Here is a 57,414-nt window from a genome sequence, read left to right as displayed (position 1 = left end):
CCAGCAATAATTGCTTTTCCAATTTCCTTATCGTGAAATACTAGTGCTGTTACAATTGCCAACACCAGTCCTAAACCCATTGATACAAACGGCATCCATTTGCTGTCAATGGTCTTCGTATTTTTAACTGAGTTTGTTAATACATAACACAAGATAGCAATGACTGTTAGCTGTGCTACATCAATCAAATTTAATCCTTCAATAATTTGCATTTATTTTTCCTCTTCCTGCTCGGTGAACTTACTTACTTGAGAAGTAAGACTCCCCATTTGTTTATTCAATGAATCAATCACACTATTTAACTTTTGAACTTGCGCTTTCAATTCAATTACTTGTTCTTTTAAATCATCACGTTCATTAGTAATTCTATCCAATCTTTCGAAAAGGTCATTCGTGTGATCCGCATAGACACCTTCATTAGATCCCTGATTTTTCAACCGTTGTAACCACACACCAAAAATCCCCGTTATTACCGCCCCACTAATAGCAGATAGTAAAGTTCTTATCGTTTCCTGACCCACTAAGGTTCACTCCAAAATGCTTCAAAGAGTATTCGAATATCTATAAACAAGATAAATATAGTGGTAAATTTTGGCATTAAAACGGGGGCATTAAAATCATGAATCGCAAAGATAATTAGATAGAAAGTCCAAACAAAAAGGAGTAAAAATACAATAATGTCTTTTACCGACTTTGTTAAAACTCCTAAACAAGAAAACATCACGTATAGCCCAATAATTATCAATGCTATAGCAAATGGTGGATCATCCACAGTAGCGATAAATGTTGGGGCTGCTGATGGTCTATCAATAAAATTACCAGTTCCAAGGAATATTAATCCTAACGCTAAGGTTTCCATCCCTGTAAGGAACCACGAATGGTTCTTTTTCAAATATCTCAATTCACATCACTTCTTTCTTTAAACTGCAATTACTTCATCTATTACTGGAAAGCTCATAACATTAATTGTCAAACTGGAATACTTAATTGATGGTAGCCATACTTGAATAAATAAATTTTCAATTTTTCCATCATTAGAATCACCGAAAACTAATTTAATTTGACCTCTATCACCATTCCAACTACTTACTCCCGCTAAATTACCGTCTCTATCTCTTAAAACACTTCCATCAAGTGGTTCATTAACTAGTATGTAATTTCCAGCTATAAGGGCTGCCTGAATTTCTTCTTTACTAATAAAATAATAAAAATTAGTTTCACTAAACTTAGCAATATCTTTAGGGATAATTAATCCAGAAAGTGAAGGCATATAAGCAACGGGATATGTTGTATTATCAGTTATTAAATGTTTGTCAATTCCTATAAAAATGCCATTTTTTAAATCGCTAGGTTTAAAGTCAGTGTCTAGTTGGAATGATGATCCACCACTCATATCCTTCGGATTTTGCCAATTATTCTTACTTTGTACCCACAAATTCGTACTTCTATATAAAGGTGTCTTAGTTACTATCGTTCCTTCAGTGACTATTTCACCTTTTTTTGCATAATCTTTTAATTTCGTATCAACATCTGTTGTCTTAGCATATGAATTCAATGTTGAGGTTTTTACATATGAACTTAGGTCTGGGTTAGGCAATGTAATTTGTAACCTCTTATTACTGATGGCAACGTCTTTACCATTAACGGTCGCACCAGTTACCAATTGAGCTTTGCTAATTTCACTCATAACAGTTGAACCAGTGGGAACATTCCCCATTTTGCTTTGAATTGCATTAGCAGCATCTTTAGCAGATTTAGCATCATTTTGCATTTGAACAACATCAATCTTATTTACTTCAGCTTTAGTTGCATCAAGCGTTTTAGTTAGAGATTGCATCGTTTCATTAGCCTTATTAATGTTTGATTGGACATCAGTCATTTTGCTTGTAAAGTTATTTCTATCAACGTCAATCTCTTTATCAATTACGGCTCTGACATCAGCAATAGATGCCAGAGAACTACTAACAGTTGTCTTAACCTTTGCTAATGTGGTGTTTGTCCAATCAGTGATCTGTTTAATTAGCTCATCTGTTTTAGCATCAATAATTCCTGACCCATTAGTCGAAATTTCATTAATTAAAATTGCATCTGACAGAACATGATTCATAATGCGATCCATTTGACCAATGTAATTATTTGATTTGATGTCGTTTGGTTCTGTGATGTGAATTAGTAGCCTTGAACTCTCTATATTATTGATAACAAAAAAAGCACTGACTAAACTGCCAGAGCTTTCACTTAAACTTCTTGGAATTCGATATGTTAATTGACTGCCTAAAATTCTAAAGTGAGATGAATCGTTGTCTTCATATTCTTGACCATCTGGAAGTAAGGCTTTGAATTTAATAACAGTACCGGATGGGAAACCAACAAGGTCAAAATCCATTCTTGCTAAATAATCACGCTTCAGTAATCGAATTGGACTTCGATTAATTGGTAATGCTTTATAAGTTTCTAGCTTCATTTTCTACCTCCTAACTTAGACCTGTGATTGTATAAGTTATTTCTTTGCCTGCAGAGTCTTTGAGTTTTAAAGCTTTTCCATTTAATGAATCTAGTGTTGTTAATTTAATCCATGGACTCCAGGTCAAAGGAGTGCCACGAGTTCCACGCATATAAAGAGCAACTGGTGTATCAACACAGTTATAGTATATTTGGACTGCCCCTCCTGATGGTGAACCATTTAGAACCATTAAATAGCCCCAAGTGTTCCCAGCACTAGTAGGTATGTTATTACCACCGCTGGCACCTTGAACCAGGTATATCCCAGGATTTACATAATCATCCCAATTGGAATCTTTTGTAAGAATCTGATTGCCTGATTTAAAAACACTTCCCGAACTGGTAATAGTGATTATTTCATTAAACACCACATATGAATCGAATGCGGTAGCTCCTTGTGGGCAATTAACCGAGACCGTCCAGGCTTTAACAGGTCCTGACCCAGTTTCTACAAAATACCCATATCCCAATGAGTATCCGTTCGGATCTGAATCAGTAATATGAACCCATCCTCTAACTGACATACTATCGCCACTAGGATTATTTTTAACTCCTGCCTGACAATATATAGTATGAAAACCTAATGGTAATTTTGTTATTAATTCCTTAAAATCTTTATTCTCATTATTAAGGAGTGCTATTTCAAAAGAACCATTATCAGCCGTAATTTTAGATTTTTGTAAAACCATTGGATCTAAAGGATTAGGGCCCCAAGGACGTGATGTCAAGCCTGGCTCTAATTGCAATTTTTTAGCAAAAACAGAACCTCCAATTCCTTCCCAATTTCCATGAGCCTCTACCCTCACCATAGCGTTTTGAATCATATATTTATTTTCAAAGGTTACTGACATTCTAGTCCACGACTTAACTCCAACATCTGAAATTATTATCCCTTGAACATCACTATCAGGATTGTCCAAATCACTTATATAAAAAACAAGTGATATTGGCCCATTATTGTACATCTTAAAATCACCACTAAAGGTATACTCTTTTCCCTTTTTTAGTGAGACGACTGTATAGTATGATGAATAATTTCCAAACATGTGAATCATATTGTATCCATCAGTATCTTGTTGAAGCTCAACTGAGGTCATTTTTTTAACCCAAGAAGTCATTTCTTTAGAGTCTGGAAGCAAATTATATGTGTCATTTAAAAAATCTTCTTGAGCAATGGTCAAATCTGTTTCAACGTTACTGAGTTTTAATTGAGCATTTTTAAACCTAATGGTTCCATCAATGTAGTTAACTTGAAACCCTAACATTGTCGATAACGAATTGCTCAAATCCTCAGTAATTCTAAATGTATAAGTATAGTGCCCTGACATTTTTTCAGCTGTTGGTTTAATTTGATTTTCTCCATTTATCTGCCAAGGTTTTGCATTTACTTGAGGAACCATATACCCAGTAGTAGTTACCTTATCTACCCTCCAATCTACACTGAAAGTAGCTATTTGATTAACAACAGCATTTCCACTTATTTGTCCAAAAGAAAAGGTCCAAGGATAAATTACTTGATTTTGTATATTTTGACCGGCATAAAAAACTTCCTTTAATGAATTTAAAAGATAGTTTCTAGTTCCAATTTCAGGAACTTCTAAGGCATCTAGTTGAGTTTTCAAAGCGGTATATTTATTTTTAACATCAGCTGCTTGCTTGTCCAGATTAGCTAAATAAGTTTTAAATTCAGTGGTCTTGGAGTTAATAAACTGAACATATTTAGCATTAAGATTATCCATTAAATCTTTCATTTGTTTTTTAGAAGCCGCTAATGCTGTATCAAATGTTCCTTTACCGGTTTCAGCAAGGTCATTGATAGCAGTGTAATCCGACATAACATGGTTAAATATTCTATCAACTTTAGAAATATAATCTCCCGACTCCAGTTTCTCCATGCCGGCTTTGGTCAAAATATGGATATAGAAGTTGGAGGTAGAATCATTACCAATCTTAAAGTACGTATTGGTTGTTGATCCTGAGGCATCAGTTAGTTCATCAGGAAACGTATACGTAAATGACTTCTTATCAGCACCAATTTGAAAATGACTTTGTTCATCATCTTCAATCGTTGTTGCATCTGGTTTATCTGAATAGAATCCTAATTTAGTTTTCGTTAAATCCTTTTCACTAAAATCCTCCTCAAGATCAACAGGAATCTGAATTGATGTATCTCCTTGACGTAGAGTAATCGGGTACTCATAAATCGGTGTTTTTTTCTCTGTGTTGAGTGTGATTTTTTTAACCGTCATTAAATCACTCCTTTTCTAAAATTTCTTTCAGCAGTGACTTCACTTCATTGAGATCACTGCCATTTTTTTGTCCTTCTGCTGCTACAGCACCAAGTTGAGTTTGCAAAATTGCTGTACTTGGTTGTGGGATATTAAAAGGCTGGTGTAGAGAATGTTCAGAGTATGTATAAAGATCGTGATAATCCTCAAACATTTTGTACTCTCCGTCACCCAAATACGTCTTAATGTAACCCTCTTTTTCCAAATCGGGATTAGTAGTAGAGAAGTCATAAAAATTCATTGGCCAATCATCTTCTGTGGCATCTGAATTGTGTTCAAAATCAGTGACAACTCCACGTTTATCAGTCTTTATGTAGATATACATTTATTTCTTTACCCCCTTACTCGATTTCAACTTTGCATTTTCAATTCTCAAATCTTGATTTTCCACGAAAAGTGCAGAATTATCTCTTTCGAGATTTGCAATTTTATAAGTCAAATTTTCAATCATTTTTTGGCCAAACGTCTTTTCCTTTTTTTCCATGTTAATCTCCTTAAAGATCTGATTGATTTAGTATCCTTAGTGATGCTGACACGTTGCCTGTTGGTCCAACAAATAATCTTCCGGTACCATCACCCCAAAGATTAGCTCCACCAACCATTAAATATCCGCCATTTACAATGTTCATTTTTTGAACTCCATCAAGTTGCCAAATAGTTGCTCTTGGTGATGTCATTCCGTAGCCAGAAAGAGAAACGACATTTCCATTATCTCCAGCTAAATCAATTGAAGTATCGCCTGTAATTCGGGCGCCATGAAGCTCTCCACCTTCCATATAGACACTGCTCATACTGTGACCTATGAAATTATCTGCATAGATATATCCACGACTATCCATGGCTGTTTTACCTGAACCATCATATGAAATGCCGTAGCTGTTTAATCTAAATCTACTCCCAGCGCTACTTTCAATTGTCATGTCTGTCGCATTATCACGATCAGGGCTAAATTTGATTACCCCGTTACCAGGACGGTTAATATAGTTAAAAATATTATCCCGATTATCATCAATTTGTGATGTCAAATCATCTATGTGAGCATCATAATCATGCAGATCAGAACGGATATCTTTCAATTCACTTTTACTGTTTTCTAAATCGTTTTTGGTATTATCCAAATCACCTTGAATATTGTCCATACCATCTTTAACGTCGTTAATACTTGCTTCAGTATTATTAGCTTTGTCGGATAGTCCGGTTCTAGTAATGGTTCCCAATTCGATTTCGGTATATTCCTGAGTTAAAGCATCAAATTTATAGCTGACGATGCTATCTTTAATGTCAAAATCATTTAATTGAACATGAACGACATCAAATGGGCGAACGTCTACCAACTTTTTGAACTGAATATACTCTCTTGTATCGCCTAGATTTTTAAACTGAATTTTGATATTAATTGTTGGCTTATCAGCATCATTCTTTTCAAACTCTTTTTTAGCAAGATTTCTTAACTGCTCATAGGCTTGCTCTTTCGGAACCGCACCATCTTGGTTCAAAGTGGAATTTGCATCTTGAGCTTTAACATCCTGATAATCTACCGTCTTGATTCGTACATTTTCATACTTATCAATCAAGGGACTATCGACGTACTTTTCAGGAAGCATTAAACCATCAAACCCAATGGGCATTATTCTTGTTGCCATAGGTTCCCAATCGATTTGATGATCGTATCCTGTTAAATTCTTGCCATGATTTATTCGGAAACCTCTATCTTCACCAACTGCTTTCAGCATTTTCACATCATAACCGTCACGATAAATAGTTCCACCCCAACGGTTGATAAAAGTATTACTTTTTGATGTATCTAGAAGCGCCTGAACTGGATTCATTCTGACCATTCGGCAATTAGTAACATCTTCAATATCAGAACTAAATCTAAATTTAGTCGAATACTGAAATGCTGCATTGAATCTTGCCATCAATGCTTTACCAGTGGATTTAACAAAATTAGAGTCCTCAATTAAATTTGAAGCTAGGTCATAGAAAATGTGATAGCACTCTACTTTTGTGAATCCAATTTGCTCAGTTACTTTATGAATTCTAAATGGTTGGTCTCCAAGAGGTGTCGGTGCAATAACTATCATGTCACCCTTGATTAAGCTGCTAAACTTGGCACTACTAAAATAATCAAAGTCAAAACTGTACATTCCATTTTTTGTCCACTCGACGGAATTAGATTTAACTCCATTATCAAGAACAGCAATCCCATTAGTTTTGAATTGTTCTTCAGTAGCATTTTCAGGAAAGAGTCTAATCATAAATATCTCTCCCTTACTTTAATTTTTATCGAGTTCAATCCACCACTAATTTCAATCGTGTTTTTACCAGGGTTTAACTTAGGAAAATCGCCTATCATCGATAAGCCTAAATTCTTGTCATCTTTGTAAATTTCTTGAATTTCGGAGTCCATATAGGCGTGTTCTACGGCCAAGTTCAGCTTTACAGGTGAACCATTAATCGTAATCGTCCCCTGACCGCTCTCCAATATTTCCATTTTTGGCAATGAAAATACAGTTCCGTGGTTATAAATGGTTCCAGATTTCTCTACCGTAATTTCACGTTCATCACGTAGATATTCAAAAGGATCACAAATAAATGAAACTTCAAATGAACCGTACTCAGCGATTTCATTATCAATGTCGCCTATTTGAACCCGTTTAACTTTTCTATAAACTATGTCATCACTAAAATAAATCTTCTGACAATTGAAAAGCCACGACTTTATGTGTCGTAGCTTTTTTTTGACATTAAAATTCTCCAAAATATTAAATTGAACCTTTTGCGTCACATCCTTAATGTACTTGAGACGATTCAAACTTCCGTTTCGTCCTTCGACATATTCTGATTCATACTCAAAATCTGGATTTGAAATTTTGGGACGATCTGCAACCGCTAGTAACATATCTGAATCAAAAACTCCGTCGACAACAATATGCAAACTCACTATGCATTCCCCCTAACTCCAAAACTGGATTTATTACTTTGATTTCCCATCCACGAATCAGCACGTTCAAATATTCTATCAACATCTTCGTTATCTCTAACTGTATTGTAGAAAGTCATTTGAACATTCTGTGTGACGGGTCTGTTAATTCTTTCATTTGTAGCTTGTACAATCTGATTACCAATTGCAGATAGATTTTTATAATTTAATGGAAGAATTGCTTCGGGTCCGGCTTCACCACCACCCTGAAGGTTTCCACCGTTCATTCCAAAAATCGTTGGTGCTTTCATGATTCCACCAATAGCATTCCACCTTACAGACAAGTGTGGTACTGATGGTGGTTTCAAGCTAAACTTTCCGGATAAATGAAAGTGTGGCAATGGTGGCAAGCTAATCTTAGGAATTCTAAGGTGCATTCCCGAGAAAAATCCTTTTATTGCGTTAACAATTCCAGAAATAGTCGATTTAGCGGCTTGAACTGGACCAACCATTGCTGACTTGATTCCATTCCAAACGCTTGATGTTACTGATTTGATATTGTTCCAAGCGTTACTTACTAATGATTTAATTGCATTAACGACACTTGAAATTGTTGATTTGATTCCATTCCAAATGCTGGATACTGTCGATTTAACTCCGTTTAAAACAGACAATGTTACAGATTTAACGGCATTCCATCCAGCTGAAACCGCCGATTTGATTCCATTCATCACCGAAGTTGTTACGGATTTGATTCCATTCCAAGCTGCTGAAACTGCTGATTTGATAGCATTCATCACCGAAGTTGTCACGGATTTGACTGCATTCCATCCAGCTGAAACCGCCGATTTAATCGCATTCATCACCAAAACTGTTACTGATTTGACTGCATTCCATCCGGCTGAGACTGCTGAACTAATAGAATTAAGTACCGAAGTCGTTACCGAAACAATGGCTTGCCAAATGCTTGTAATAATATTTTTTATGCTGTTAAAAACGCTCGTTGTAACACTAACAATTGCTTGCCAGATAGTCACAACTCTACTTTCTATTGCAGAAGTTACCGTTATAAATACAGTAGAAATAGCATTCCAAATCGTGGTAAAGAAACTACTTAATGCGTTGAAAATCGTTTGTGCCGTAGTAACTATAGTCGTCCAAATAATACTCAAGGTATTAGTTATGAATGTCCATACACTTTGGGCTGTGGTAGAAATAATTTGCCACATTTGACTAAAGAATTCTACTAATGGTTGCCATATTGGTGCTGTTAAAGCAACGATTGCTTGCCAAGCCCACTGTAACCAAGAAGTTATAAATAGCCATACACCTTGAATGACAGACTGAATTGTCATAAAAATAACAGTGATTACGCTGACTAATCCAGTCCATATACTCGATGCGATTGATACAATATTTGTCCATAATCCTGATAAATAAGTGGTAATTGAATTCCAAATACTGCTTGCTGTTGTACTTATCGATGTCCATAAATTACTAAAGAAGTTTCCTAATCCATTCCATATGCTTGAAGCCATCGAGACGGTACTTGTCCATAGATTTGATAGGTACGAGGTAATTGAGTTCCATATACTACTTGCTGCTGTACTTATTGATGTCCAAAGTCCACTAAAGAAGCTACCCAATCCGTTCCATATACTACTTGCTGTTGAAACGGTACCTGACCACAGATTTGATAGATATGAAGTGATTGAGTTCCAAATATTAGATGTCGCTGTAGCTATCGAATTCCAGACGTTTGAAATTGTTGTAGAAATTGCATTCCAAACTTCTTCAGTTTTAGCTTTTATTTGATCCCAATGAGTAACTATATACAGCACCAAAACAGCTATGATTGCTATAATTGCGCCTATACCACCGGTCATTAAGGCCGTTGCCAATTTTATGCCTTTTAATGCGTTGGCTATTGCACCTATGGCACTAATTACCGAACCAATAGTTACTAATAATGGCCCTATTGCAGCAGCAACACCGGCTATTGCCATAATAAATTGCTGTGTTTCTGGGCTTGCATTGTTGAATGCCTTGGCAATATTTTCTAACACTTTGAATACCGGTTCTAAACCATCCAACACATTACTTAGTGCATCCATCAAAGGACCACCGAATTCGATACCTAAATCAGAAACCTTGTTCTTAACAATCTTCAGTTTGGAACTGAAAGTTGAATAGCGTTTCTCAGCTTCCTGTGTCAAAGCGGTATTCTGTTTCCAACCATCACCTGAAATCTTCAAAGCTTTAGATAAAGTATCTCCGGCACCAGAAAGACGTAACATAGTATCGATTTCTTGTGTCGAATTAATTCCCATATCTTTTAGCATTGAGGTGACATCTTTACCACTAGCTTTGGCTTTACCAAGTCCTTTAACAAATGAAACAATTGCTCCGGAAGCATCACTCTTCCAATGTTGCTTGAATTGTGATGATGACATTCCTGAGACTTTGGCGAATTGTCCTAAGGTCTTATCGCCACTAGCCACGGAAGTATTAATTTTTTGCATGACACGAGACATTGCGCCACCACCGGCTTCAGCTTGAATACCAACAGATGACATAGCAGCTGCCAAACCAGTGATTTGCGATTCAGTTAATCCAACCTGATGACCAGTACCGGCAAGTCTCAATGACATATCAACGATATCGGATTCGGTCGTAGCCATGTTATTACCTAAGTTAACGATTGCCGAACCTAAACGATCAAAATTCTTTTGTGGCATACCAGTGATGTTGGCCAATTTAGCTAGTGCAGTAGCAGCATCTTCTGATGACATATTGGTTGCTTGTCCCATGTCAATCATTGTTCTGGTAAAGCCTAAAACATTAGGTGTTTTAATTCCTAATTGTCCAGCCGCTTCAGCAACATGAGAAATTTCTGTTGTAGTGGCTGGAATCGTTTTGGCCATGTTTCTAATGCCAGTCTCTAAATCTTTATAAGATATTTTGACTTTGCCGTTAGAATCTTTTACCTCATCAACAGTTTTCTTAACGCCTGTAAATGCACTATCAAAATCACTAGCAGCTTTAACCGAAGCGGCAACACCAGCAACAATAGGTGCAGTTACACCAACTGTCATACCCTTACCGACAGATTTCAATTTATCTCCGGCGTTAGTCATTGCTGATCCAAAATTCTTCATCTTATTAGTAGAGTCGGCATAAGAATTAGCAAAGTCTTGGTTAGCCTTCTTAGCCTCTAATAACTTGCCATTTAAATCTTGTACTTGCTGAGAATTTTCACCATATTCTTTTTTGGCCAATTCAAGTTGTTTCTCTAAATTCTTAACCTGTTCAGCCGTAGCTTGTTCCTGTTTTGCATAGTATTGCTTTGCTAATCTAGCCTTATCACTGGCCTTAGCATTATTCCCAAGTTGTGCTACTTCCAGTTGATATTCCTTTGAAAGATTACTAGAAGATGTCTCAAGAGATTTTTGTTCCGATGCAAGTGATTTTAAAGTGGCCTGCCTTTTTTGAGATGCTTGAGCCGCTTCACTTTCAGCTTTCTTAGCCTCATTTAATTTCTCATTGGTTGCGGTAATTCTATTTTTTAAAGATTCTTCTTGTTTCTCGGCGGTTAATAATTTGTTTGTCCAAAGACGGGTTTCTTCAGAATTCTCACCCGTAACTCTCTTAACATTTTCTAGAGCTTCAGATGTGATCTGAGTCTTACTCTTAGCTAGCTCATATTGGCTATTTAGCTTAGTTAGGCTAGCATCGAGCTTTTCCGACTCACTAGAAGTGTTTCGCATTTGCTCTTTTTGCAATGCAAACTGCTTATTTAAGGAAGTCATTGCGTTACTATTTTCTTTAATAGCAGATTTGAATTGCTGATTAATTACCTTATATTCAAGTTGAATCTCTTTTCCGTTTGCCCTTAAATAACCTCCCTTCTAATTTATGAATTTAAATAATTTTCTACTTCAACTTTATTAATTGCCAATTTGTTCAAACTGCTAATTGGCCAATTTTCGGCAATTTCAGGCTCAATTCCTATAAAAAAAACGTAGAAGCTAAATAAATCTTCTACGTCGTCAATAATTATTTTCGGTGCTTTCTTTTCCTGTCCTTGCCGTTTCCTTTTTTTGTTGAACGTTTAAATCCATTAGCAAATCTAGCATCTGCTTTGGCCGAACCGCTAATCATCTCGGTTAGAATCTTACCTGATTGTTCAAAGTCCAAATCCAATTTATCTTCAAAATCATCTTGGCTCATCTTCGTATCAGGATTGGCATTCAAATAAGCAATCCAAGTTGAATTAATAAGATAAGGCTCCATTTTTTTAGGTTCCTTATCTGCACCAACAAAGGCTTGTAATAGGGATTCTGGCAAGAGCCCTTTATCCTGAAAAACTCTTAATGCTTTAATTGAAATTTTTGGCTTAATTCTTACTTTTTCGCCATTATTTAGTGTAATTTCATCAATCATCTTAAAACCTCTTTATTATTTTGATGTTGTTGTAGAAGATGCTGGTGCTACGGCCTTTACTAAGTCTGGTGTAAAGTCTGTCAACCATTTATCTGCTACGTCTGTATCAACTTCACTTTGAAGTGCTTCGTAGAAAAATTTGTTATTATCGTCTTTCATAGCAATAAATTCTTGCTCTATTTCGGCAATTTCTTCACCGCCGTTTTCTAATTCCCAAGTCATACCACCTGAAAATTGCATATTAGGAAACGCACGTAGCATTGCCATCACTTCGTCCAAGTCAAGAACCTTAAAGGACATAATTCCACGACCTTGACGTGAATCTGTTCCATAGGCATATACGCCCTTTTTTAACCCGTCTGTCTTCAATCCCCAAACTTTACGCAAATTTTCGACTGGCATATGTCCAGTAAATTTACATTTTAGTTGTGTAGGAATATCAACGGATCTAACCGTGTCACCTTCACATTTTTTAACAACCGTTTTTAAAGTTGTTTCAATTTCAAGTTTTCCTGTACATCCCAGCTTAACCGCAGGTGTAATGTACTTATTATCCTCAAGCCACTTAATAGCAGCATCAGTTACTTTGTATTCATCAAAAGTTGTATATTCTTCAGCCATTTATTTTCTCCTTAGAGTTGTAAAGCATCTTCCAATGCTTCCATTACTTTGTTAAATATTTTATTTGATGCAGCATCCCCACCTTGTTCAAAGAACCTTTGGTCAATGAAATTATGCGGTCCAATACCATCATTAGGAAATACCAGGTAGCCGAAACTACCCTTATTCTTTGCTGCACCGCCACGAGCATAAATTCTAAATCCCAAATTCAGCATGTCCAATTTCAGTGAATTAGATGTCTTAGCATGTTTCTTATCCCGATTTGATACTGGCATAAATTTTATGATGTCTTGAATAGCTTCCTTTGCCCCAAAGTTATGCACAACTTTGTTAACAGCATTCTCAGCCTTATCAGGAATTTTAGCCATTTCATTTTGAATAGCTTGAGATTTATCATAATTTAAGAAATATTCTGCCATTATTACCACTCACCTACTTTGATTACATGAACAAAATTAAGAGTGGTCATCTCGGCCTCTTCGTTGCTATCAGTAAACTTACCATTTTCCACTTCAGAGCCTGTGAAGCGTAATCTAGCTTTTTTAAGACTTTCAGCAAGCGACAAGACATTGATTGTTGAACTATCACGTGTGACAAATGATAATGTGAAATCCTTCAGAAATTGATTTCTATCGTTATCCGAAGGTCTGATAGCACCCTTCTTTGAATAAACAAAGAAGGATTTATTTGAAACAATTTCGTCTTTTCCTAAAGAGGTATCAAAAAGTGGATAAGCCTGTGCATTCATAATTTCAATGAATTCATCAAGATTTAATGTGTCATTAAATTTCATTTAGGTTTCCTTCCTTAGTTAAATACCAGAACATTTTTTGTCTATCCGTGGACAAATCGATGTATTCAATTTCATAGTAATCATCATTGATAGCTACTTTTTGAATGTTTTTATCGATTCCTGGAACAAAAAAAGTTTCAACCTTTAAATTAGATGTTTGATCCTTTCCAGAATCGAATAATTCTTCATCTTCTTGACGGATTTGTTTGTAATCAAAAAAGAGAAATCCAGCTTCGATTAAATCGAAGCCAATTTTCTCTTTCAGTTCGTTACGCTTAGTTTTTATTGTTCCGTAGTGTAAAACACCATCGGTAAAATTAGTCAGCCTTCGCTTCATTGAAAGACCTCCTAGATGAACCATTTAGAATTTGAAGATGTAGGATATCGCTTTGATAATCAATCGGAAACATCTGTCGATAGCCATCCCAATAATAGCGACAGTAATTCATTAGCAAATCATTTGCTACAATCTCTGTTTCTGTATCACCCACAAATTTAACCGGTCCAACTCGACTGGAAATAAACGCCATCCCTCGTTGGATAGCTTTTCTCAAGCTGTCGTCACGTTCAGTAAAGGTAATTTGAAGTTCACTCTTTACTTGTGTTAGCAACTTATCGTCTACTCTATAATCCATTAATTACCTCCACAAGCTATTCAGCTGGGACTAAGGATAATAGGTCATCCTTGGATGTCTTCCCTGTGTAATCAATCTTTTGATTATCTAGCCACGCTTTAATTTCAGCTACAGTTTGATCTGTCGTAGGCTTAGTTGTTCCCTTTGAATCAAAAGAGCCTTCTTCCGTTACATCACCAATTTTACCGGCTTTATGTACATCTGGATCTCCTTCAAGTTCTGGAACCTTAGCGCCTTCCATACCTGAAATATCAGCAACAAAGAATGCATTTTGATTCTTGGCAACACCCATACCAAAAAACTTAGCAATGAATAAATACATGTCTTCGATTGCTAAGGTTTGATCGTATTGATTAAACTCAACAGAACCCGAAACACCTAATACATAATTTTTTGTAAATCCAAAAATTAATCTATCCTCTGGAACTGCATATGATTGAATAATTGTATCTCCAGTTGGCAAAGTAATTAAATGCCAGTTGTTGTCAGCATCATTAACAGCCAATTGTGGGAATAGCTTTGACCAGTATGTCATAGGGTTAACCATAACTGAAATTGGTCCATTAGCTGTCTTGGCCTTTGTTAAAGCTGCATGAATTCCAGCTAATGACAATGGCTTCAAATCATTTACAGCAACTGTTTCCTTATCTTTATAAACTCCGTCAACGGCACCACTTAATTTCTTAATCATACCAATTGGTTGAAGTTTCCCATTTCCTTGAACAACTGCTGTTTCAAGCGTTGCACTCATGGTTTCCTCTAAAAATGTTGTTACATACTCAGACAAATATGCAGGTCCAAGCTTGAAGAATCCTTTAGGAATGGCAAGAAATCCAGATAGTTTGCTTGATTCTAGTGATAATGTTTTAAATCCATCTAACAAGATTTGTTTAATGTCTGATGGTACTGTGCCCCAGAATGCTGTTTTCTTAGTAGGATCAGCATAAATTAATTTCATCAAGGCTGTCACATTTTGAGTATCAATAGCTGCTAGCAATGGATGGTCTTCCTTAATACGTGATAATACGTCCTCAACTACTGTTTCAGGAAGTGTTTCATCTAAATTTTCGAATGATTGTTTTTTAGCAGCATCCGCAAAGAACTTTCGTTCGTTGGAGGTCATCGGTCTACGAATTCCACGTGTTTCAAGAATCTTTTCATCATTCATTTCTGTATTCATTTGTTGAACATGCTTCATAGCAGTAGCACCGATTGAATTTTGTAAAGATGTTGCAAACTCTCCAAACGCCTCTTCTTGAGCATTGTCATCACCATCACGCATTGCCTTAAACATAGCAATACGTGCATCTTTTACTTCTTGTGTATTTAAATCTGGATTTTTCATTTATTAATTTCCTTCTTCCGCAATAAATTTAGCAAATTTACTAGCCATTGATTCGGCTGTTGTCTCATGATTGTCTTCAATAGGTACTTTTTCTTCATATTGAATTCCATTTGATGTAATTTGAGCTGATGTAATTCTAGAATTTTTTCTAGCAACCATTTGATTACCTGAATACTTAGCAAATAATGATTGTTTAACATTTTCTTCAGTAGAATCCTCGTCATCATTTGCTGCTGAATCAACAATTTCATCTGCAAATCCCAAGGCAATAGCTTCCTCAGCATTCAGATATGTTTCATCATCCATCAGCTTGATTAATTCTTCTTCTGTGCCAACGAATCTTGTTTCATATGTCTTAATCATGGATTCATCCATAGCATTCAATCCTTGAATGGCCTTGGTTAATTCTTCCACATTTCCATAAACATCTGTAGCAGCATGATGTACCATAATCTGAGCATTTTCTGGCATAAAAATAGTGTCGCCAGCCATTGCAATGACTGATGCGGCACTTGCAGCGATTGCATCAATATAAATATTAATTTTTTTATTTGATTGCTTAAGTTGGTTGTAAATACCGATACCCTCGAATGCTATACCGCCATAAGAATTAATATGAACATCGACTTCATCACTATCAATTTCTGATAAGGCTTTTGCAACTGCTTTAGCAGTAATTGATTGCTCATCTTCATTCCAAAATGTTTGACCAATGAACCCATATAAATTTAGTCTTGCAGGTTCATTTTCATTTTGTACTAAATTAAAAACAGTTTTAATCTTTTTCATTTTCATTTCCTTCGTCATTATTATTCTCACCACCCTTCAAATCATCTTCAACCAGACTGTAATTCTTACTAATAATATGTTTATCAGCCCAATCTTCCTTGATTGGTTCATAATCCATAAAATTCAAAATGTCATTAACAGACCAAACACCAATACGACTAATCAATTCAGCAGAATTAGCAATCTTAGTGAGATCGTAATTTCTAATCTTATCAGTTCTAATCTTGCAGTATGTTCTTTTGGAAACATTCTTTTGACCAAACATTTTTCGATTGATTTCATCTTCAATTTGTTCAGCTATCGGATTGATACAGAATGAGATAAAGTTATCGGTCATTCCGTCAATGTCAGCTGTATCACCTTTTAACAATCCACGAGGAATCATAAAAGCATCAGCTGACATATCTACAATGTCACTGACCATTGCTGAAATATCTCTAGTGGTTTTGTTAGCAGCACTGCCTGAGGACTTACTGTTACCAGTTGAATTCAAATCATTAAGCGTTAAACCAGATTCTAAAGGTGTAACTGAATCTTTATCACTAAAGACCCCTTTTAAACGTTCACCAAACAAATCATCAATAACAGTGTCATATTCAGTTAACGGAGTACCGTTCTCATCAGTAACTTGAGTACCATTCTCATCAATAACCGGTTTCTGTTTTAATTGGTCAAATGTGGAATCAATATTCAAAGCGTACTTAATCGCATTACTCCTGTTATAGTTTTTAATTGCGCCATTCAGCAATGAGCCGTACTGCTCAAAGATACCGTCAAACAAAGATTTAACTTTTGAGTTATTCAGTTTCAAATGAAATACTTCATTTTCCAAAAAACTACTGTTCATAGAATAGTTATTAACTAAAATATTTGAGTAAATATTTGGTTTAAAAGCATATTCATGAAACGTAAAATCATCTGCTACTATCAATGATCCGTCAACTCTTGATTGAATAACTAAGGCTCCATCTTCGTTCATTACCATCTGATAAATAACTTTATTCCAAAAATCAGCTGCATTTTGATTTTGATTAGGCTCAATGTTTAATTGATACCAAACATCCCCTTGAAATCTTTCGCCCTTCTTAAAGGTTTGAAAATCACATTTCACTAAAGCATTAGCAATTCGATTAATACACAGCTGAATTGCATATAACTTAAAAGCAGTATTAGTTGTCGAAGAATTAATGTAATCTTCAAACAACTTATACTGCTTTTTTCGTAGGTCTATGGCTTGTTGTGACTCAGTAACTCTAACTGGTTCATTATTTTTAAATAAATCAAAAAATCCCAACCGCTCACCTCCTTTCTAGTAAGTATGAGTTCTTAATGTTCTGTGATATGTAGCAACCGGAACATCTAGTTTATCTCTAAATTGGAATGCATTTAGAAACGCAAAGAACCCATCTGTTTTTCTTAGCTTTGGTTCAATTTTTTTATATTCAATATTTCCTCTGCTATCACGATCTTTATAAACGTTATTTGTATACCAGCGCATCATAAAGTCATCATCAACATAAACAATATTATGATAAGCAAACAAATCATCAATCGTATTTTCCAGATCAGTATGTGTTTTGATACCGGTTCTTGCTGCTAATAGTTCGCCAAAACCATTATTAGTAAACTCTTGCTGTAAGTAATTTCGTCTAAACGTATCGGCTGCAATATCCTTGATGTCATAATATTTTGCTTGTTCCAATATCCAATCAACTACGTACTTAGGCCGGTTGGTTTCGTCGTCAATAATTTTAATAAATCCTTTTTCTTTTGCTACATCTAGTGGAACTTTGTACTTCCTATGTTCCAGTGCTTTGTAGTTAATCAGTGAGTGGTGTTTCCAGTAATATTTATTCCCAATTTTAAATAACAAACCTATACCACAGAAATCCATTGTGTCAGAAAAATCAATTCCCACAATACAACTTCTACCACGTAAATCTGGAGTAGTTTGGTTAGTTGCCTTGATGTTATCCCAACTGGCAACAGGTGATTGTGCCTTACTTGCTGGAATATTCATCCGCTTAGTCATAAATTCGATACGTGCCTGATCTCGATCATGAGCTTTTTCAAACTCTGATTCCATTTCTTGTTTTAACGTTGGAAAATAAATCAATGATGGATTAGCTTTTTCCCACATTGTTTCATCTTCCCATTCATCAGGACTATCAAGCTTACAAATGAACGGAAACATTCTTCGCTTAGGACGTTCGCCAGCAAGAACCATCTCACTCTCATCTTTCAAATTGTCCAAGAAGCCCTCACGATTATATCCATCAGTGGTCATGTAAAATCTACGTGGATAAGGTTTCTTACCAAGTCCGGAAGTAAAAACGTTGATAGTTTCTTCATCTTTATAAGCGTGAATTTCATCAAAAAATACCGCACCAGGTCGCCCACCATCTTTAGTATTAGCGTTGCTAGTTCGGTATTTTATTTTAGAATTAGTTTTTTTATATTTAATTAGCTTTTTAGTCCACTGAAAATATTTTTTATATTTACGTGGATTACTATCAAGCAAATCCCAAATTTCATTAAAAGAAGTAGTGGCTTGTTCTTCAGAAGTAGCTACAATATCAACATCATAATTTCTAATACCTTGCTTACTAGCTAGTAACCACTCTTCAACTGACATGAAACCAGTCTTACCACCACCACGACCTAACAGAACTAGAAATTCATCAAACATTAAGCTTCCATCATCATAAAATGCTCCATGTACAAAGGCCAAAATAAATTTTTCCCATGGAAGAAGTTTCCATACAAAATGTTTTTCAATATTCTCCAAGGCCGCATCTATCAAATCAGTTCTTAAAACAGCATGTAGATCAGCCAATTTATCAATTAGAAAGTGCATTAATTGGATTTGTTCTTTACAGGCAACGATCTTACCAGATAAAACACCATTCATGTATTCATCGATAGCAGGATGATATTTTACTTTAGAAATCGTCATCTTCTTCAGGCTCACCTTCAATCGTTTCAATATGTAGTTGCTGTAATATTTTTAACATCTGTGCATTAACTTTTACTAGCTCTGATATCGAGTCATTCTTTTTAAAACCATGTTGTTTGTCACCGTTTTTCCACTCAATTGATACACCACGAGCTTTAATATCTTTAATTAAGTCATTTTTTATATCAAAAAAACTAACATAATCATTTACCAAATCCTCAAAATGAGGTGTATCAGCTTCCATGGATTTTAGTTGATTTTGCAACGATTCTCTCAAATGCTTAGCATTTATTGCCTTCTTTCCAACCACAATTTTTAATACACCCCCCTCTCATGTGAGAATCAATAAATTTGTTAAGTCTTCACCCTATCCCGTTGTTTGTCTCCCCAAGGGATTTGCCGTTTGGTTTGACCGGGGGGGTGCTACCAACGTTCTTCATTCTCAAATTTGTCTTTATGAAATGCTTCTAACTTTTCTGGATGCTCCTGATTATGATGTACCCTGCATATCGTCTCGGTGTTACTTAAACTTAATGCTTGTAAAGGATAATCACGAACATGTTTGATGTGATGAACAGTAGTAGCATGTGTATGCTTGCCTTGTGTCTTGCATACCTGACACTCTTCATGATCTAACTTCAGCCTTGCCGATCTCACTCGTTGCCACTCTCTTGTGTGATAGAACTTAATCACATCATCATTAGCAATCCAGTCTCTTAGTTTATGTAACATGTCATCAGTCATTAAGTTCATGTTACTTCTTCATACCTTTGATATACTCTTTAGCCCATACACCTATTAGTTCAGTGATGGCGTCAACACTCAGCTTCTTAGGATCAATATCCAACTCTTCCAGTTGAGCAGCGTTGTGTGGCATGAGTAGCATGTTGCGCATCAGTGATACAAACAGAGCAGCAGCTTCCTCATTAGATACTTGATTCATTGTGAATGAGTCAAGGAAGGCTTGCTGTATCTCATCCATGCTCATCCTGTTCTCATCAAGATATTCCTTGATGTGTTTCTTTTGTAGTCTGTTCATTGACATACCTCCAATCTATTTCGGCTACTGGAATCGAACCAATTTTATTAGCTAAGGAAACTAATAAGATACCAACCTTCCAACCGATACATAACTATCTATGTTGATGTTAACTTTTCCGATGCTTTAAAATCTAAATTGAACGCTTAAATTGCTACAACTTTTATCGTGGCTTTTTTGTAAATAAAAAGACCACATCGTTTGATGTGACCTCTAATTATTTATCTTTAAAGTATTTAGTAATTAATATCGATATTATTAGCACTGTAATAAAATCAACTAACAAATAAATTGTCAGACTATCAATCATATATATATCCTATTTTTTATATGATTCAATAAATAATTTCAATCTTGAAAGAAGTGGTTACAAATTCAAATAGGCAAATCTTTATGATGCAGGAACATCAAATGTTGATTTACAACTAGAACATTTATAATAATGTCTTGAACTTCCATCCGGGGTTAATCTAACAAGATTGTTTTTACTTCCATAACAACCGGGACAATATGGTCCGTCATCACTGACAAATACGTATCCATTTTTACCAAATGCTACTTGTTTTGTAATATCTCTTTCTTTCTTTAATGTAGCAACATCATGAACTAATTCAATGTTTTCATTATATAAATCCATTACTTGTCCTTGAAGTTCAATAATTGAAGAATTCAATTCTGAATCATTGATTTTCTTTGCAATTTTTGAAATGTCTTTAAGCATATTAGATATCTCCGAGTATACTACCATTAATTTCCTCCTGAAAAGTTTCTCAAGAAGATTATATAAAAACACCATCGATTAAGATAGTGTTTTCTAGTAAATATAGGGTTTCTCCACCTATATATTATTTTGGAACCATCGTCAGGTATGGAATCGAACCATGCATGTTTGAATTGTCTTGCCACGCTCTCGACTACGTACGCTACGTTAGAGTCGTATCAAACGGAGGCGATATACATATCAATAGCCCTTTACACTATCTCATCATCCTGTGTTACCCTTTTCACCACTGACTACTGCTGTTGTTTGCAAATTAAAAGAACTAAAAGCTCTTTCTTTTATATTTTATGATTGCTTTACGACAATCAATTGTGCAGATAGGAGTTGAACCTATGCTCACAGAGTCAAAGTCTGTTGCCTTACCACTTGGCTACTACACAATATTGGCTAGGATTAACCAGCCCAATTATATCCGAAAGGAGGAACTCAAATATTTAATACTTTTAACGTGGAAGCTGGCACTCCCACAATAGCATGAGCAGGACTCGAACCTGCATCGCCGACACTGTCAGTGTTTTACCATTAAACTATCACACTACTACTAACCTTTACGGTATCACGTCTGACCCCTCATCATCACGGTGTCAACCACGTACGAATAGTGGTATAAGTTTCACGGCTAGCAAAATGGACTGGATGGAATCGAACCATCAATTACAGAGGTCATCCCTGCTGTAAACCCCAACTGATTCAGTCCAAACTTGAGTTAAGCTTTGGCATTAACTAATCGAAAACATATTATAGAAAAGGAGGTCAACAAAGTGCTACAAAAAAGTATTATAGATAATCCTTACCGAAATTATCTACAATACTAATATAAGCTTTTAAATTAGGGTTTTGTCGTCGTCTTTTGTGCATGAAATGTGCATTCATCTAGAAATGTCATTAAGGCTATCAATCCCAAACAGCATGACTTTTAATTCACCGAATGCTTTTTTCTGATCTCTTCTTAAAGTCGAATCGTCTATGTTCCAATATTCGCATAGCCACTGCTTACTCTTTCTCTTCTCACTTAGATACAAGCCGTCAATAATACCGAACTTTCTTTTGTCAGCATCATTACCAGACATACATATTTTTTTATACTTACCAAGAACTTCATTAACGAATTCCATCATTTCTCTGGAACGTTCTCTATATCCAAGCAACGCATACAAACTTAATTGGTTTCTAGATAGTTCACCATCTATGTCTATCTCAGGAAGTTTTACATCAAGATGATTTTGTAAGTATCGATAATTCACCAAGAGAATCTTCACATTTCGTAATTCCTTACCTCGCTCATTATCTGTTTTCTTGTCACTAATATTTATAATTTCAGTAGCAAGCTCCTTAATAGATTCTGGTGTTAAACTTATTTCTTTCATCCCTGTAATCCCTTCCCATTGTTATTATCGATGTCTTTTATTGAAAGCAGCTTCAAATTAATTAAAAATATTGCAGCTCCCTCTCTAAAATCAATACTTACTTCAGTCTCACTTAATTTATAAAATTTGAATCCATCTTTACAATACAATCCTTATTTGGATAAGCTCTTTTTAGCTTAACGAGTTTGCCATCATCGTACGTGTATACCCACAATCCAGACTATTTTAAAACAATTTGTTGTCTAATCATCTGTCTTTCTCCTGATCGTTACCGACATTTTTCATTATTCCAATTATTTCTTTAAAACTAGATTTCATTAGTTTGTTTTGTTTAGCCACGATCTCATAATCTTTAACATTTTGATTATAATTTTTTGTTAAGTCATCATTTTGCTTTCTGAGTAACTTATTTTGCCTAGAGATTTGATAGCAAGCAATTAAGACAATGAATATAAAAGCCAGAATAAAAAATTCAGATATCGATATTGGCATTATTTAACTTCTACATATTTTTTTCTAAATACTTTATCTCTAACTGCCCAATGTTCACCATTGGCACCCGTGACAATCCAATCACTAATTTTTAGTTCTAAAAATTCTTCCAACGATTTAATAAAATATCTTGGTCGCTTTTTACTCAATTCAATAGCTATCGGACCGAATCTTGTCTCTTTGATATCGTAATCAATTAATTGGAGATCATAATTCTTAATCATTTCTTGAGATCCATCAAATTGTTCAGCCCTTATTAATTCAGTTCTTTGATATTCCTTAATCATCTTCCTGTACGCCATATCCTAATTTTCTATTCTTAATACTACATTCAGAACTTACAGATTCTAAAGTCTTCAACAATGTGCTGAACGTAGACTTATCCATTACATTTTCTGTCAAAAAGTTCTTATTTTCTTTAACCATTGTAGTTAAATCGGATATTTTAGAATTAACCATGTTTAGCTTTTGTTTGTCTTTTATATTCATCCCTCTAATCCTTTCATAAAGACTAACCAGCGGGCTTTTAATCCTTTATCACCAAAAGTAGTTATTGACTAAGACAGCAACCCTTTGATTTTTTCATCTGATGCTCGTTTCTTTTCCTCAAGAATATGAGCATATACTTTAAAGAGCATACTCGTATCCGTATGTCCAAGCTGTCTAGCAACAATTTGAGGTTGAATATCTTGATAAAGCAAATATGAAGCATAACTATGTCTTAGCTTATGTGCAGTCAATCTTGGCAATCCTAAATGGTTTTCAATAAGTTCAAGCTGATTATTAACCGTACTATTAAATATTCTTACACCTTCATTAATAAGTGGCCTACTAGGATCATTGGGAATATCGTACTTTTCTTTAAACTGATAATATTTTTTTAGTAATGAATAAAGTGTTTCATCAATTGTTATGTGTCGTATCGAACCAACATTTTTGGTATTTTGAAATTCTCCCTCAGGCTTTCTATAATTCCAAGTTTTTGAAATATTTAAGTAATCACGTTCTACATCTGTGTACCGAAATCCTAACGCTTCTGCAAATCTAGCCCCTGTATGAATTAATACGGCGTAAAGCATGTAATACATCTGATAGCTACTGCTTTGACCTCTTCCCTTTGCTGATTTCGTATAGTCCTCACCGTGATAAATTGGTTCTTGATCTAACATAGCATCCAACTTGAAGTCAATATAAGACTTAAATTTATTAAACTGCGTAGCACTAAATGCTTTAACCTTTTGTTTTACCGCTGCTCTTTGTTCAGGGGTCCATGTTTCTTCGACAGAGTGAATTACGATTCCGGTTTTTGCATATCCTCGAATATATCCATCATCTACCGCGAAGCCTAAACCCGCACCAATTTGAGTTCTAAAATCCATAACGGTCAAGCGTTGATGTGTTTTTCCGTAACCATCCAATATAAACTGCAAATTTTGACGATTATTTTCTAAATCAATTAGTAACATATCAGGAGCAATTTTTTTAATCTGTTCCAAGGACGCAAGATATTTATCTAAAGTAACGCCTCTAACTTTGCCTTCTTTTTCAGTTGCTATGAACCATTTATAGTAATCATAAAATGTCATACCTCTAACTTTTTTTATTAAATTCTGTCTGCTAATTTTTCTGGTTGATCCATCTTCAGCTCTATAATACATTTCTGCATTATTAGCGAATCTCCTTGATACGCTCAATTGATTTTGCATCAAATACTTCCTCCAATTTGTTTTCAATATGTTCTGGATAGCGTTCGTCACTCCAGCTTTTAATATTGAATTCTTTTTTGACCTCTTCTGAATAAGGCATTATGTTTATATCGCTAAAGCTTAATGCATCATTCTTAACGTTTTGTACGAAAAAGATACCCTTACATTTTTCTCTGGATAAACTGTCAATTTGAATCACAGTTGCGTTCATTCCACGAATTGCTAAATTAAAAAGTAAGAACGGTATCGCTCTATCTGATAGTTCTTCTAAAATATGATAATGTTCACTAGGTCTATAGTCCCAAAGCGTTTGCTTTAAACATTTTTGATAATAATGATCAATCACAATTCCACCAGTTCCTGCGGCAGGTTCAAAATAATTATCGTCTTTTGTATTAACTAACTTATTCATGATTGTTGAAACCGATTGAGGAGTAAAGTCCTGCTTTTTCTTCTTCCGATCAGCCGCTTCATCTTGAAAATACATATGAAACCAGTCAAAACTCATATCCGTTTCATTTTTTAGGAACACTTTGAATAATTGAATACGTTTATCTTTATTCAATATTGTTGATAGCAGCTTCTCTGGTGCCTTCCATGAATCATTCACGCCAATTAATTCATTTATCTTTTCTGTCGTTAGCATCTATTTCTCTGACTTTCATTTTTAATCTCACAATATTAATACCAGCTTTATTTAATTCTGGATTGTTAAAAAAATAACCTTCATGATGAATTCTGGCAATTTCTTGTTTGGTAACTTTGGTTAAATTCTTTTTTGAAAAATTCCGATTATTTCCATCAAGAAAATAAATACGTTCATTAGAATTTAATTTACAGTCATGATATTTTTCATACACATATCTGGAATATTGTTTCCAGCCAGTATCGGTTTTTATCAAAGCTTTTCCATACTTCATATATTTGCTACCGATTGGAACTGGTTTTCTACTCCCACTATTAGCTTTCATTAAGCCTTTGGTTCCCGTATTCCAGGGAATCATCCCAGGTTTAAAATAATTGTTATAGCCACTTTTTAATTTATGATGCACTTTGAATGATCTAAGTTGTGTGGCTGTAAAATTTGTGTCAAATTTTTTATTGACCAAATTTGCAAGCTGCTGACTACTAATACTTTTATAGTTTTGATAAATAAAGTCACTTTGTTTTTTCGTGAATATCCTTATCATCTTTATCATCACCTAGTAAAATTTGTGAACGTCCATTTGAATCAGCACTGTTAATATCATCATATGCAACCTTTGCCTTCAACATCACATTTGCGTTTTGAATTATCTTATCCCCAACATTAGTCATAGCTTTACTTCTTAAAACTTCTTTATTGAGTTCTTCATCGGATAATGAATCGTCATTAAGGCGTTCCATTTCTTCAAATAAATGATTATTTAAATCGACTAATGTATTTTTTGTCATCCCAACACCCTGATTAAACGGCCTTTGTACCGTGTAAATTTCTTACCGTCAACTGCTATACAAGTAACCTTTAGTCCCATCCGATCTATGACCCAAAACGCACTTGCAGCATCCTCTTGATCGCTATACCTTTTATTAGCAGTTGTGTACTCCTGAACTTTTTCATTTCCGTTATATAAACAAATGGTTTTGTAATTATTACTATCAAATCGAGATAACCACCATTTGTTATATGCCTTTTCTATTTTAGTTAACTTCGTCATTTTCCAACTCTTCCTTTTGCAATTTTAAATCCTATTACCGAATTTATTTTTACTCATCAGCATATTCCTTCAATATTTCATCGATATTCTCAGCGCCTGCATACGCATCTTCTTCTTTGAGTTCATCATCGTCAAATGGACTTAGATTTTTAAGATATTCGACTACTGCTTCATACTGTTTGCTATTCATCTGCTTATTCCTCCACCAGTTCATTTTCAGGAACTACTTCCATAAAAGGTTCATATTTAGGATTGATATCCAACACTTCTTCTTTAGTAAATTGTGTTTGATAATCTTCATTCTGATCCTTAATGAAGTGAACATAATATTTCTTGTCCGGAAACTTAGCCTTACCGGTATAAAAATCGGCAATATCTTTTGAAAAGCCAGCTTCTTCATATATTCCGATATAATTCAACTTATTATTCAAAGCTGTGAATCCACTATTCGATTCAAAAATATCTCCAAAGATATGGAATAAGTCATGGTCTGACACGGCATCTTCTAATTCTTCACGTTCCATTTTTGTCCAACCCTTTAAAACTCGTACATTGCTCATATCTTTTACCTCATAATTAAACTTTTTTGTTAGTGGAATTGGAAAAGCTTTTACTAAATCTTTAACACTCATTGAGGTTTCTCCATGAATCATTCCACCACAAAGCACAGCGTCATTTATTTTTGTCATATGTCGTCTATCCTCAACTAACTTTTGAAATTTTATACGTTACTTTATGTGGTCTAGCTTTGTATCTAGCACTTTTCCAATATCTAATTTTCTCAATTGGAACTTTCATAAACTCAGATAGTTCTCTTATCGTCCCTGTAGCAATCTTTTTGTGTTCCCGAATCAAATTGTATGTGCCGGTTCTACTAAGCTGTTCATTGTGATTTTCTAACCACTTAGAATTATTCAAGTTACCCATACGAATCAAGCAATTCAAGCTCGTAACAGTAACACCCAGTTCATTAGCAATTCGTTCTTTATCAATTCCTTGATTCAGCATAAGTTGAGCTGATCTAAAATCGAAATCATAATATTTAAATTCAAACGGATCTTTGCCGTCGTTAAAATATTTTCGTATTTTAATCATTCGTTCATCGAATAAAGGGATGTTAGATATATCGCCATATTCCATCTCGCATTGATATATAAGACCTAACATTGGATTAATCATTTTTATTCATCCCCTATCTGATATTCCATTAACTAATACTCTTCAAACGATTGGACCACCTTTGAGCATATCTAGCTTGCTGCCACATATATTCATCAGTGTCATTACCACCAGAAGCCATCCAATCTGTCATTCTTTTATTTATGTCCATCAACGCTTCCATTGGAATTCTGTTAGACAAAGAGTTAACAATATCAATTGGTAGTTCCTTACTTCTCATAATAAATTCACCATCCCTACAGAATTAAGCAATTACTGTTACATGTCCTGATTCAATCTCATCATTGAGATTATCATCTAAGTATGTCTTGATATTATTCATGGCTTCATTCTTCCAAGCTCCACCGTCAGCTTCAAATAACGCTGCTTCCATTCCCTCACGCATTCTGAATACAAACTTACTCTCAGGTTGTTCAACTTCAATAAATGTTCTATATGGTCTCATAGTTACTGGATTAGGAACCTTAACGGCTCCGACAGTAGCAATACCCGTTTTAATCTGAACTGATTGACTAACACCATCGTCAGAACTTTGATGAACCTGTTGTTCTTTCAAATTACCGATTACCTTTAAAATGAGTTCACGATCTTCTGTTTCAGCAAAGCGTGATTGCAGTGCAATATTTAGTGTTTCCGCCTCATAATATTGATTAAATCCAAAATCTGGAATCATTGCTTTTGAATCAATTAGTTTCTCACGTCTTCCATATTCATCGATGGCACCAAACACTTGAACTCTAGTTGGTGATATTACTTGAACAAACAATTGTTTGTCCTTTCGCTCATTCATATTCTTAATTAATTCAATAATTCCAGACAACGTTGAAATTTGAACTGAATCCTTACTTTGATTCTGAGGAATAACTGGTTTTGGCTCTCCATAATCGTTAAATGTGTAATTACGTCCTTGAATCTGAACCAATCTATCTCCGCTATTGGCAGCATTTACTAGTTCTTGAATTTTCTCAATTGTTTCACTTGTTAAATTTTCCATACTTATCACCTATGCCTTTTTACCTTGTTTTTGTAAATCAATCACTTGTGCTTGTTCTGATGATTCTTTTAAATCTTTAGTTTGTTTATCTTTATTTTCGACATTCTCTATCTTTTCACCGGTATCTGTACGAAGATCACCATTATCATCGATATATGTTTGTCCTTTGATACCTGATTTCAATTCATTAGCTTCAATTGCTCCTGTATCATCGTTTCTACCAACAAGTAATGTAGTTGATACTCCATTCTGTGGAACTAGCTTAGATTTAACTTCAGAGTACACAGAAATGGCATCCCTATTATCATTTGGTAAATATGTCAAAGTAATTGTGACCGAACGTTTCTTTTTTGCATCGGTATTTTCGTCAAGAATATTTTCACTAACCTTTTTAAGTTCCTGTTCAAATTTTTCCTGAACACCACCATTGGACATTTTTGATAAATCGAAATTTATTAGCTTTTTTACTTTCGTCATTTTATTAATCTCCTATTCTATTTAGTAAGTCGAACATGAATGACTGCATCCTGGTCTTATCGAATTTGTAGCAACGTAATTCTTCATTAACTGGCCTATCAATTGAAAGAGTACAATCACCAATAGATAGATACCCATTACTATCAAGCTCTCTGTCGTAGTATTCGCTATAATCACTACCTCGGTTTGTCGCTTCTTTTGGTTGGAAATTTTTCCAACATTGATTTGCTTGCTCAGATAAAAACTCTTTTAAATTGTTCCAAGTTTCTTTATCAAATTTCATATCGCTGTTTTCTGATAATGGTCTTGCCAAAAAAATAGCATGTTTTCTTGTAACAACAGTTAAAACGTTGCGTTTCTCGTCTTTAAAATTTTCAATCAACTTAATTCCCCCTAGAATGGCAAATCATCATCCGAAATATCTATTGGTTTCGAGTTATCAGCAAACGGATCACCCATATTATTGTTCAAATTATTAGATTGATTATTATTATTATTATTGTTGTTGTTGCTTTGACTATTATTGTTTCCGTATGAAGTCTGATTTGATTGATTTTGTTGATTATAATTAGGTGCTTGATTTGAGTCTGAATTATTTGAACCATTGCCAGAACTCCTCTTTTCAGATTCTGAACGAGATTCAAGTAAGGAGAAATTATCAACGACAACTTCAGTTACATAGACTTTTTGTCCTTGCTGATTGTCGTAATTTCGTGTTTGAATACGGCCGTCAATTCCAACAAGCGAGCCTTTATGGGTGAAGTTAGCAAAGTTCTCTGCTGCTTTACGCCAAATAACACAATTAACAAAGTCGGCTTCACGCTCACCTTGAGAGTTAGTAAACTGTCTATTAACCGCAAGTGTAAACCCTGCGACTGCTGCACCATTTTGTGTGTATCGAAGTTCTGGATCACGTGTTAAACGTCCTACTAAAACAGTTCTATTTATCATCAGTTTTTCCCCAATCTATAAAGAATCTCGAAACTATTATTAATCCAACAGCTGCAAGAACTATCCTGCCTATCATTTTCTTTTCCTCCAATGGTTTCCCCACGATTAATTTACTTAACGTCATATTTTGCCCTCATTTCAGCAAGCTCTTCCATAATTTCTTCATGACTTTTTATATATTCATCTTTGCTTGGTACATGTGCCTGATTCTCTGGTGCACTCCAATCTGTACCAATTTCAACAATTGGTTGTCTCCCTGTTCTTTTTCCAACAGGGATGTTAGATTTTTCATTCAAATATCCTTCAAAATTAGGACCGAATAAAGTTTGTGGTCTTAGATATATGTTTCTGCTTGGATCATTTAGCCAACTGATTACTTTTTTATCAATAACCTTCTTAAAATCATCTAGTCTAAATCCTTCATTCCATCTTTCAAGAATCATTTCTCTAGATTTAATAGTTGTTGATTTAAATGATTTACTGGTTTGAGCATTTAAGTAATCGATTATTGATTGATATGGAATAGCACCGTCGGGTTTCCCGACAGTATCTTTATCTAAATGGTTATCTAATAATGGTTCTCTCTCTTTATAGTTTTCTAAGTAGGGGGATTTAATTTTCTTAGTAGGTTCGTTAAATTTATTAAGTACCCCATTAAATTTTCTAAGTAGGTATATTTCTCTTTTAAGTACTTGCTTTGGCTTATCGGGATTGTAAAATCTTTTAGTTTCGATATACGATTTTTCTTCAAGATTACTAACCAACTGAGAAGCTCTTGCTGAACTACATCCTAAGAAGTTAGCAAAGTGTGAGTTACTTGCGAAACATCCCAAGTCACCAAACGATAAACTACTAATTTCAGTTATTAATGCCATCTGAGACTTATTGATTCCTTGTTCAAATAACAACTCTCTTGGAATCCAGACGCCTTTGAAATCTCGCTTGTAATCATCAATATTTTCTAATTCTTCAACAGTGAAATCAGTTTTATGTTGTTGAATCGGATATGTCTTTATTGGATATATTTCACGTCTACTGACTTGTTTCTTACCCTTCTTGTAAAAGAGCTTAACCGTTATGTATTTCTTGTCTGTGAGGCTCCTAACAAGCTGTGAGATTCTTGCTGAACTAATTCGTAGTATCTTAGTAAAGTGTGAGTTACTTGCGTAGCAACCTCTTCTACCGGCCAAACCTATAATCTCTGCATAAAAGAATCTTTCCATAATTCCAAGATTCCTATCCATCCAAATTTCTTTTGGGATCCATATGCCACTAAAGTTAATAATTTCATCAGTCATACAAATCACGCCTAACTCTTATATTTTCTTGTTAAGTAAGACGTTGTATAATAAACATGTGTTTGGTTGTTTATTATACAAACGTCCACAAGATGCTTATGTCCTGCAAGACAACTACATCTTTGAAGCCTTTCTCTTATTGAGGAGGGCTTTTTTCTTTTCCTTAAAATCATCATCACAAAATAACCAACTTTCAAAAAGATTATTCCAATCCTTTAAAACCGATTTTTCGTAAAATGGTCTCCAAAAGAATCCCAGTACAAAAGATAAAATTGGTACCCACAGTATGCTTGGAACTGATAATGTCATTTTTATTCCTCCTAAAATTCAAATTCATATGTATATGAGTCCGTTGTTGATGCGTTAACTTCAACGTTTGCACTTTCTAATGCATCCATTGCCCCATCTGACAAAGGTTGATTGAACGCCATAGTCACCGACCTCTTTCCCAGTGATACAGCCATCACAATTTTTTTAGCTAGTTCTGAGTATTGATAGTCCTCTTTTGCTTGAGGAATAAACTTTTGTAATTTATTTAAATCATTCATATTTCTTTCACTCTCCTGCTATTTTTAAGTTCATGATTCTATCCATGTTTTCTCTGCAAAAAATTGAAAACGTCCGATAATCAAATTTGTATTTACCACCCTGTCGTGGATAGTAAACCGGTCCTCCATTTTCACTTCTCAATTCCTTCTTAAACTTGGAGTCATTCAATACTGCTCTAAGTCTCTTAGGATATAAGCCACTCATTCTTGCCGTATTCTTAAAATCCGTATAAATCAGTTCTGAACTTTCGGCTTCAAGCTGTCTTTTGACCTCATTTCTTATCATCTCTTCAAGCTGCTTGTCTGGGATTGTTGTCGCCATTTGCATAATAATCACCTCCTTTCATATCCATGAATTTAGACCTTTGCGTATTTTGGACACGTGTTTCTTTGATATACTTTTCTTAATCCCAAAACAATCGAGGTGAAAATAATGAACTTTATAAAAACTAATTGGATTGCTATTGGGTCATTGGTTATTGCAACACTGAGTTTCCTTTATACCTTTTTCAAAACCAGAAAAAGTATTTCTGTAACTTGGGATGATAACTTTGTTTGTAACTTTCCCGATACCACATTTGTCTTTAACAGTGAAACTCACAGCAAGGAATCTATGACACATGTGATTACAAGTTCAATATCCATCGTTAATCCATCTTCAACAGATATATCTTTCTTTGATTTGCGAATATTTGATCCTAAAACTAATCTCAATATCGAAATGGTTACACAAAAGACTATTCCATCGTACGTTGAAGGAAAACATGTCTATCAACATCTGAATAAACAAGGAAATAATTACCAACAGATATACGGCCGCTATCAACAAATGGATATTCCTGAAAGAAAGTTTGGAATACTTAAAGGAAATTCTTTTACTAAAATTGATATCATTGGTGATTTTGACGTTTTACCCGATGAGTTAGGTAATATAACTGAATTAACGATTTCATTTAAAATTTCAAAGTGGACATTATTTAAAGATCAGTATGCAATTACCAACAGAAAAAAATACAAAAGCTATTCTAAAACTTATGATATTAGCGGTTGGAATGAACAGTGGCAATCAATGCTAGAACTGCAACAACAAATGCTATTAAAGGCAGTGAAAGATGCGCAAAGTACGCAATCAGACAAATGACACCAGTAATAGCTATTGAAATAATTAATAAAATCATGAAATCCATCATATACACCATCTTCCCTAGTTATTCCTTTTAATGTTTTTCTGCTTTACAAACTCTAAAAACCTTTCCATCAACCATTACATAAAGATTCTTGTTCGAAGGTAACAGCTTCGACAAGGATTTTTTTTCTGCCTCATCAATGAAAAAAATCATACTAAACCTACTTGTTCCACCAGTAAGAATAGGTATTCTGTCATTACCATCCTTATAAAAGTAAACGTACTCATGATTTTCCAAGGCTATATCTCCTTTAAAAATTTATTAACAAAATATGTTTGACCTTTTCCAGTAACTTTAGGAGTTTTAGTCACTCTTACAGAACCATCCGGGTTGCTGTAGGTACGTTCTTTTATTTCAAATATCTTCAAGTTCATTGACCTCTGAGTAGGCATATTTCTATCTGAGCGATTTCCAGCGATCAAGTAACCATTTGACCGTAGCCATTCAAATAATCTTCCAGCACCAATATTTACGCCATTCTGACTAATTAATTTGGCAAGTTCGCCAACGAGAATACTTGTATCACTAGTTTCAACCGCATTGGCAAATAAAACTTTTGGTTTCATCTGTTCAATTTGATCTTGTTGATTAGCAGCAAGTCTTAATGCTTCCGACATAGTTGATGGAACATGAAAACCACCAGTCTTTATCTGTTCTTCCATTTTGTTGAAGGCATTGATGTATTGAATTTTGAAACGTGTAGCTTTTTTCCCAGTGAATCCCATGGCCAATAACGTAAATCCGTCTTTAGTCATATAAAACATTCTGTATAGACGACCTCGACTATTTTTATAGGTTCCTTCTCGAAACATATTTTTCACTGCCGAATTTTCGACCGTGAGATTTTCAATGGATTCCAAAATATGCTTGTGGTCTTTATCAAAATTCTCGGCAACTTGTAAACTACTTGTCACTGGTTGCTCGTTTTTTAAAAACACTAATTCATTCAAAGACATCACCTTATTTCTTTATTTTTTTGCTAAAAGCGTGATTGCTTCCAAAAAAAATATAATCTTGTGGAATATTGTATATATTGGTTACCCTGTTTATTTCTGAAATTCTTAAATCAGATGAATCCTTTTCCCACTTTTGGAGCGTTGGCTTTGAAATTTTAAGTCGCTCAGAAGCCGTTGTCTGATTCAGACCGGCTCTTACTCTGAGATCTCTTAAAGTATGTTTTGCTCTAATAGGAATTCTATTATCAGACATGTCCATACCTCCTTTACAAGCAATAGATTATCACGCTTTTAGCGAAAATACAATCTTTTTTTGTTTTAAAGCGTGTCTTTTTGTCTGAAAGAAAGAATTTTAACGCTTTTTGTGATATATTATAGATAATGAAATGAGGTCAATAATAATGGTTAAAGATATAAAAGAAATATTCTCAGAAAACTTAAAACGTTATATGGATATTAAAGGTGAAAATATTACCAAATTATCTGATTCCATTAATGTTGCCTACTCAACAGTGTCAGACTGGATTCATGGTCGTAAAATGCCAAGGTCTGGCTCACTAGAATTACTAGCTGAACACTATGACATTAACATTTCTGACTTAACCTCAGCAAAGTTTGAGATGATTCCTAGTCAAAGACCATCCAAAAGAATTCCTATTATTGGTGAAATAGCATGTGGCGATCCTATCACTGCAGAGGAAAACATTGAAGGTTATTTATATGAACCTATTGATTCCTTACCAAGCGGTAATCTCTTTTATTTAAAAGCAAAGGGTCATTCAATGGAACCAACGATTCCTGACGGTTCAAATGTTCTGATTAGAGAGCAGCCTGAAGTAGAAGATGATGAAATAGCCGCTGTTCTCGTCAATGGTGATACTGAGGCAACTCTAAAAAGAATTAAACATCAAGGGGATATTGTCATGCTGATGCCAGATAATGCATCATACTCTCCTTATATTGTCACTCGTAATAATCCAGCTAGAATCTTAGGAAAAGCAATACGTTTTACTACTGATCTTTAAGGAGTGTTTAGTTTGCATGTAAAAAATGAGATTGATCTAAGGGATGTCCTATTGCAAAGAGCGGGTGAAGCCTTCATTAATAAAATAATCTGGTTTGAAGGTAAAGAATATTATGGCAAAGAGGCCGTCCAAAAAGCACTGGCATTAGTTGATTTAGTGGAATTCTATGATAAAAAATATAATTTATATTAAGGGGAAATCATGGTTATAACCGTTAAGGGAACAAATGGTCAAATTACAGCCGATAATGAAAAAGTAGTTATATCTCGTAAAGGATTTCTAGGTCATATAACTCAAGGATTCAAAGGTGATCGAACTATTTATTATACGGATATTAAATCTGTGGAATTTAAAAAAGCAACAATATGGATGAATGGTTATATTCAATTTATTACAAATGCTGAGTTGGCTACTCAAAAAAAATCGGGTGTTCTTCATTCCTCTACTGAGGCCATTAAGGATCCTAACATTGTTGTATTTAGAGCCTTCAAAAAAGAAATGGTTACTGATAGTCAAAAAATTTATAATTTTATTATGAATGAAATTGATTCTTATAAGCATAGCAATTCATCAAGTGACGCTATACAACTCTCATCTGCAGATGAAATAACTAAATTTAAAAAATTACTTGATGAAAATGTTATTACTCAAGATGAATTTGATAAAAAGAAGAATGAATTATTAAATCTTTAATTACTATTTTTGTCCAAATACTGACGACTTAAAAAGCTGAATATATTGTTCTATAGGGGGAAATCATGAATAAGGGTTCAAAAATACTTTTATCAAGCATTGCTGCTGTCACTCTATCAACTACTTTTTTAGGGACATCTGGATTAACTTTTAATCCTACACAAGAAACAGTTGTTTATGCAAAAGCAAAACAAGCAACATTGATTCCGGGATCTTATAAAGTAGGTTCTGAATTAAAGCCTGGTAGATACACTATCACTTCTTCAGACGGTTCAAGTGGTAACATTTCTTCCATGCCTAAAAAGAGTCTTCACGGCGACACAATAAACGAGATTCTTGGCAGTGAAACCGATATGTCACAGGTGCCATCTGTCACTGCAACACTTGCTAAGGGTGACAAAGTAAAAATCGAAGGATTAACTTCAGCAACATTCACCCCAGTTAAGAAACGAAATAAGAAAAATAATACTGCTTTGGCAACTGGTTCTTGGATAGTTGGTAAAGATATTAAAAAAGGCAAATATACCGTTACACCAGTTGATGGTCAAAGTGGTAATTTTATTGTGATTCCAAAGAGTACATTTGGAGATACAACAAACGAAGTTCTTGGTGGAGATACTGATATGTCACAAGTACCAAAGGTAAATGTGAAATTACATAATGGCGATAAAGTTGAAGTAGCCGGTATGACTCAAGTCAATTTTGCTAAAAGATAAATCCAAATAAAAAAGCCCTACACAAATGTGCAGGGTTAGAAGTAGGATTTTTACAATTGAATAATTTAAATAAGTCTCACCGTAGGCTTATTTATTTTCGCCCAAATCCACCGAAAGGAGGTGAAAAATATGTCTAAAAATAAACATACTTTAATTTACAAGAAGCAAAAAGGTTGGGCATACCGTGTTTATTACATGGGTGAAGATGGAAAGAACCACTCTATTAATAAGCAAGGTTTCAAATCTAAGTCTGATGCTGAAGATGCCGCCAGAGAGATTGAAAATAGACGTGCCGTTGCAAGACTGGATATTGCAGAAAATATCACCTTTGCACAGTATTTTGAATCATGGATCAATACTTATAAATTAGGTAGATACTCTCTTTCTACTGATTCAAAGTATGAGGTTGCTCTAAGATTCATTCAAGATTATTTCTATGATGATTTGCTAAAAGATATTACTAAAATGGAATATCAAGGATTCATAGATGACTACTCAAAAGACCATGTCAAAGATAGCATCTATCGAATTAATGGTTATATTGGTTCTTGTATTCAAGAAGCTGTTGACGAAAGAATCATCGACCGTAATTTTACAAGAAATGTTGTTATTACAACTAAAAAGAAAGGCAAATCTGCAGATCTAAAATATCTCGAATCTGACGTAGCATCCAGTTTAAGAATCATGGCCAAAGAGAATGCTACCCTATCAAATATTTCTGCATGTGAGATTCTATTCGCATTAGGAACCGGCTGTCGGTATGCTGAAATAGTTGGATTGACCTGGGATAATGTTGATTTTGAAAATCACACAGTCAATATTCAAAAAACTTATGATTATAAAAAAAGAACTGGCTTTCTCCCCACAAAGACAGAAAGCTCAGTTCGACAGATCACTATCTCAGACGAATTGATCCGAGAATTACGACTATTAAGAATGCAGCAACGTGAGACTTTCTTTAAACAAGGCTTTAAAAACAATAAAAACTTTGTATTTATTAACAAGAGGCACACTGTTCCCTCAGATACCTCAGCTAATAATGTTCTAAGAAAATATCTCAAAAAAATTTATTTTGAAAAAAATAAATCCAAAGGTATGAACGATACCGAAAATAGAAAAACATTGGACAATATGGAACTAATCGGATTTCATGGTCTCAGACATACCCATGCATCATATCTAATAGCACATGGTCTGTCACTTGAGTATATATCACAACGCCTTGGTCATTCAAACGTTGCGATCACTTCTAAGGTCTATATTCATCTATTAAATGACTATCGTGAGCGTGAAGATAGTAAGGCGATGAAGGCTCTATCTAAGCTCTAAAAAGAGTGACCAAAAGGTGACCTTTTTCTCCAAAAGTGACCAAAGGTGACCCATTTTTCTTCACAAGCTGGTAATGAGTTAGACAAATAAAAAAAGCTCTGAACATTGACTTAACAACGTTCAGAGCTACTTGCTATCGAGTTAGTAAAGAGCTGGTCTTCACAATTAATACCGGTGATCGGGGTCGAACCGATACTCCCTACTGGGAACAGGATTTTGAATCCTGCGCGTCTGCCAATTCCGCCACACCGGCATGTTTATAACATGCCTGATTACTTAAGCATAACCAAAGGCGGTAACCGGATTTGAACCGGTGATGAAGGTTTTGCAGACCTCTGCCTTACCACTTGGCTATACCGCCATATTCAATTTACAAAGCAATTGGGTTAGCTGGATTCGAACCAGCGCATGATGGAGTCAAAGTCCATTGCCTTACCGCTTGGCTATAACCCAATAAAAATAGGCGGTATGTGAGAATCGAACTCACGTGTGACGGGCGGATTTACAGTCCGCCGCGTTTAGCCAGAAATCCCGCCATGATCAAAAGGTAGAAACAGGGATAGTAGGAATTGAACCCACACCGACGGTTTTGGAGACCGTAGTTCTACCTTTAAACTATATCCCTAAATATGGAGGGGAGTGGATTCGAACCACCGAACCCGAAGGAGCGGATTTACAGTCCGCCCCAATTTGACTGAAACACAACATTTTGTAGTCAATGGTACCAAACAAAAAAGCCGCCGACACATGCAGCTTCAATGCATTGCTCTACCAACTGAGCTACCGAGCCATTAAACGGTCCGTGCGAGAATCGAACTCGCGATCTCCTGCGTGACAGGCAGGCGTCCTAACCAACTAGACCAACGAACCAAGAATTTCTGAAGCGAATTGCGGGAGCAGGATTTGAACCTACGACCTTCGGGTTATGAGCCCGACGAGCTACCAGACTGCTCCATCCCGCGATAATAAAAATAAATCATATGCTACCCACTAAGGAGGATGTGGGATTCGAACCCACGCGCCGCTTTCGCGACCTGACGGTTTTCAAGACCGTTCCCTTAAGCCGGACTTGGGTAATCCTCCATTGCTTAAAACGTAAAACTATTAACTTAATGATGCTTATGCATCAATGACCCGTACGAGATTTGAACTCATGTTACCGCCGTGAAAGGGCGGTGTCTTAACCACTTGACCAACGGGTCATATAAAAAACGGAGAAGGAGAGCAAAGAATGGTGTATAGATAATAATAAAGTATGCGCTAAGCAGTTGGAACAATGGGGCTGATTGAGTAATTCCCGCAAAGTTAAGATTTGTTTGTTCAGCAGCAAATAAAGCTAAAGCATATGAACCTTGTTCTTCAATCCCCCAGAAGATAACTGCAGCTAAAAACAAAGGAATATAAACGAGAATCGAACTCGCGACAACAGCTTGGAAGGCTGTGGTTTTACCACTAAACTTCACCCGCATATTTCCTAAAGCAATTTAAAGACTAATAGATTAAACAATCTATTAACGGTTTGTAAAGGCATCGACAAAGATCATTACAATTACAATAATAGCCAATACTAATACCTCAAGCACAACACGTTGGAAGAACTTAGTACGTTCTTTGTCAGTGATTGGATCTGGAGCATGTAAACTTTCTTCAGGAAGATACTTACGACCATCCCACCAGTAAACAATCAAACCAATAAACATACCAATAGCAGCTAGTGAAAAACCAGCATGGAAATTAACGACCGAGCGGTTATGATTCGCCTGCTCTAACCAAAATAACTAAACTAAGTTAATACCCATGACATAAATACTGAATCCTGAATCACGTCTTGGATCCCCTTCACTATATAATCCACCAACCATTTCGGATACGTTTGGCTTCAAAAGTCCGGTACCAATAACGATAAGAGCAATTGATGTAAACAATCCCGTTTCACCAATAGGAAGTGATAGCACAATATGACCAAGCATAATGGCAACACCACCCCAGAAGACTGTTCTTCTGGCTCCTAAAAGTCTATCACTGATAAATCGACCTAAGACACTGGACATATAAACTAATGAACCATAGATAGACTAAACAGATGCGGCTGTAGTACGGTCCATTCCTAGACCGCCCTTAGTTACAGCGTAGTACATATAGAAAAGCAAAATGCCGCCCCCCCGGCGTTACTATAATGAAAGCGGAAGACGGGATTCGAACCCGCGACCCCCACCATGGCAAGGTGATGTTCTACCACTGAACTACTTCCGCATTATTCCGACTAGAGGATTCGATCCCCCAATGCCGTATTAACAATAAAGATTCAAAACCATCATGTCAAAGTTTTTTTAATAAAATTCATACATATAATACTAAATGTTTCCCAATATTGCAACAACAATATTGAATACGGGTGAAAGGACTTGAACCTTCATGTCCACTGGACACTAGAACCTAAATCTAGCGCTCCATCCATCACCGCCACTCCCGCATGGTGTGTATATATGTTGCAAATGAGCCGTGACAGGTTCGAACTGTCGACCCTCTGATTAAAAGTCAGATGCTCTACCAACTGAGCTAACGGCTCATGATGAATGGAGGATTCAGGGATCGAACCTGTGACCTCCTGCTTGTAAGGCAGATGCTCTCCCAGCTGAGCTAATCCTCCATCATGAAACAGCGTTGCAACTAGCTGCCCCATCAACTTTTAAGACTTCAATTGGAATCTTAGAATCAGAACTCATTGTTTCAATAATATCCTTTGTTTGATAAGCAATGGCTTGCAAAGTAGCTTTAATAACATCTTTATCGGTCGTTCCACTCTAGATATTAAGATTAGTTCCATGAGCTTCATTATCCCAGTATGGTGCACCTAATCCAGCAAAGGCGGGTACCACATAGACTTCGTTGTTATCAGTCGAACTCTTAGCTGCATCGGAAGTTGCAGGTGTAGAGTTAATCAACTTCATATCGTCTCGTAACCACTGTAAGGCTGCTCCAGCAACGAACACACTACCTTCCAACGCATAATTGATTTCACCATTTATTCCATAAGCAATTGTCGTCAATAAATTATTATCTGACATAGCGGGTTTATTACCGGTATTCATGACCGCAAAGGCACCCGTACCGTAAGTATTTTTTACCATCCCTGGTTCAAAAGCCATTTGACCGAATAACGAGGCCTGTTGTGAACCCGTCATTCCAGAAATAGGAATCTCTGAACCATAGAATTGATAGTTCTTCGTTATTCCGAAAACCTCTGAATTAGATTTAACCTCAGGCAGCATCACTTTAGGAATATTAAAGATTTTTAACAAATCATCATCCCACTGAAGTGTGTTGATATTATAAAGCATTGTTCGGCTAGCATTAGCGCAATCAGTCATAAAACTTTCGCCGTCGGTTAATTTCCATAATAACCAAGTATTAATAGTTCCAAACAAAAGTTCACCTTTTTCAGCGCGCTCTTGGGCACCATCGACATGGTCCAAGATCCAACGAATTTTTGTCGCTGAAAAATAAGGACTGATGATCAATCCAGTTTTTTGATGGATTTCGTCTTTATAACCCGCTTTGATAAAATCATTGGCTAATTTAGAAGTCTGACGACTCTGCCAAACAATAGCGTTATATATAGGAAGTCCCGTTTTTTTATCCCAAACAACTGTTGTTTCTCTTTGACTAGCAATTCCAATCGCTTTAATTTGCTTGGGTTTAATTCCTGAATCAATCAAAGCAGTTGCAATAGTTGTTTGTACAGCATTCCATATTTCATTTGGCTCGTGTTCGACCCAACCTGGATCAGGCAAAATTTGTCTAATTGGATGTCTCGCCATCGCTACTTGTTGACCGTTATGGTCAAAAATAATTGCTCGAGCTGTTGTTGTTCCCTCATCAATTGCTAAAATGTAATCTTTATCCATCTCTAACTCCTAAACAGCAAAAAAGGCGATACTTCGCCTTTTATTTAGTTGTCTTATGCTTAAATTTTCTAGTTGCACTGACTGCTTCACGCCAACCTTCATATAAGTAATCGGCACGTTCTTGATCCATCTTAGGTTCAAACGTAGCACCAGTAGCATATTGTTTCTTAATATCGTCTAGATTATCCCAATAGCCTACTGCTAGTCCAGCTAAAAAGGCAGCTCCCAAAGCAGTAGTTTCCAAATCCTTAGCTCTTTGAACCGGTGTCTGCAAAATATCAGCTTGGAATTGCATCAAATAACGATTATTTGCTGCACCACCATCTACTTTCAACGTTGGAATTTCGATGCCAGTATCTTTCTTCATCGTGTCCAAAACATCACGTGATTGATAAGCCAATGATTGCAAAGTGGCCTTAATGAAGTCATTCTTAGTTGTTCCACGTGTTAAACCAAAGACAGCACCACGGGCATCAGCATCCCAGTATGGAGCACCTAAGCCTGTGAAAGCTGGTACTACGTATACTTCATCTTGATCCATTGAAGCCAGAGCAGCTTCTTCAGATTGAGGTGCAGAATCAACTAAATTCATTGCATCCCGTAACCATTGAATAGCTGATCCAGCTACGAAGATACTGCCTTCAAGTGCATAATAAACCTTATTGTTAATACCATAACCAATAGTTGTTAATAAATTATTATCAGATAATTGGGGCTTTTCACCGGTATTCATAACAATAAAAGCACCAGTTCCATAAGTATTTTTAACCATCCCCGGTTCAAAGGCCATTTGGCCAAACAAGGCAGCCTGTTGATCACCAATCATACCAGCAATAGGAACTTCTGAACCATAGAAATGATAATCTTTTGTCTTAGCGTAAACTTCAGAATTAGGTCGTACCTCTGGTAGCATTGCTTGTGGAATATTTAGAATTCTTAAAATATCTTTATCCCATTCCAAACTGTGAATATTGAAAAGCATTGTACGACTGGCATTGGAATAATCAGTTATATGAGCAGCTCCACCAGACAGCTTCCAAAGTAACCAGCTATCAATTGTTCCAAAGAGAAGTTCGCCATTTTCAGCACGTTTTTGGGCACCATCAACATGATCTAGAATCCAACGAATTTTTGTAGGATAGAAGTATGGATCAATCAGCAAACCAGTTTTTTCATGAATCATCTCACCATAACCACGACCAGCTAACTTCTCAGCTATATCAGTAGTCTGACGACTTTGCCAAACAATCGCATTGTAAATAGGAAGACCCGTTGTCTTATCCCAAACCACCGTAGTTTCACGTTGGTTCGTAATACCAATACCCTTAATTTGATCTGGTTTAATACCTGATTCAATAAAAACATTGGCTATAGTTGACTGCACAGCATTCCAAATCTCATTAGCATCATGTTCTACCCAACCAGGTTCAGGAAAGTACTGTGTGAACTCACGTTGAGCATCAGCTATCTTATTTCCCTTTTGGTCAAAAATAATAGCACGAGTACTAGTTGTACCTTCATCTATCGCCATAATATATTCATTGGACATTAAATTTCACCCCGCCTTTAATGTAAACGTTTCATATCAGAATCTTATAACATCTACAGAAATTTGCAAATATTTCGATAATTTTTACTAAAATTAGTTATAACTTATTTCGTAATTTATCCTTTGATTTAACTACCAAAAGAAAACTTATAAACAGTATAACGGCAATGGCAGAAACAAGCCAGCCTAGCTTTAGACCAGGTACTTGATAATTTAAAATTACGTTATGGTGTCCCTTTTTGAGGTCAATCGCCATCAAATTTGAAACCACCTTATTAATTTTAGCTTTTTTTCCATCAACATACGCACTCCATCCATTATCATATGGAATACTCAATAATAACGGTAAAACAATTTGCCATGATTTTCATCACAGCTGGCAATCAAAAGATTGCCGCGCAGTTTTCGGTGTTTCTTTAATTCATTAATTCTTAATATCATAAATCAAATTTAGTTTGATCCAGTGATTGAAAGTATCGAGGATTTAAACCTAAAGATCTATTCGTTAGAATTTTCACTTCTAATTTTTTATTTCGTTTAAAATCACCCAAATATAACGTTGCTGCACTATAAACATTAATTGGTGATGTCTTAATGCGTTTGCCATTAACATAGATCTTCGACTTATCATAATTAAAGGGCGTTACATAAAAATATAACGGTCCTGTTGCTCTCGTAGTTAATTGATAATTATATAATTTACGATTGCCGACAGTACTTTGTTGCATACTGGTTAAGAGTGAATTTTTGAAGTATTCGGCACTACTTCCATTCAGAGCCTGCCACAATCTTTCTTGATTAGACAAGGCCTGACCAGTTTTCATCTTAAAGTCATAAATATTATTATCAGTTAAAAATCCTAAAGTTGGAGCATCATAGTTCTCTTCTACATAGTAATGATTACTCCATTGACGTACTCGATAATAAACACCCAGCAAAGCATTAGTTAATTTAGTACCACCATAATAACTAATCCTTCTGACATTAAGACTAAAATAACCTAGGTCTTTCATCATTTCCAAAGTATTTTGATTCAATGTCGAGCTGTATAAACTTAAGCCATTGATGTTGAACAAAATGGAATCATTATAGTTATTATATTTTTCAGGAAAAGCTTTATTCAATCCTGATTTAGAAACAATTATTCGATGTCCCAAATTACTTCGATCTTTTACTTCTTTTAAAATGGTGTTCTCACGATCAAATTCATTCTCGTAAATAGCCTGATTTCCAAAGTCAGCCGTTGCCATCACCGAATTAAAATTAGCAATCACTTCAAAACTAATCATTAAAAATAAAATCAACAAGAAATTCTTATTACGATTTAATAGTAAAAGTGATAATCCTGAAAGAATAATACAGGCTAGACTCAACCAGAAGTAACCTATGCTGTATTTCAAACTGATACTGTCAAATCCTAATTGTTCAATCACCTTAGGTAGGAGCCACTCGGTTAAATATCCTAAACAAATTAATATTCCGGCGACACAGGTAGCCTTCGTTATAACGCCTAGTTCATTAACCACTCCACTCTGCCAAGCCTTGCGGGCAATAAAGATACAGGCAAAAGAAAAGATAAAACTATTACGAAATGGAAAACCAGCTGGGTTTTGAAACATGTGCCACATCGTATTAAAAGTTGTCACAAACATACTGATAAGCAAAATTCCCAATAAAAAGACTGAATTCTGTTTATCACGATTATTAACACGTGAACTAAGATAATAACTTAATAATAAAATCAAAACTGTCGATGTCATAAAAACGGATGGGCCATGTTCCAGACGCTGGTCAAAACTGTTACCTCCAATACCCAATTCAGTTAAAGCTTCTAAACCAAAACGAGCTGAGGGCAAATAATTGAGGATATTAAATGAGGTCTTAGCCGTTTTTAACATTCCTATTAAAGTTGGCAACAAAACCACCGCTGAACTTAATCCTGCTAGAACAGAAGAAATCAAGTAACGTCTGATAACCAACCATTTATCTTGCCGATGGAATAAATTATCTTCTAATCCAATAAAGATGAAGAAACAAAGTGAAAAAATACAGAGCATGTATCCCAAATAATAATTAAAGATAATCGAAAACAGAATAGAAAAATAATATAGCACATACTGATGATGCTTGATTACACGCATTACACCAACAGCTACCAAAGGCAACATAATTAAAGCATCTAACCACATTAGATCATAGAAGTATGACGCTACAAAACCACAAAAACTATAAGCAATTGTAAACATCCAATTAACAATGCTTCGCTCTTGAAAGTACTCTTTTAAAAAGAACGCCATCGTTACACCCATTGTGGATATCTTGAGCATAATCAAAATATCAGCTGCAATTGGAATATTTCGTGCACTAAAGAAAACCAACAATAGATTAAAAGGCGATAACAAATAGTAACTCATAACAGGAAAAAAATTATCACCCAAAGATTGACTAAACAAATATAAATGCAAATTTCCCGATACCAGTTGCCTTCTAAGCTCCGTCAAGAACGTTAAATATTGAGTTCCCAAGTCACTACTCAAAAAATTATTACTACCAAAAGGAACTAAACCAGTACAGGCAAAAATAATCGAAATAATAATCAGATTAATGATAAAAGCTCCGGAATAATAAAACACACGACGTTTTGCCATATCAAAACTCTCCTTACTAACTACCAAAATAATATGAGATATTAAGCAATAAGTAAAATTATTAACGTCGAGAACACAAAAAAGGCTTGCTTACGCAAGCCCATGTTATTATCGTTTTTCATATTATTACCTCAGGTCAGTTAAATAGTTATTTGTTTGAATGGTTGTATTTTTGATTTGAATGTTAGTACTTTTTAATTAGTTTAAAAACTTTTTTTCATTGTGACTTCTGATCATCTTAGTACAAACAGTAGCTAAGACAGATACACCCGTGAGAACAAGAATCGGATGTTTTTTCATAAGCATTCACCTCGTTTTTTGAATAGCCATATTTGACTATGTATACATAGTAACGTGATTTTATGAAAGGAGTTTTAACAAAATAAGAATAATTTATGAATTTTAGAGAGCGGAGCAAGGGTGCCCAACCCACGAGGATTTGCCTAAGTACTGGAATCGCACGCGCACTATGCGGGCAATTTCAGTACTGTAGCAAACCGGAATGGGTTCCCTTGCGAAGCTCGTTTCCACCATTCTGCATAGAACCATGGTTATTTACTGCCTAGGACATTTTTCAATCTGTTTTAAAAATTCCTTCACCATTCCAGCATCAACTCCAGAAACATTCTTCAATTTACCATATAACCACATACCCAACCTATAATAACTATCAATATCTAACTCAAATTTCTGTGCATAAACATAATGAATGGCTTCTTCATATTTACGATGCAACAATAATTGATCCAAATCAGTATAAATCTTCCTTTTTGATTCTGTTGCTGTTCAAAGACTACTTCATTTCTCGCCTTACCTTTTCCCAGAACAGCTCCAAAGCACTCAGCAAAAGATTTAATCTGACGCATGATAAAATCATCATCTTCCATCAACATCACCCCCAAGGATTTCACACAGGTTATACAAAAAAAGGCGGCCCCAAAGCCACCCTCATAATCTTCAATTATTCATTAACAGTTGAATCAGCTTTTTCAACAGCAGCACCTGCTAAAGCACTAACGTAATTAACTGGTTTATCAAAGTTTGGTTGGAACAAGAAATCAACCATTGATAGTTCATCAATTGTAACTTTCTTTTGAATAGCAAGTGATAGCAAGTTAGCTGATTGTGATACATCATATTTACTTGTCAAAGCACCACCAAGAACTACTCTTGTCTCAGGATCCCAAACTAAGTTCATTAGAACAGGAGTTGTTGATAACATAAACTCAGGACGATAGTTGTCTTCAAGTGAAACTTCAGCAACATTCTTACCCAAAGCATCAGCATGAACCTTAGTCAATCCACTTGCTGCATAGGTTCTGCCAAACAATTCAACAGCTGAACTAGCTTGTGTACCCATATATTCAGCGGTATCTTTTTCAATATTCTTACCAACTAGAATACCTTGACGAACTGAGTTAGTTGCTAAAGGAATATATTGGTTGTCACCAGTTGGATTGTAATGAACAGATGCTGCGTCACCAGCTGAATAAACATCTGGAATGCTTGTGTGCATATATTTATCCACAACTAATGCACCATTTGGAAGAGTTTCAAATTTATCAGCGAACATCTTTGTATTAGGACGGAAACCAACACACATAACGGCAATGTCAGCTTCGTAAGTATTCTTATCGGTTTTAACAATTACACTATGATCTGTTTCTTCAAATGACTCTACTTTTTCACTCAAACCTAAAGTTACACCATTATCGATATAATCTTTTTCAGCAACGGCCGACATATTCGGATCAAGGTTCTTAGCCAAAACATCAGGTAAAGCATCAATCAAGGTTGTTTCTTTGCCTAAAGTAGCATAACCTTCAGCTAATTCTGCACCAATATAGCCAGCACCAATAACAATAGCACTCTTAATATCTTTGGCATTTTCTTTCAATTCATTGGCATTAGTCCAGTTCTTGCACAACATAACACGATCTGAATTAATTCCAGGAATTGGTGGAATAATTGGAGCTGAGCCAGTTGTGATTACTAACTTATCATATGGTTGACTAAAAGTATCACCATTTGCCAAACTTTTCACTGACAATTTCTTGTTATCAAAGTCAATATCAGTTACATCATGTTGCATATACATATGTGCACCCATATCAGTTAATGCCTCGGGGCTGGCATAGAACATCTTATTAGGGTCTGAAACACGATCACTTACCCACAGTGCAATCCCACAGGATAGAAAAGATAAATTATCATTTCTTTCAAAAACGGAAACTTCCCAGTCTGGGTGCTCCTTCAAAATGTTCATTGCTGAAAAAGTTCCTGCATGTGTACAACCTACAATACTTACTTTCATAATAGACACCGTCCCTTTTTCTTATTATTATAATTTATTCACTAATACATTAAAAGCGTTTACAAGATATTTAAAAAATATATTTCACTTATATAATATCTTGATATCGGCAGATAAATTTAATTCTTAATCCTCACTTCCTTCATATTTGTGGATTATCTTTTATCAACAAAAATCTTATGATAACGCTATTATCTAATAAATGATTAAATTTGTGATATTAAAAACAAATAAATATTTTTTTCGAAAATGAATTTAATTGTTTAAACACATGTGGTATATTATAAGTGTGCAAGGGGTTTAGATATGAAAATGCAATTCCTTCCTTTTTTAACTCTTAATGAAGGTTGCGATACACATCCTCATATCGTTAACCTGTAAAGTTCATTCGTATCAATAATAAAAATTGCCCCCCTCAATCAATTTTTACTCAAAAGATACGTTTGTAATATCCCATTACAATAATTTACTTTGAATGCTTTCATTAATTAATTAACAAATCCCTCTCTATTTGACAAATATGGAAACCTCACAAGCATTCATATCTTCCCCTGACACTACTGGTAATGCCGTTACACCAATGTGTGTAACAAAAAACAAGCCCGTCCCCCCAGATGAGCTGTTTTTTTGTTCTTTTTTATTAATTCGAATATAAAAAAGATATCTTTTCTAATAAATATTGATTATTAATTTCAAACTAAATTAATTACTTAAATTATTTAACTACCATCCCTCATGAAATCTTATCCATTAACATATTTCTAATTGCAATAAATAAATATTGTGATATTAAAAACAAACAATTATTTTTACGATAATTGAAAAATCATGTTTAAAAATATGTGCTATATTTATAACTGTGAAAGGGGATATGGTATGAATCAATTATGATTCCTCCTTTATTACTTTTGATACATGGATCACGGTACACATCCTCATACCGAGATCTAAAATCTAAACGAACTAATGAATAAAAATTGCCCCCTCAATCAATTTTTACTTATTACGAGTTATCCCAATTACAAATTCAGTTTGAATGCTTTCCGTTATTAATACCAAATCCCTCAATTTGGAAATTTTATCGAAATCATTCATGCCTTCCCCTGACACTACTGGTAATGTCGTTACATAATCGTAACGAAAAGACAGGCTTATCCCCCTCAGATGAGCTTTTTTTGTGTCTAGAATTTATTTCAAGGCCTTAAAACACAATATCGAATTATTATTGCTCAATCAATTCATTATTTTATCCTAAAAACAAATAAATAATTTGTTCTATTTTGAAACAACATGTTTAAACATATATGCTATATTTATAACTGTGAAAGGGGAAAGATATGAGATGCGATTCCTTCCTTTAACTCTTAAAACAGTTACGATACATCCTCATATCGTTAACTCACAAATTTAAATTCTTAATTGATCCCCTCAATCAATTAAGAAAAATCCCATTACAATAATTTACTTTGAATGCTTTCATTAATTAATTAACAAATCCCTCTCTATCTAATATTTAAAAGAAATTGGAAACCCTCATAAAGCATTCATATCTTTCCCCCGACACTACTGGTAATGTCGTTGTGCATTCGTACAACAAAAACGAGCTCATCCCCCCTCAGATGAGCTTTTTTTATGTTCAAAACTTAATTGGTCTGAATAGATAAAAAAATAGACTCCCAATAAGGAAGTCTATTTTCATTTAATGTTTTGAAGCACTACTTGTTGCATCAACTTCAGGTTTGACCTCTTCTGCTTCTTCTTTAGAAGCACTAGCAGTTGCATCCACTGATGTTTCAGATTTCTCTGAAGCTCCGGAAGTAGCGTCAACCTTAGCGTTTGGATCTGGAACCAACATTTGACCAGTTTGTTTCAAGTATTCATTAACGATAGGTTTCAAATCAACAGCCCATTCATTAACACCTTTGTAATTACCTTCTTCATCATGCATAGCTTTGTAGTAATGCATAACATGATGATCGCTATCTCCTCCAGGTACTGGCATTGAAACTAAATCAGTCTTACCACTTCTCAACATGTGGATAACTTGTTTAACATGCTTAATAACACGCGCTTTACCTGGGTGAACTGCAGTCAATGAATCACCGACTTGAGCAGGTGTTCTCTTAGCCAACATCTTTTCAGTTGGTAAGAAACGATTGTAATAGATAAATTGATTATTTTCATCTACGTAAGTCAATTCAATCGGTGTAGTCTTCAACATGTAGTTCAACTGGTTAACAGTTAACAAACCACTATCCAACTTAACATAAGTATCACCATCTACAGCGTTAACCTTTTCAGCAGCTTTATTTATCCAATCAGGATCATCCATATCTACACCTTCTACAGTTGTATCTACTTTACCTGAAGCTGATAAATCTTCTTTTTCATAGTCGTCAGCATCGATCATATTAATCACCTTCGCAAACTTAATAAATTTTTGTAAAGTTGTATCAAGAAAGTCAACAGTACGTTGATCCTTCAATTCACCGTTATCATCAAAAGCTGTCTTAACGTTACCTAATAGGAATTCATTACCAGGCAAAACAACCGCATTAACTCCTGGTGCCTCTAAGATTTGTCTCAAGTGTAATTGAGCACGTGATGAACCTTGAGTATGATATGAGGCTCCTACGATCATGACTGGCTTGCCATCAAAAGGATGAATCTCATATGATAACCATTCAATAACATTCTTCAAAGCAGCTGGAACGGTATGGTTATGTCCAGGAGTTGCAATGATAACGCCGTCAGCTGACTTAACCTTGTTACTTAATTTTTGAATAACGGAACTATTTGTTTGATCGTCATCTTGACTGAACATTGGCACTTGATTGATATCCAAAACTTCAATATCAACAACACCCTCACAGTGCTTTGCAATGAAATTCAATAATGTGCGATTGTATGATTGGTCAGCGATTGAACCTGCAATACCTACTAATTTCATATTTACCTCTCCTAGTCCTTATCCCAAGAAAATTCTTTGGCTTTTTGTTTGTTAACTTCATTAGCATTATTTAATTGTTTTGATATATTCACGAAATCCAAGAAATCTTGGAACAACCCGTCTAATTGCTTAATAACCTTTTCATCCTTCAAGTCACCATTCTCATCAAAAGCTTGTAATGAGTGGCCCAATAGGAACTCCGAACTAGGCATAATTCTAGCTTTCAATTCTGGTGAATCCAGAATCTGACGCAATTGAGCTTGAGCACGTGATGAACCTAATGATCCATAAGAAGCTCCTGTAATCATAACTGGCTTATCCACAAATGGATGAATTCCATATGATAACCAAGCTAGTGCACTTGATAAAGCAGCTGGAATAGAATGATCGTATTCAGGTGTCGCAATAATCACACCGTCAGCGGCTTCAATTTTAGTAGCAATATCTAATGCTTCTTGAGGAACATATTTGTCAGCACTCTTCTTATAAATTGGAAGATTCTTGATCTCAACCAACTCAATTTCGGCAGCTGATTGGAAACGTTTCTTCATGTACTTCAATAATTCACGATTAGTTGACTTATTGGAATTAGATCCCACTATTGCAATAAATTTATTCATATTAGCAATCACCTTATTTATAATTATCTTACATGTTCATTGTAAATTCGTTCACAATATAAATCAACACAATTTTGGAATTGTTATGATATATAATTGTTATATTTTAAAAAACTTGTCACGTAGTCCACTAGTTGTCTGATATTCCAAATCTTTCGTGATGAAAATAGCTTCAACACCAGGTTGGCTTTCAATCAAAGTCAATCCTTTTTCGATACCTTGATAGAAACCAACGGTTGACCAAATCTCTCCATCAATTGATTTATCACTAACAATCGTCACGCTGGCAAGATTATTTTTGATAGGATAGCCCGTTTTGGAATCGAACATATGATGATATTCATGACCATCAATAACTAGTTTACGTTCATAAATACCTGACGTTCCAATTGACTTGGCCGTAGTATGCAAAACACCTAACGACACATCCCGCTTTTCTACTGGATTTTGGACACCGATATTCCACATCTTATCTTCATGAACACTGGGACCGACTAAAAGTACATTACCACCCAAATCGATAATGCCCGTTTCAACATTCATACTTAACCACAGGGCTTTGATTTTATCAGCAATATAGCCTTTAGCAATTCCACCTAGGTCAATTTCCATACCCTTTTCTTCCAAAAAGACAGTTTGCTGTTCATCGTCCAATTTGATCCTTTCAGGGTCAATGATACGTAAACGTTCTTTAATATCGGCATCACTGGGTTTGTTAGCACCTTTGAAACCTATTTTCCACAACTTAACCAATGGTCCAATCGCAACATTGAAACCTAAATGCTGACGACTAACTAATACTGCACGTTTGATTAAATCGTAAGTGTCAGTTGGTACCGCTACTGGTTTGATTCCAGCTGAATAATTGATGGACATAACTTCAGATTGATCACGATTGACGGTCAATTTATCTTCAAAATTTTTAATCAACTCGTAAGCTGCATCCAACTCTTCCTCTCCGGCTGGAGTCGCAACGGTCAGATTGATCAAGGTTCCTAGGGCATAATACTTCTTATTAACTAAACTCATTTTCATCCTCGATTTCAATTCCAGATTTATAAAACGTTCACAATGTCACAATTTAGAGTTATATTAACCATAACACCTTACGGAAATGGAGTGAATGATATGTTTGAGGATTCAAAACTAAATTGGAATGCTACTTATGATGTAATCGTCTTAGGCTTTGGTGGTGCTGGTGCTACTGCTGCAAGATTTGCGGCCGACAACAATGCTAAGGTCTTAATTACTGATTCAGCTCCCGAGGGTCATGAAGGTGGCAATACTCGCTACGCCGGACAAGTTATTTCTTCAGGTGACAACCTTGATGATTTGAGAAAATATTATCAAGATTTGGCCTACCCATTGGCTTATGATCAAGATTTAATGGAAACTTTCATTCAGGGATTGTACAAAATTCCTGATTATCTAGAAAAATATTTGGGTGTAAAACCTTTTGTTATGGGTCAACATCCAGAATCACCTGTTTCCAAAGCTTTATACTTTATGGCTCACGAATATCCCGAATTTAGAGGTCAAGCTACCCATGAACTAGTTGCTGTCCATGAAGGTGTGGCCGATTCAGCTTTATGGAAGAATTTACGTCAACAAGTTCTCGACCGTGCTGATAAAATTGATGTCCTTTATCAAACACCTGCAAAGCACTTAATTCAAAATCCAGAAACTAAGGCAATTGTCGGAGTTCAAATTGAACGTGACGGTAAATTATTAAACGTTAAAGCCAATAATGGTGTTGTAATGGCAACTGGTGGTTTTGAAAACAATCCTAAAATGATTGAAAACTACTTAGGCGAAACTAGCTTGAATCCCATTGGTTCTCTCTACAACAAAGGTATTGGCGTCAAAATGGCTAGCGAGGTCGGTGCTCAACTTTACAACATGAACAATTATGAATCATACGGTATCTTCCATGGGTTGACACCTAAACCTGCCAAAGGCCAACGTTCACAATTTTTGCCATTTGACTGGCCCGCTTTCCATCAAGGCAGCTTGATTGTTGTCGGTGACGATGGAACTCGTTACTTCGATGAAAATGAAATCCACAGACACGGTCACATTCAAGACCACGGCAACTGGAGAATCCCTCTAGCTCAACGTCATCCCTACGTCGTCTTTGATCAAAAGAAGTACGATGAATTATCTAACGATAAAAATGCTCCTTACCCAGAATTTTTGAAAGCTGTCGTTAAAGCTGACAATCTTGAAAGTTTGGCCAAAGTTTTGGATGTCGATGTTGATAAGTTGCAAAAAACTATTACAGACTTCAATTACTTTGCCGAACAAAAACGTGACTATGCTTTCAATCGTGATCCTGAAACCTTGACTGCTTTTGACGATGGTCCTTATTATGCTCTAGCAATGGTGCAAGGTCTATTGAATACTCAAGGTGGTCCAGTTCACAACTCTCATGCCGAAGTGGTCGACAACGATGATCAAGTAATCCCTCATCTTTATGCTGCCGGTGAATTAGGTAGTTTGATGGGACGTCAATACAACGGTGGTAGCATTTAGCCGAGAATTTAATCTTTGGTAAGATTGCTGGTGAAAATGCTGCTAGTGTAAAATCTGAAGCTACTACCACAAATGTTGATGCTCAAACTTCAGCCAGCATCCATGAAGAAGGACTCGGTTCCGATATTGCCGAAGAACATTTCGAAACAAATGATAATCAATATATCGGTAAATCAACTGCCGGTATGGGTAACGAAATCGTTGTCCGTGTCACAGTTGATGACGACAAAAATATTCAAGATATCGAAGTTTTGAAACAAAGTGAATCCGACGACTACGGTTTGAAAGCTGTTGAAGAACTTCCAAAAGAAATCGTCGCTAAGAATTCTGTCGATGTCGATACCGTTTCTGGTGCTTCAGCTTCAAGTAAAGCCATTAAAGAAGCCGTTCAAAATGCTTTAAATAAAGTTGAATAAAAAAAGCCAACAATATAGATTTAATTGTCGACTTCAATTTCATGAGCTAACCTCTTCAGGTTAGCTTTTTTGTTTATTTTTTATCAAAAAAATGGAGAAACACGTCTGTGTTTCCCCTGGGAGGTATTTCTCAATTCATTATCTAATACAGTCATTATATAATTAATGCGAGTAAATTTATATAGCTTAGGGAAATTTATAACATTTTTTTGATATTCTTTGATTTGTAAAATAATCTTCTTTGAAAAGGCATACATATGAATTGTTAAAAATTTGCACGACAAATTTAAAATCGAAAAAGTTATCAGCCGTGCAAACTTTCGTGCAAAGTCATTTGATTTTCTCTGACATTCTTGGATTTTTACAAATAAAAAAAAGCCTTGAATGCTGATCTAACAGTATTCAAAGGCTCTTCTTTTTTAACTGACATTCTTATTATGCCGTGTGCAGGAGTCGAACCTGTGACCGCCGGTTTACGATACCGATGCTCTACCAACTGAGCTAACACGGCAAGAAAAAGAAATCCTATAAAAAAAATACATCTAATTCAAATGAACTAGATGTATTTCTATTGAAGACACCTAGGATTTCCTAAGTATTTATAACTCCGGATGTCAGACTCGAACTGACGACACCCTGATTAACAGTCAGATGCTCTACCAACTGAGCTAATCCGGAATAATTCAATAGCTCTTTAACAGAACTATTAAATCTTATCAATCTATTGGGATTGAGTCAATACTTATTTGGCATTTTCTTTAGTAATTTTTGTAATTCCACCCATGTATGGTACCAATACGTCAGGAATTGTAACTGATCCATCTTCATTTTGGTAATTTTCAAGGATAGCAGCTACGGTACGACCTGCAGCAAGTCCTGAACCATTCAAAGTATGTGCCAACTTTGTCTTACCATTTTCGTCACGGTAACGGATATGAGCACGACGAGCTTGGAAGTCAAGACAGTTTGAACAACTTGAAACTTCACGATACTTGTCTTGAGCAGGCATCCAAACTTCAAGATCGTATGTCTTAGCTGAACTGAAACTGGCATCCCCACTTGAAAGTACGATAACGTGATATGGTAGTCCTAATTGTTTCAAAATATTTTCAGCATTAGCTGTCAATTTTTCTAGTTCATTGTATGATTCTTCTGGTTTTGTAACCTTAACCATTTCAACTTTATTGAATTGGTGCATACGGATCAAACCACGAGTATCACGACCAGCACTACCTGCTTCTGAACGGAAACAAGGTGTTAGAGCTGTAACGTACTTAGGTAAGTCTTTTTCATTCAAAATCTTACCGGCAAAGTAGTTTGTCAAAGGTACTTCAGCTGTAGGAATCAAAGTTAGTGGGTTTTCATCAACCATAACTGTATAAACGTCTTCAGTAAACTTAGGGAATTGACTTGTACCAAACATGGCATCGTTGTTTACCAAGTATGGAGGGATAACTTCTGTATAGCCTTCCTTTTGGTGTTGATCCAACATAAAGTTGTAAACAGCACGTTCAAGTCTAGCACCCATGCCAATGTAGTAAACAAAACGTGAACCAGCAACTTTAGTAGCTTGTTCAAAGTCTAAGATTCCTAGTTCTTCACCGATATCCCAGTGATGACGAGGTTTGAAACCTTCCTTAGGAATAGCACCGACTTTACGGATTTCAACGTTAGTACTTTCATCAGGTCCAACAGGAACTGAATCATCAGGAATATTAGGTAGACGAACTAAGATATAGTTCATTTTTCCTTCTGTTTCTTCAAGCTCAGCATCCAAGTCCTTAATGTCTGAACCAACTTGCTTCATAGCAGCAATTTCGTCACTGGCATCTTCTTTATTACGTTTCTTAGTAGCGATACCTTGAGAAACAGTGTTTCTCTTTTCTTTAAGGGTTTCACTCTTAACTAATAATTCACGACGTTTGCTGTCATAGCCAAGCAATTCATCAATTTCATCACTAGTTACTCCACGTGATGCTAACTTGTTCTTGATCCATTCTGGATCTTTTCTAATCAATTTGATATCTAACATTGAGATTCTCCTTTTTGATTTTTGGCTTGAGAGAGTTTGTACTCTTTTTTGGTTTGGGGTGAAATTTTTTTTGATAACCATTGTTCTATTTTTTATAGTGGAAACGAGCTTCGCAGGGACAACTCCTTCCGGTTAAGTCAACTTATCTCTGCCGGCGCTTCGCTACCGACTGAGATAAGTAGTCTTAATCCTCGGGAGCTGAACGCCCCTGCTCCGCTCTCTACAAAAAAAGGCCGATTCATCCCAATAAAGGGACGAATCGACCATTCGCGGTACCACCCAGTTTCAGTGTACGCAAATACACTGCACTTTCAGACTTTATCGGATCAACCCGAACGGCATTACCCGTTGCCAGAATGCTGGAATAAAAGCCTTTGCGATTTTCACCAACCATCGCTTCTCTGAAAGGTTTATGAGTAGGCACTCTCTTAGCGTTATATTCATTTCTAATAATAATTTAAACTAACTTAAATATCAATAGCGGTTGTGTTTTTGTTCATGTTTTACATCGATATCTTCTAGTTTCAAAAACTTAGTCTTATATCTAATCTTGTAGTAAAGCCAACATACGAACAAAATAATCAATCCACTATAACTAATCAATAATCTTCCGATATTGAAATCTACCATTGATCTTACGTCTTGTCCTAAGATAATAATAATTCCTAAAACAATGGCTAAAATTGGTCCAAATGGGAACCACTTTGCTTTATAA

The 57,414-nt window shown here is 35.4% G+C and carries 64 protein-coding genes, 17 tRNA genes and 3 pseudogenes (2 of these 84 running past the window's edge); 7 read left to right on the top strand and 77 right to left on the bottom strand.

The genetic code is table 11. The annotated features are described in order from the left end of the window. From ATN92_RS15855 to ATN92_RS15630, 47 genes are all read right to left on the bottom strand, one after another. Positions 1-212 carry the 5' portion of a holin gene (locus ATN92_RS15855; RefSeq protein ID WP_056951632.1) on the bottom strand. The gene continues 79 nt to the left of window position 1, outside the view, so only the first 212 of its 291 coding nucleotides appear in the window; the start codon lies at positions 210-212; its stop codon lies off the left edge, out of view. Then, complete coding sequence (locus ATN92_RS15850; protein WP_056951630.1) at positions 213-521, bottom strand: hypothetical protein; 309 nt, start codon at positions 519-521, stop codon at positions 213-215. After that, positions 521-859 (bottom strand): hypothetical protein, encoded by a 339-nt coding sequence (locus ATN92_RS15845; protein WP_143444255.1) that lies wholly within the window; start codon positions 857-859, stop codon positions 521-523. Before ATN92_RS15845 ends, ATN92_RS15850 begins: the two co-directional genes overlap by 1 nt. A 60-nt stretch (positions 860-919) precedes the next feature. Continuing rightward, positions 920-2,464, bottom strand: a complete 1,545-nt coding sequence (locus ATN92_RS15840; protein WP_056951627.1) for a hypothetical protein — start codon at positions 2,462-2,464, stop codon at positions 920-922. A gap of 10 nt (positions 2,465-2,474) precedes the next feature. Continuing rightward, on the bottom strand, positions 2,475-4,751 hold the full coding sequence (locus ATN92_RS15835; protein WP_056951625.1) for a BppU family phage baseplate upper protein: 2,277 nt from the start codon (positions 4,749-4,751) through the stop codon (positions 2,475-2,477). A gap of 4 nt (positions 4,752-4,755) precedes the next feature. Continuing rightward, entirely contained in the window at positions 4,756-5,115 is a 360-nt protein-coding gene (locus ATN92_RS15830; RefSeq protein WP_056951624.1) for a hypothetical protein, read from the bottom strand. After that, positions 5,116-5,274 carry a hypothetical protein gene (locus ATN92_RS15825; protein ID WP_156638746.1) on the bottom strand — a complete coding sequence of 53 codons (159 nt, stop codon included), beginning with the start codon at positions 5,272-5,274 and terminating at the stop codon, positions 5,116-5,118. A gap of 10 nt (positions 5,275-5,284) precedes the next feature. Next, positions 5,285-7,048: a phage tail spike protein gene (locus ATN92_RS15820; RefSeq protein WP_056951622.1), complete on the bottom strand. Its 1,764-nt coding sequence runs from the start codon at positions 7,046-7,048 to the stop codon at positions 5,285-5,287. Beyond that, complete coding sequence (locus tag ATN92_RS15815; RefSeq protein ID WP_056951620.1) at positions 7,045-7,734, bottom strand: phage tail domain-containing protein; 690 nt, start codon at positions 7,732-7,734, stop codon at positions 7,045-7,047. The genes ATN92_RS15820 and ATN92_RS15815 overlap by 4 nt, the downstream gene beginning before the upstream one ends. Continuing rightward, positions 7,734-11,522 carry a phage tail tape measure protein gene (locus ATN92_RS15810; RefSeq protein WP_056951618.1) on the bottom strand — a complete coding sequence of 1,263 codons (3,789 nt, stop codon included), beginning with the start codon at positions 11,520-11,522 and terminating at the stop codon, positions 7,734-7,736. The genes ATN92_RS15815 and ATN92_RS15810 overlap by 1 nt, the downstream gene beginning before the upstream one ends. Positions 11,523-11,769: 247 nt before the next feature. After that, positions 11,770-12,156: a hypothetical protein gene (locus ATN92_RS15805; RefSeq protein WP_056951616.1), complete on the bottom strand. Its 387-nt coding sequence runs from the start codon at positions 12,154-12,156 to the stop codon at positions 11,770-11,772. 15 nt (positions 12,157-12,171) lie between these two features. Next, positions 12,172-12,777: a hypothetical protein gene (locus ATN92_RS15800; protein ID WP_056951614.1), complete on the bottom strand. Its 606-nt coding sequence runs from the start codon at positions 12,775-12,777 to the stop codon at positions 12,172-12,174. Between the two features lie 11 nt (positions 12,778-12,788). Further along, positions 12,789-13,196: a hypothetical protein gene (locus tag ATN92_RS15795; RefSeq protein ID WP_056951612.1), complete on the bottom strand. Its 408-nt coding sequence runs from the start codon at positions 13,194-13,196 to the stop codon at positions 12,789-12,791. Positions 13,197-13,198: 2 nt separating this feature from the next. Further along, positions 13,199-13,570, bottom strand: a complete 372-nt coding sequence (locus ATN92_RS15790; protein ID WP_056951610.1) for a hypothetical protein — start codon at positions 13,568-13,570, stop codon at positions 13,199-13,201. Then, on the bottom strand, positions 13,560-13,907 hold the full coding sequence (locus ATN92_RS15785) for a hypothetical protein (RefSeq protein WP_056951607.1): 348 nt from the start codon (positions 13,905-13,907) through the stop codon (positions 13,560-13,562). Before ATN92_RS15785 ends, ATN92_RS15790 begins: the two co-directional genes overlap by 11 nt. Then, positions 13,888-14,205, bottom strand: coding sequence for a hypothetical protein (locus ATN92_RS15780; RefSeq protein ID WP_056951605.1), 318 nt, complete (start codon positions 14,203-14,205; stop codon positions 13,888-13,890). Before ATN92_RS15780 ends, ATN92_RS15785 begins: the two co-directional genes overlap by 20 nt. 16 nt (positions 14,206-14,221) lie before the next feature. Continuing rightward, a complete protein-coding gene (locus ATN92_RS15775) occupies positions 14,222-15,550 on the bottom strand; it encodes a phage major capsid protein (protein ID WP_082604495.1) in 1,329 nt (442 codons plus the stop codon). A 3-nt stretch (positions 15,551-15,553) separates the two neighbouring features. Next, on the bottom strand, positions 15,554-16,339 hold the full coding sequence (locus ATN92_RS15770) for a head maturation protease, ClpP-related (RefSeq protein ID WP_158106614.1): 786 nt from the start codon (positions 16,337-16,339) through the stop codon (positions 15,554-15,556). Then, positions 16,326-17,633, bottom strand: a complete 1,308-nt coding sequence (locus ATN92_RS15765) for a phage portal protein (protein WP_056951602.1) — start codon at positions 17,631-17,633, stop codon at positions 16,326-16,328. Before ATN92_RS15765 ends, ATN92_RS15770 begins: the two co-directional genes overlap by 14 nt. Before the next feature lie 15 nt (positions 17,634-17,648). Beyond that, positions 17,649-19,295 (bottom strand): terminase TerL endonuclease subunit, encoded by a 1,647-nt coding sequence (locus ATN92_RS15760; RefSeq protein WP_056951599.1) that lies wholly within the window; start codon positions 19,293-19,295, stop codon positions 17,649-17,651. Then, positions 19,282-19,605, bottom strand: coding sequence for a P27 family phage terminase small subunit (locus ATN92_RS15755; protein ID WP_199250834.1), 324 nt, complete (start codon positions 19,603-19,605; stop codon positions 19,282-19,284). Before ATN92_RS15755 ends, ATN92_RS15760 begins: the two co-directional genes overlap by 14 nt. A 113-nt stretch (positions 19,606-19,718) precedes the next feature. Next, positions 19,719-20,048: an HNH endonuclease gene (locus ATN92_RS15750; RefSeq protein WP_056951597.1), complete on the bottom strand. Its 330-nt coding sequence runs from the start codon at positions 20,046-20,048 to the stop codon at positions 19,719-19,721. Between the two features lies 1 nt (position 20,049). Further along, a complete protein-coding gene (locus tag ATN92_RS15745) occupies positions 20,050-20,334 on the bottom strand; it encodes a hypothetical protein (RefSeq protein WP_056951595.1) in 285 nt (94 codons plus the stop codon). Between the two features lie 391 nt (positions 20,335-20,725). Continuing rightward, positions 20,726-21,055, bottom strand: a complete 330-nt coding sequence (locus ATN92_RS15740) for a hypothetical protein (RefSeq protein WP_143444251.1) — start codon at positions 21,053-21,055, stop codon at positions 20,726-20,728. A gap of 369 nt (positions 21,056-21,424) precedes the next feature. Next, a tRNA-Gln gene (locus tag ATN92_RS15735) sits at positions 21,425-21,495 on the bottom strand. 90 nt (positions 21,496-21,585) lie between these two features. Further along, positions 21,586-21,652, bottom strand: a tRNA-Thr gene (locus tag ATN92_RS15730). Between the two features lie 332 nt (positions 21,653-21,984). Then, positions 21,985-22,482 carry a hypothetical protein gene (locus ATN92_RS15725; RefSeq protein WP_056951591.1) on the bottom strand — a complete coding sequence of 166 codons (498 nt, stop codon included), beginning with the start codon at positions 22,480-22,482 and terminating at the stop codon, positions 21,985-21,987. Between the two features lie 491 nt (positions 22,483-22,973). Continuing rightward, entirely contained in the window at positions 22,974-23,261 is a 288-nt protein-coding gene (locus ATN92_RS15720; RefSeq protein ID WP_056951587.1) for a hypothetical protein, read from the bottom strand. After that, a complete protein-coding gene (locus tag ATN92_RS15715; protein WP_143444249.1) occupies positions 23,254-23,433 on the bottom strand; it encodes a hypothetical protein in 180 nt (59 codons plus the stop codon). The genes ATN92_RS15720 and ATN92_RS15715 overlap by 8 nt, the downstream gene beginning before the upstream one ends. Positions 23,434-23,531: 98 nt before the next feature. Continuing rightward, positions 23,532-24,680: a site-specific integrase gene (locus ATN92_RS15710; protein WP_056951582.1), complete on the bottom strand. Its 1,149-nt coding sequence runs from the start codon at positions 24,678-24,680 to the stop codon at positions 23,532-23,534. Further along, on the bottom strand, positions 24,643-25,326 hold the full coding sequence (locus ATN92_RS15705) for an N-6 DNA methylase (RefSeq protein WP_056951580.1): 684 nt from the start codon (positions 25,324-25,326) through the stop codon (positions 24,643-24,645). The genes ATN92_RS15710 and ATN92_RS15705 overlap by 38 nt, the downstream gene beginning before the upstream one ends. Further along, entirely contained in the window at positions 25,301-25,870 is a 570-nt protein-coding gene (locus ATN92_RS15700) for a hypothetical protein (protein ID WP_056951578.1), read from the bottom strand. The genes ATN92_RS15705 and ATN92_RS15700 overlap by 26 nt, the downstream gene beginning before the upstream one ends. Then, entirely contained in the window at positions 25,839-26,114 is a 276-nt protein-coding gene (locus ATN92_RS15695) for a hypothetical protein (protein ID WP_056951576.1), read from the bottom strand. The genes ATN92_RS15700 and ATN92_RS15695 overlap by 32 nt, the downstream gene beginning before the upstream one ends. After that, complete coding sequence (locus ATN92_RS15690; RefSeq protein ID WP_056951575.1) at positions 26,111-26,377, bottom strand: hypothetical protein; 267 nt, start codon at positions 26,375-26,377, stop codon at positions 26,111-26,113. Before ATN92_RS15690 ends, ATN92_RS15695 begins: the two co-directional genes overlap by 4 nt. A 49-nt stretch (positions 26,378-26,426) precedes the next feature. Beyond that, complete coding sequence (locus ATN92_RS15685) at positions 26,427-26,567, bottom strand: hypothetical protein (RefSeq protein ID WP_156638745.1); 141 nt, start codon at positions 26,565-26,567, stop codon at positions 26,427-26,429. 4 nt (positions 26,568-26,571) lie between these two features. After that, positions 26,572-27,066 carry a hypothetical protein gene (locus ATN92_RS15680; protein ID WP_087721292.1) on the bottom strand — a complete coding sequence of 165 codons (495 nt, stop codon included), beginning with the start codon at positions 27,064-27,066 and terminating at the stop codon, positions 26,572-26,574. Between the two features lie 13 nt (positions 27,067-27,079). Beyond that, a complete protein-coding gene (locus ATN92_RS15675) occupies positions 27,080-27,556 on the bottom strand; it encodes a hypothetical protein (protein WP_056951571.1) in 477 nt (158 codons plus the stop codon). A gap of 28 nt (positions 27,557-27,584) precedes the next feature. Next, positions 27,585-27,776, bottom strand: coding sequence for a DUF6877 family protein (locus ATN92_RS15670; RefSeq protein ID WP_056951569.1), 192 nt, complete (start codon positions 27,774-27,776; stop codon positions 27,585-27,587). Between the two features lie 24 nt (positions 27,777-27,800). Next, positions 27,801-28,550: a hypothetical protein gene (locus ATN92_RS15665; RefSeq protein WP_056951567.1), complete on the bottom strand. Its 750-nt coding sequence runs from the start codon at positions 28,548-28,550 to the stop codon at positions 27,801-27,803. A 9-nt stretch (positions 28,551-28,559) separates the two neighbouring features. Beyond that, on the bottom strand, positions 28,560-29,027 hold the full coding sequence (locus ATN92_RS15660; RefSeq protein WP_056951565.1) for a hypothetical protein: 468 nt from the start codon (positions 29,025-29,027) through the stop codon (positions 28,560-28,562). Between the two features lie 4 nt (positions 29,028-29,031). Beyond that, positions 29,032-29,409: a hypothetical protein gene (locus tag ATN92_RS15655; RefSeq protein ID WP_056951563.1), complete on the bottom strand. Its 378-nt coding sequence runs from the start codon at positions 29,407-29,409 to the stop codon at positions 29,032-29,034. An 11-nt stretch (positions 29,410-29,420) separates the two neighbouring features. Then, the gene (ssb, locus tag ATN92_RS15650; RefSeq protein ID WP_056951561.1) at positions 29,421-29,978 is read right to left on the bottom strand and encodes a single-stranded DNA-binding protein; all 558 of its coding nucleotides are present in this window, start codon (positions 29,976-29,978) and stop codon (positions 29,421-29,423) included. Continuing rightward, the gene (locus ATN92_RS19240) at positions 29,968-30,102 is read right to left on the bottom strand and encodes a hypothetical protein (protein ID WP_256970561.1); all 135 of its coding nucleotides are present in this window, start codon (positions 30,100-30,102) and stop codon (positions 29,968-29,970) included. Before ATN92_RS19240 ends, ssb begins: the two co-directional genes overlap by 11 nt. Beyond that, positions 30,089-31,276 carry a conserved phage C-terminal domain-containing protein gene (locus ATN92_RS18965; protein ID WP_056951560.1) on the bottom strand — a complete coding sequence of 396 codons (1,188 nt, stop codon included), beginning with the start codon at positions 31,274-31,276 and terminating at the stop codon, positions 30,089-30,091. Before ATN92_RS18965 ends, ATN92_RS19240 begins: the two co-directional genes overlap by 14 nt. Positions 31,277-31,390: 114 nt before the next feature. Continuing rightward, positions 31,391-31,585: a hypothetical protein gene (locus ATN92_RS15640; RefSeq protein WP_056951558.1), complete on the bottom strand. Its 195-nt coding sequence runs from the start codon at positions 31,583-31,585 to the stop codon at positions 31,391-31,393. An 11-nt stretch (positions 31,586-31,596) separates the two neighbouring features. Further along, positions 31,597-31,824, bottom strand: a complete 228-nt coding sequence (locus ATN92_RS15635) for a hypothetical protein (RefSeq protein ID WP_056951556.1) — start codon at positions 31,822-31,824, stop codon at positions 31,597-31,599. Between the two features lie 7 nt (positions 31,825-31,831). Further along, positions 31,832-32,152 (bottom strand): DUF771 domain-containing protein, encoded by a 321-nt coding sequence (locus ATN92_RS15630; protein ID WP_056951554.1) that lies wholly within the window; start codon positions 32,150-32,152, stop codon positions 31,832-31,834. Between the two features lie 105 nt (positions 32,153-32,257). Between ATN92_RS15630 and ATN92_RS15625 the strand changes: the two genes are divergently transcribed. Further along, positions 32,258-32,965, top strand: coding sequence for a hypothetical protein (locus ATN92_RS15625; RefSeq protein WP_056951552.1), 708 nt, complete (start codon positions 32,258-32,260; stop codon positions 32,963-32,965). 76 nt (positions 32,966-33,041) lie between these two features. On the opposite strand, the gene ATN92_RS15620 is transcribed toward ATN92_RS15625, so the two are convergent. Genes ATN92_RS15620 through ATN92_RS15610 form a run of 3 tightly spaced genes read right to left on the bottom strand, consistent with a single transcriptional unit; the run spans position 33,042 to position 34,220 of the window. Beyond that, complete coding sequence (locus ATN92_RS15620; RefSeq protein WP_056951550.1) at positions 33,042-33,248, bottom strand: hypothetical protein; 207 nt, start codon at positions 33,246-33,248, stop codon at positions 33,042-33,044. A 2-nt stretch (positions 33,249-33,250) separates the two neighbouring features. Next, positions 33,251-33,961, bottom strand: a complete 711-nt coding sequence (locus ATN92_RS15615) for a phage regulatory protein/antirepressor Ant (RefSeq protein WP_056951549.1) — start codon at positions 33,959-33,961, stop codon at positions 33,251-33,253. A gap of 10 nt (positions 33,962-33,971) precedes the next feature. Continuing rightward, positions 33,972-34,220, bottom strand: a complete 249-nt coding sequence (locus ATN92_RS15610; RefSeq protein WP_158106613.1) for a helix-turn-helix domain-containing protein — start codon at positions 34,218-34,220, stop codon at positions 33,972-33,974. Between the two features lie 148 nt (positions 34,221-34,368). Between ATN92_RS15610 and ATN92_RS15605 the strand changes: the two genes are divergently transcribed. The 5 genes from ATN92_RS15605 to ATN92_RS15585 all read left to right on the top strand — a co-directional run bounded on the left by ATN92_RS15605 (position 34,369) and on the right by ATN92_RS15585 (position 37,730). Continuing rightward, entirely contained in the window at positions 34,369-34,992 is a 624-nt protein-coding gene (locus ATN92_RS15605) for a LexA family protein (protein WP_199250832.1), read from the top strand. A gap of 12 nt (positions 34,993-35,004) precedes the next feature. After that, the gene (locus ATN92_RS15600) at positions 35,005-35,184 is read left to right on the top strand and encodes a hypothetical protein (protein ID WP_056951545.1); all 180 of its coding nucleotides are present in this window, start codon (positions 35,005-35,007) and stop codon (positions 35,182-35,184) included. Positions 35,185-35,193: 9 nt separating this feature from the next. After that, a complete protein-coding gene (locus tag ATN92_RS15595; protein ID WP_056951544.1) occupies positions 35,194-35,685 on the top strand; it encodes a DUF4429 domain-containing protein in 492 nt (163 codons plus the stop codon). 65 nt (positions 35,686-35,750) lie between these two features. Further along, on the top strand, positions 35,751-36,401 hold the full coding sequence (locus ATN92_RS15590; protein ID WP_056951542.1) for a hypothetical protein: 651 nt from the start codon (positions 35,751-35,753) through the stop codon (positions 36,399-36,401). 129 nt (positions 36,402-36,530) lie between these two features. Then, positions 36,531-37,730 carry a site-specific integrase gene (locus tag ATN92_RS15585; RefSeq protein ID WP_056951539.1) on the top strand — a complete coding sequence of 400 codons (1,200 nt, stop codon included), beginning with the start codon at positions 36,531-36,533 and terminating at the stop codon, positions 37,728-37,730. Between the two features lie 169 nt (positions 37,731-37,899). On the opposite strand, the gene ATN92_RS15580 is transcribed toward ATN92_RS15585, so the two are convergent. The 23 genes and pseudogenes from ATN92_RS15580 to ATN92_RS15470 form a co-directional block, all read right to left on the bottom strand. Further along, positions 37,900-37,983 (bottom strand) — tRNA-Leu (locus tag ATN92_RS15580). A 37-nt stretch (positions 37,984-38,020) separates the two neighbouring features. After that, positions 38,021-38,091, bottom strand: a tRNA-Cys gene (locus ATN92_RS15575). Between the two features lie 20 nt (positions 38,092-38,111). Next, positions 38,112-38,183: transfer RNA gene (locus ATN92_RS15570), tRNA-Gln, on the bottom strand. 16 nt (positions 38,184-38,199) lie between these two features. Continuing rightward, positions 38,200-38,266 (bottom strand) — tRNA-Tyr (locus ATN92_RS15565). A gap of 18 nt (positions 38,267-38,284) precedes the next feature. Next, positions 38,285-38,355: transfer RNA gene (locus tag ATN92_RS15560), tRNA-Trp, on the bottom strand. Between the two features lie 5 nt (positions 38,356-38,360). Then, a tRNA-Phe gene (locus ATN92_RS15555) sits at positions 38,361-38,514 on the bottom strand. 12 nt (positions 38,515-38,526) lie between these two features. Continuing rightward, positions 38,527-38,600, bottom strand: a tRNA-Asp gene (locus tag ATN92_RS15550). A gap of 18 nt (positions 38,601-38,618) precedes the next feature. Further along, a tRNA-Met gene (locus tag ATN92_RS15545) sits at positions 38,619-38,692 on the bottom strand. Positions 38,693-38,723: 31 nt separating this feature from the next. Further along, positions 38,724-38,813: transfer RNA gene (locus ATN92_RS15540), tRNA-Ser, on the bottom strand. Between the two features lie 47 nt (positions 38,814-38,860). Then, positions 38,861-38,932 (bottom strand) — tRNA-Glu (locus ATN92_RS15535). Between the two features lie 15 nt (positions 38,933-38,947). Continuing rightward, positions 38,948-39,883, bottom strand: a pseudogene (locus tag ATN92_RS19695) (peptide MFS transporter); the annotation flags it as partial. Positions 39,884-39,911: 28 nt separating this feature from the next. After that, positions 39,912-39,983 (bottom strand) — tRNA-Gly (locus tag ATN92_RS15525). Between the two features lie 243 nt (positions 39,984-40,226). Next, a tRNA-Lys gene (locus ATN92_RS15520) sits at positions 40,227-40,299 on the bottom strand. Between the two features lie 8 nt (positions 40,300-40,307). Next, a tRNA-Val gene (locus ATN92_RS15515) sits at positions 40,308-40,380 on the bottom strand. Between the two features lie 13 nt (positions 40,381-40,393). After that, a pseudogene (glpK, locus tag ATN92_RS15510) lies at positions 40,394-41,638 on the bottom strand (glycerol kinase GlpK); the annotation flags it as partial. Between the two features lie 40 nt (positions 41,639-41,678). Beyond that, the gene (gene glpK, locus ATN92_RS15505) at positions 41,679-43,187 is read right to left on the bottom strand and encodes a glycerol kinase GlpK (protein WP_158106808.1); all 1,509 of its coding nucleotides are present in this window, start codon (positions 43,185-43,187) and stop codon (positions 41,679-41,681) included. Between the two features lie 97 nt (positions 43,188-43,284). Next, entirely contained in the window at positions 43,285-43,524 is a 240-nt protein-coding gene (locus ATN92_RS19235) for a YfhO family protein (protein ID WP_158106807.1), read from the bottom strand. Between the two features lie 100 nt (positions 43,525-43,624). Then, positions 43,625-45,835, bottom strand: a complete 2,211-nt coding sequence (locus ATN92_RS15495; RefSeq protein ID WP_158106806.1) for a YfhO family protein — start codon at positions 45,833-45,835, stop codon at positions 43,625-43,627. 677 nt (positions 45,836-46,512) lie between these two features. Then, the gene (locus ATN92_RS15490) at positions 46,513-46,722 is read right to left on the bottom strand and encodes a hypothetical protein (RefSeq protein ID WP_056953605.1); all 210 of its coding nucleotides are present in this window, start codon (positions 46,720-46,722) and stop codon (positions 46,513-46,515) included. Between the two features lie 74 nt (positions 46,723-46,796). Then, positions 46,797-48,149, bottom strand: coding sequence for an FAD-dependent oxidoreductase (locus tag ATN92_RS15485; protein WP_056953603.1), 1,353 nt, complete (start codon positions 48,147-48,149; stop codon positions 46,797-46,799). Between the two features lie 1,699 nt (positions 48,150-49,848). Continuing rightward, positions 49,849-51,099: an NAD(P)H-dependent oxidoreductase gene (locus tag ATN92_RS15480; protein WP_056953601.1), complete on the bottom strand. Its 1,251-nt coding sequence runs from the start codon at positions 51,097-51,099 to the stop codon at positions 49,849-49,851. A gap of 11 nt (positions 51,100-51,110) precedes the next feature. Then, on the bottom strand, positions 51,111-51,719 hold the full coding sequence (locus tag ATN92_RS15475) for an NADPH-dependent FMN reductase (RefSeq protein WP_056953599.1): 609 nt from the start codon (positions 51,717-51,719) through the stop codon (positions 51,111-51,113). 99 nt (positions 51,720-51,818) lie between these two features. After that, a complete protein-coding gene (locus tag ATN92_RS15470; protein ID WP_056953597.1) occupies positions 51,819-52,748 on the bottom strand; it encodes an FAD:protein FMN transferase in 930 nt (309 codons plus the stop codon). Positions 52,749-52,847: 99 nt separating this feature from the next. Between ATN92_RS15470 and ATN92_RS15465 the strand changes: the two are divergent. Then, positions 52,848-54,667, top strand: a pseudogene (locus ATN92_RS15465) (FAD-binding protein). Between the two features lie 438 nt (positions 54,668-55,105). Here ATN92_RS15465 and ATN92_RS15460 read toward each other — a convergent pair. The 4 genes from ATN92_RS15460 to ATN92_RS15445 form a co-directional block, all read right to left on the bottom strand. Then, a tRNA-Thr gene (locus ATN92_RS15460) sits at positions 55,106-55,178 on the bottom strand. 94 nt (positions 55,179-55,272) lie between these two features. After that, positions 55,273-55,345 (bottom strand) — tRNA-Asn (locus ATN92_RS15455). A gap of 64 nt (positions 55,346-55,409) precedes the next feature. Beyond that, entirely contained in the window at positions 55,410-56,699 is a 1,290-nt protein-coding gene (gene serS, locus ATN92_RS15450) for a serine--tRNA ligase (RefSeq protein ID WP_056953595.1), read from the bottom strand. A gap of 474 nt (positions 56,700-57,173) precedes the next feature. After that, positions 57,174-57,414, bottom strand: partial view of an amino acid permease gene (locus ATN92_RS15445; protein ID WP_056953593.1) — the 3' end only. 1,208 nt of this gene lie beyond the right edge of the window; the window shows 241 of its 1,449 coding nt (coding positions 1,209-1,449); its start codon lies beyond the right edge, outside the window — the gene reads right to left on this strand; the stop codon is at positions 57,174-57,176.

The organism is Companilactobacillus bobalius, from assembly GCF_009764355.1.
Note: the sequence above shows the minus strand (reverse complement) of the source record. Positions and strands in the feature narration are given on the sequence as shown.

What these genes read in the sequence shown, in the direction of transcription:
- ATN92_RS15845 (WP_143444255.1), bottom strand. Translation starts at nt 859, where the DNA reads ATGGAAACCTTAGCGTTAGGATTAATATTCCTTGGAACTGGTAATTTT.
- ATN92_RS15840 (WP_056951627.1), bottom strand. Translation starts at nt 2,464, where the DNA reads ATGAAGCTAGAAACTTATAAAGCATTACCAATTAATCGAAGTCCAATT.
- ATN92_RS15835 (WP_056951625.1), bottom strand. Translation starts at nt 4,751, where the DNA reads ATGACGGTTAAAAAAATCACACTCAACACAGAGAAAAAAACACCGATT.
- ATN92_RS15830 (WP_056951624.1), bottom strand. Translation starts at nt 5,115, where the DNA reads ATGTATATCTACATAAAGACTGATAAACGTGGAGTTGTCACTGATTTT.
- ATN92_RS15825 (WP_156638746.1), bottom strand. Translation starts at nt 5,274, where the DNA reads ATGGAAAAAAAGGAAAAGACGTTTGGCCAAAAAATGATTGAAAATTTG.
- ATN92_RS15820 (WP_056951622.1), bottom strand. Translation starts at nt 7,048, where the DNA reads ATGATTAGACTCTTTCCTGAAAATGCTACTGAAGAACAATTCAAAACT.
- ATN92_RS15810 (WP_056951618.1), bottom strand. Translation starts at nt 11,522, where the DNA reads ATGACTTCCTTAAATAAGCAGTTTGCATTGCAAAAAGAGCAAATGCGA.
- ATN92_RS15805 (WP_056951616.1), bottom strand. Translation starts at nt 12,156, where the DNA reads ATGATTGATGAAATTACACTAAATAATGGCGAAAAAGTAAGAATTAAG.
- ATN92_RS15800 (WP_056951614.1), bottom strand. Translation starts at nt 12,777, where the DNA reads ATGGCTGAAGAATATACAACTTTTGATGAATACAAAGTAACTGATGCT.
- ATN92_RS15795 (WP_056951612.1), bottom strand. Translation starts at nt 13,196, where the DNA reads ATGGCAGAATATTTCTTAAATTATGATAAATCTCAAGCTATTCAAAAT.
- ATN92_RS15790 (WP_056951610.1), bottom strand. Translation starts at nt 13,570, where the DNA reads ATGAAATTTAATGACACATTAAATCTTGATGAATTCATTGAAATTATG.
- ATN92_RS15785 (WP_056951607.1), bottom strand. Translation starts at nt 13,907, where the DNA reads ATGAAGCGAAGGCTGACTAATTTTACCGATGGTGTTTTACACTACGGA.
- ATN92_RS15780 (WP_056951605.1), bottom strand. Translation starts at nt 14,205, where the DNA reads ATGGATTATAGAGTAGACGATAAGTTGCTAACACAAGTAAAGAGTGAA.
- ATN92_RS15775 (WP_082604495.1), bottom strand. Translation starts at nt 15,550, where the DNA reads ATGAAAAATCCAGATTTAAATACACAAGAAGTAAAAGATGCACGTATT.
- ATN92_RS15770 (WP_158106614.1), bottom strand. Translation starts at nt 16,339, where the DNA reads ATGAAAAAGATTAAAACTGTTTTTAATTTAGTACAAAATGAAAATGAA.
- ATN92_RS15760 (WP_056951599.1), bottom strand. Translation starts at nt 19,295, where the DNA reads ATGACGATTTCTAAAGTAAAATATCATCCTGCTATCGATGAATACATG.
- ATN92_RS15750 (WP_056951597.1), bottom strand. Translation starts at nt 20,048, where the DNA reads ATGAACTTAATGACTGATGACATGTTACATAAACTAAGAGACTGGATT.
- ATN92_RS15745 (WP_056951595.1), bottom strand. Translation starts at nt 20,334, where the DNA reads ATGAACAGACTACAAAAGAAACACATCAAGGAATATCTTGATGAGAAC.
- ATN92_RS15740 (WP_143444251.1), bottom strand. Translation starts at nt 21,055, where the DNA reads ATGCTTAAAGACATTTCAAAAATTGCAAAGAAAATCAATGATTCAGAA.
- ATN92_RS15725 (WP_056951591.1), bottom strand. Translation starts at nt 22,482, where the DNA reads ATGAAAGAAATAAGTTTAACACCAGAATCTATTAAGGAGCTTGCTACT.
- ATN92_RS15720 (WP_056951587.1), bottom strand. Translation starts at nt 23,261, where the DNA reads ATGATTAAGGAATATCAAAGAACTGAATTAATAAGGGCTGAACAATTT.
- ATN92_RS15715 (WP_143444249.1), bottom strand. Translation starts at nt 23,433, where the DNA reads ATGGTTAATTCTAAAATATCCGATTTAACTACAATGGTTAAAGAAAAT.
- ATN92_RS15710 (WP_056951582.1), bottom strand. Translation starts at nt 24,680, where the DNA reads ATGCAAAATCAATTGAGCGTATCAAGGAGATTCGCTAATAATGCAGAA.
- ATN92_RS15705 (WP_056951580.1), bottom strand. Translation starts at nt 25,326, where the DNA reads ATGCTAACGACAGAAAAGATAAATGAATTAATTGGCGTGAATGATTCA.
- ATN92_RS15700 (WP_056951578.1), bottom strand. Translation starts at nt 25,870, where the DNA reads ATGATAAGGATATTCACGAAAAAACAAAGTGACTTTATTTATCAAAAC.
- ATN92_RS15695 (WP_056951576.1), bottom strand. Translation starts at nt 26,114, where the DNA reads ATGACAAAAAATACATTAGTCGATTTAAATAATCATTTATTTGAAGAA.
- ATN92_RS15690 (WP_056951575.1), bottom strand. Translation starts at nt 26,377, where the DNA reads ATGACGAAGTTAACTAAAATAGAAAAGGCATATAACAAATGGTGGTTA.
- ATN92_RS15685 (WP_156638745.1), bottom strand. Translation starts at nt 26,567, where the DNA reads ATGAATAGCAAACAGTATGAAGCAGTAGTCGAATATCTTAAAAATCTA.
- ATN92_RS15680 (WP_087721292.1), bottom strand. Translation starts at nt 27,066, where the DNA reads ATGACAAAAATAAATGACGCTGTGCTTTGTGGTGGAATGATTCATGGA.
- ATN92_RS15675 (WP_056951571.1), bottom strand. Translation starts at nt 27,556, where the DNA reads ATGATTAATCCAATGTTAGGTCTTATATATCAATGCGAGATGGAATAT.
- ATN92_RS15670 (WP_056951569.1), bottom strand. Translation starts at nt 27,776, where the DNA reads ATGAGAAGTAAGGAACTACCAATTGATATTGTTAACTCTTTGTCTAAC.
- ATN92_RS15665 (WP_056951567.1), bottom strand. Translation starts at nt 28,550, where the DNA reads ATGGAAAATTTAACAAGTGAAACAATTGAGAAAATTCAAGAACTAGTA.
- ATN92_RS15660 (WP_056951565.1), bottom strand. Translation starts at nt 29,027, where the DNA reads ATGACGAAAGTAAAAAAGCTAATAAATTTCGATTTATCAAAAATGTCC.
- ssb (WP_056951561.1), bottom strand. Translation starts at nt 29,978, where the DNA reads ATGATAAATAGAACTGTTTTAGTAGGACGTTTAACACGTGATCCAGAA.
- ATN92_RS19240 (WP_256970561.1), bottom strand. Translation starts at nt 30,102, where the DNA reads ATGACGTTAAGTAAATTAATCGTGGGGAAACCATTGGAGGAAAAGAAA.
- ATN92_RS18965 (WP_056951560.1), bottom strand. Translation starts at nt 31,276, where the DNA reads ATGACTGATGAAATTATTAACTTTAGTGGCATATGGATCCCAAAAGAA.
- ATN92_RS15640 (WP_056951558.1), bottom strand. Translation starts at nt 31,585, where the DNA reads ATGACATTATCAGTTCCAAGCATACTGTGGGTACCAATTTTATCTTTT.
- ATN92_RS15635 (WP_056951556.1), bottom strand. Translation starts at nt 31,824, where the DNA reads ATGAATGATTTAAATAAATTACAAAAGTTTATTCCTCAAGCAAAAGAG.
- ATN92_RS15630 (WP_056951554.1), bottom strand. Translation starts at nt 32,152, where the DNA reads ATGCAAATGGCGACAACAATCCCAGACAAGCAGCTTGAAGAGATGATA.
- ATN92_RS15625 (WP_056951552.1), top strand. Translation starts at nt 32,258, where the DNA reads ATGAACTTTATAAAAACTAATTGGATTGCTATTGGGTCATTGGTTATT.
- ATN92_RS15610 (WP_158106613.1), bottom strand. Translation starts at nt 34,220, where the DNA reads ATGTCTGATAATAGAATTCCTATTAGAGCAAAACATACTTTAAGAGAT.
- ATN92_RS15605 (WP_199250832.1), top strand. Translation starts at nt 34,369, where the DNA reads ATGGTTAAAGATATAAAAGAAATATTCTCAGAAAACTTAAAACGTTAT.
- ATN92_RS15595 (WP_056951544.1), top strand. Translation starts at nt 35,194, where the DNA reads ATGGTTATAACCGTTAAGGGAACAAATGGTCAAATTACAGCCGATAAT.
- ATN92_RS15590 (WP_056951542.1), top strand. Translation starts at nt 35,751, where the DNA reads ATGAATAAGGGTTCAAAAATACTTTTATCAAGCATTGCTGCTGTCACT.
- ATN92_RS15585 (WP_056951539.1), top strand. Translation starts at nt 36,531, where the DNA reads ATGTCTAAAAATAAACATACTTTAATTTACAAGAAGCAAAAAGGTTGG.
- glpK (WP_158106808.1), bottom strand. Translation starts at nt 43,187, where the DNA reads ATGTCCAATGAATATATTATGGCGATAGATGAAGGTACAACTAGTACT.
- ATN92_RS15495 (WP_158106806.1), bottom strand. Translation starts at nt 45,835, where the DNA reads ATGGCAAAACGTCGTGTGTTTTATTATTCCGGAGCTTTTATCATTAAT.
- ATN92_RS15490 (WP_056953605.1), bottom strand. Translation starts at nt 46,722, where the DNA reads ATGGAAGATGATGATTTTATCATGCGTCAGATTAAATCTTTTGCTGAG.
- ATN92_RS15485 (WP_056953603.1), bottom strand. Translation starts at nt 48,149, where the DNA reads ATGAAAGTAAGTATTGTAGGTTGTACACATGCAGGAACTTTTTCAGCA.
- ATN92_RS15480 (WP_056953601.1), bottom strand. Translation starts at nt 51,099, where the DNA reads ATGAAATTAGTAGGTATTGCAGGTTCAATCGCTGACCAATCATACAAT.
- ATN92_RS15475 (WP_056953599.1), bottom strand. Translation starts at nt 51,719, where the DNA reads ATGAATAAATTTATTGCAATAGTGGGATCTAATTCCAATAAGTCAACT.
- ATN92_RS15470 (WP_056953597.1), bottom strand. Translation starts at nt 52,748, where the DNA reads ATGAGTTTAGTTAATAAGAAGTATTATGCCCTAGGAACCTTGATCAAT.
- serS (WP_056953595.1), bottom strand. Translation starts at nt 56,699, where the DNA reads ATGTTAGATATCAAATTGATTAGAAAAGATCCAGAATGGATCAAGAAC.